At 71.9% G+C, this 56044-nt stretch carries 54 protein-coding genes (1 of these 54 cut by a window edge); 24 read left to right on the forward strand and 30 right to left on the reverse strand.

Features of this window, described 5'->3' with window-relative positions; all coding sequences use genetic code 11:
* Positions 1-441: 441 nt before the first annotated feature.
* The 11 genes from Plo01_RS18750 to Plo01_RS18800 all read right to left on the reverse strand — a co-directional run bounded on the left by Plo01_RS18750 (position 442) and on the right by Plo01_RS18800 (position 11593).
* Complete coding sequence (locus Plo01_RS18750) at positions 442-921, reverse strand: serine hydrolase domain-containing protein (protein ID WP_203891926.1); 480 nt, start codon at positions 919-921, stop codon at positions 442-444.
* Positions 922-1051: 130 nt separating this feature from the next.
* Complete coding sequence (locus tag Plo01_RS18755) at positions 1052-1453, reverse strand: hypothetical protein (RefSeq protein ID WP_203891927.1); 402 nt, start codon at positions 1451-1453, stop codon at positions 1052-1054.
* 288 nt (positions 1454-1741) lie between these two features.
* The gene (locus Plo01_RS18760; protein ID WP_203891928.1) at positions 1742-2128 is read right to left on the reverse strand and encodes a VOC family protein; all 387 of its coding nucleotides are present in this window, start codon (positions 2126-2128) and stop codon (positions 1742-1744) included.
* A gap of 194 nt (positions 2129-2322) precedes the next feature.
* The gene (locus Plo01_RS18765) at positions 2323-3219 is read right to left on the reverse strand and encodes a LysR family transcriptional regulator (RefSeq protein WP_239316618.1); all 897 of its coding nucleotides are present in this window, start codon (positions 3217-3219) and stop codon (positions 2323-2325) included.
* Positions 3220-3358: 139 nt separating this feature from the next.
* Positions 3359-4120 carry a succinate dehydrogenase/fumarate reductase iron-sulfur subunit gene (locus tag Plo01_RS18770; RefSeq protein WP_203891929.1) on the reverse strand — a complete coding sequence of 254 codons (762 nt, stop codon included), beginning with the start codon at positions 4118-4120 and terminating at the stop codon, positions 3359-3361.
* 4 nt (positions 4121-4124) lie between these two features.
* Entirely contained in the window at positions 4125-6050 is a 1926-nt protein-coding gene (locus Plo01_RS18775; RefSeq protein WP_203891930.1) for a fumarate reductase/succinate dehydrogenase flavoprotein subunit, read from the reverse strand.
* An 18-nt stretch (positions 6051-6068) separates the two neighbouring features.
* On the reverse strand, positions 6069-6863 hold the full coding sequence (gene sdhC / locus Plo01_RS18780) for a succinate dehydrogenase subunit SdhC (protein ID WP_203891931.1): 795 nt from the start codon (positions 6861-6863) through the stop codon (positions 6069-6071).
* A gap of 358 nt (positions 6864-7221) precedes the next feature.
* On the reverse strand, positions 7222-7662 hold the full coding sequence (locus Plo01_RS18785; RefSeq protein WP_203891932.1) for a response regulator: 441 nt from the start codon (positions 7660-7662) through the stop codon (positions 7222-7224).
* On the reverse strand, positions 7655-9286 hold the full coding sequence (locus tag Plo01_RS18790) for a sensor histidine kinase (protein WP_203891933.1): 1632 nt from the start codon (positions 9284-9286) through the stop codon (positions 7655-7657). Before Plo01_RS18790 ends, Plo01_RS18785 begins: the two co-directional genes overlap by 8 nt.
* 107 nt (positions 9287-9393) lie before the next feature.
* Positions 9394-10548 carry a PP2C family protein-serine/threonine phosphatase gene (locus tag Plo01_RS18795; RefSeq protein ID WP_203891934.1) on the reverse strand — a complete coding sequence of 385 codons (1155 nt, stop codon included), beginning with the start codon at positions 10546-10548 and terminating at the stop codon, positions 9394-9396.
* A gap of 103 nt (positions 10549-10651) precedes the next feature.
* Positions 10652-11593: a LysR family transcriptional regulator gene (locus tag Plo01_RS18800; protein ID WP_203891935.1), complete on the reverse strand. Its 942-nt coding sequence runs from the start codon at positions 11591-11593 to the stop codon at positions 10652-10654.
* Between the two features lie 324 nt (positions 11594-11917).
* On the opposite strand from Plo01_RS18800, the gene Plo01_RS18805 reads away from it, so the two are divergent.
* The 3 genes from Plo01_RS18805 to Plo01_RS18815 all read left to right on the forward strand — a co-directional run bounded on the left by Plo01_RS18805 (position 11918) and on the right by Plo01_RS18815 (position 15449).
* On the forward strand, positions 11918-12697 hold the full coding sequence (locus Plo01_RS18805) for a succinate dehydrogenase cytochrome b subunit (protein WP_203891995.1): 780 nt from the start codon (positions 11918-11920) through the stop codon (positions 12695-12697).
* Between the two features lie 65 nt (positions 12698-12762).
* Positions 12763-14694 carry a fumarate reductase/succinate dehydrogenase flavoprotein subunit gene (locus Plo01_RS18810; RefSeq protein WP_203891996.1) on the forward strand — a complete coding sequence of 644 codons (1932 nt, stop codon included), beginning with the start codon at positions 12763-12765 and terminating at the stop codon, positions 14692-14694.
* A gap of 17 nt (positions 14695-14711) precedes the next feature.
* Positions 14712-15449, forward strand: a complete 738-nt coding sequence (locus tag Plo01_RS18815; protein ID WP_203891997.1) for a succinate dehydrogenase/fumarate reductase iron-sulfur subunit — start codon at positions 14712-14714, stop codon at positions 15447-15449.
* Positions 15450-15556: 107 nt separating this feature from the next.
* Here Plo01_RS18815 and Plo01_RS18820 read toward each other — a convergent pair whose 3' ends face one another.
* The 3 genes from Plo01_RS18820 to Plo01_RS18830 all read right to left on the reverse strand — a co-directional run bounded on the left by Plo01_RS18820 (position 15557) and on the right by Plo01_RS18830 (position 17388).
* Positions 15557-16504: a helix-turn-helix domain-containing protein gene (locus tag Plo01_RS18820; protein ID WP_203891936.1), complete on the reverse strand. Its 948-nt coding sequence runs from the start codon at positions 16502-16504 to the stop codon at positions 15557-15559.
* A gap of 87 nt (positions 16505-16591) precedes the next feature.
* Positions 16592-17152 (reverse strand): Clp protease N-terminal domain-containing protein, encoded by a 561-nt coding sequence (locus tag Plo01_RS18825; protein WP_203891937.1) that lies wholly within the window; start codon positions 17150-17152, stop codon positions 16592-16594.
* A 2-nt stretch (positions 17153-17154) separates the two neighbouring features.
* Positions 17155-17388, reverse strand: coding sequence for an RNA polymerase subunit sigma-70 (locus Plo01_RS18830; RefSeq protein WP_203891938.1), 234 nt, complete (start codon positions 17386-17388; stop codon positions 17155-17157).
* A 102-nt stretch (positions 17389-17490) separates the two neighbouring features.
* Here Plo01_RS18830 and Plo01_RS18835 point away from each other — a divergent pair, with 102 nt between their 5' ends.
* Both Plo01_RS18835 and Plo01_RS18840 read left to right on the forward strand, forming a co-directional pair.
* A complete protein-coding gene (locus tag Plo01_RS18835) occupies positions 17491-19191 on the forward strand; it encodes an ABC transporter ATP-binding protein (RefSeq protein WP_203891939.1) in 1701 nt (566 codons plus the stop codon).
* A gap of 5 nt (positions 19192-19196) precedes the next feature.
* Positions 19197-20942: an ABC transporter ATP-binding protein gene (locus Plo01_RS18840; RefSeq protein WP_203891940.1), complete on the forward strand. Its 1746-nt coding sequence runs from the start codon at positions 19197-19199 to the stop codon at positions 20940-20942.
* 21 nt (positions 20943-20963) lie between these two features.
* Here the strand turns inward: Plo01_RS18840 and Plo01_RS18845 are convergent, their stop codons facing one another.
* A complete protein-coding gene (locus Plo01_RS18845; RefSeq protein ID WP_203891941.1) occupies positions 20964-23057 on the reverse strand; it encodes a S9 family peptidase in 2094 nt (697 codons plus the stop codon).
* Positions 23058-23116: 59 nt separating this feature from the next.
* Here Plo01_RS18845 and mshB point away from each other — a divergent pair, with 59 nt between their 5' ends.
* From mshB to Plo01_RS18865, 4 genes are read left to right on the forward strand one after another with little or no spacing between them, the layout of a single operon-like run.
* Entirely contained in the window at positions 23117-24022 is a 906-nt protein-coding gene (gene mshB / locus Plo01_RS18850) for an N-acetyl-1-D-myo-inositol-2-amino-2-deoxy-alpha-D-glucopyranoside deacetylase (RefSeq protein WP_203891942.1), read from the forward strand.
* An 11-nt stretch (positions 24023-24033) separates the two neighbouring features.
* On the forward strand, positions 24034-24510 hold the full coding sequence (locus Plo01_RS18855; RefSeq protein ID WP_203891943.1) for a DUF6113 family protein: 477 nt from the start codon (positions 24034-24036) through the stop codon (positions 24508-24510).
* 18 nt (positions 24511-24528) lie between these two features.
* The gene (locus Plo01_RS18860; protein ID WP_239316623.1) at positions 24529-25026 is read left to right on the forward strand and encodes a flavin reductase family protein; all 498 of its coding nucleotides are present in this window, start codon (positions 24529-24531) and stop codon (positions 25024-25026) included.
* A gap of 15 nt (positions 25027-25041) precedes the next feature.
* A complete protein-coding gene (locus Plo01_RS18865; protein WP_203891945.1) occupies positions 25042-25482 on the forward strand; it encodes a hypothetical protein in 441 nt (146 codons plus the stop codon).
* A gap of 88 nt (positions 25483-25570) precedes the next feature.
* On the opposite strand, the gene Plo01_RS18870 is transcribed toward Plo01_RS18865, so the two are convergent.
* Positions 25571-28123: a penicillin acylase family protein gene (locus Plo01_RS18870; protein ID WP_203891946.1), complete on the reverse strand. Its 2553-nt coding sequence runs from the start codon at positions 28121-28123 to the stop codon at positions 25571-25573.
* 110 nt (positions 28124-28233) lie between these two features.
* On the opposite strand from Plo01_RS18870, the gene rraA reads away from it, so the two are divergent.
* A complete protein-coding gene (rraA, locus tag Plo01_RS18875) occupies positions 28234-28710 on the forward strand; it encodes a ribonuclease E activity regulator RraA (RefSeq protein ID WP_203891947.1) in 477 nt (158 codons plus the stop codon).
* 45 nt (positions 28711-28755) lie between these two features.
* On the opposite strand, the gene Plo01_RS18880 is transcribed toward rraA, so the two are convergent.
* The 3 genes from Plo01_RS18880 to Plo01_RS18890 all read right to left on the reverse strand — a co-directional run bounded on the left by Plo01_RS18880 (position 28756) and on the right by Plo01_RS18890 (position 31579).
* Entirely contained in the window at positions 28756-30156 is a 1401-nt protein-coding gene (locus tag Plo01_RS18880) for an ATP-binding protein (protein WP_203891948.1), read from the reverse strand.
* A gap of 85 nt (positions 30157-30241) precedes the next feature.
* Positions 30242-30721: a GNAT family N-acetyltransferase gene (locus Plo01_RS18885; RefSeq protein WP_203891949.1), complete on the reverse strand. Its 480-nt coding sequence runs from the start codon at positions 30719-30721 to the stop codon at positions 30242-30244.
* Positions 30722-30751: 30 nt separating this feature from the next.
* Entirely contained in the window at positions 30752-31579 is an 828-nt protein-coding gene (locus tag Plo01_RS18890; RefSeq protein WP_203891950.1) for a hypothetical protein, read from the reverse strand.
* A gap of 155 nt (positions 31580-31734) precedes the next feature.
* Here Plo01_RS18890 and Plo01_RS18895 point away from each other — a divergent pair, with 155 nt between their 5' ends.
* Together Plo01_RS18895 and Plo01_RS18900 are read left to right on the forward strand one after the other, a co-directional pair.
* Positions 31735-32367: a maleylpyruvate isomerase family mycothiol-dependent enzyme gene (locus Plo01_RS18895; protein WP_203891951.1), complete on the forward strand. Its 633-nt coding sequence runs from the start codon at positions 31735-31737 to the stop codon at positions 32365-32367.
* 255 nt (positions 32368-32622) lie between these two features.
* On the forward strand, positions 32623-33465 hold the full coding sequence (locus Plo01_RS18900) for a cytochrome P450 family protein (RefSeq protein ID WP_203891952.1): 843 nt from the start codon (positions 32623-32625) through the stop codon (positions 33463-33465).
* An 82-nt stretch (positions 33466-33547) separates the two neighbouring features.
* On the opposite strand, the gene Plo01_RS18905 is transcribed toward Plo01_RS18900, so the two are convergent.
* From Plo01_RS18905 to Plo01_RS18930, 6 genes are all read right to left on the reverse strand, one after another.
* The gene (locus Plo01_RS18905) at positions 33548-35395 is read right to left on the reverse strand and encodes a sigma factor-like helix-turn-helix DNA-binding protein (RefSeq protein ID WP_203891953.1); all 1848 of its coding nucleotides are present in this window, start codon (positions 35393-35395) and stop codon (positions 33548-33550) included.
* A gap of 49 nt (positions 35396-35444) precedes the next feature.
* Positions 35445-37634: a UvrD-helicase domain-containing protein gene (locus tag Plo01_RS18910; protein ID WP_203891954.1), complete on the reverse strand. Its 2190-nt coding sequence runs from the start codon at positions 37632-37634 to the stop codon at positions 35445-35447.
* 2 nt (positions 37635-37636) lie between these two features.
* Complete coding sequence (locus tag Plo01_RS18915) at positions 37637-39937, reverse strand: hypothetical protein (RefSeq protein ID WP_203891955.1); 2301 nt, start codon at positions 39935-39937, stop codon at positions 37637-37639.
* Between the two features lie 109 nt (positions 39938-40046).
* Complete coding sequence (locus Plo01_RS18920; RefSeq protein WP_203891956.1) at positions 40047-40799, reverse strand: class I SAM-dependent methyltransferase; 753 nt, start codon at positions 40797-40799, stop codon at positions 40047-40049.
* A gap of 123 nt (positions 40800-40922) precedes the next feature.
* A complete protein-coding gene (locus tag Plo01_RS18925) occupies positions 40923-42008 on the reverse strand; it encodes an ABC transporter substrate-binding protein (RefSeq protein WP_203891957.1) in 1086 nt (361 codons plus the stop codon).
* Between the two features lie 64 nt (positions 42009-42072).
* Positions 42073-42246, reverse strand: coding sequence for a putative acetyltransferase (locus Plo01_RS18930; RefSeq protein ID WP_239316625.1), 174 nt, complete (start codon positions 42244-42246; stop codon positions 42073-42075).
* A gap of 160 nt (positions 42247-42406) precedes the next feature.
* On the opposite strand from Plo01_RS18930, the gene fdxA reads away from it, so the two are divergent.
* The 3 genes from fdxA (at position 42407) to Plo01_RS18945 (ending at position 44672) form a co-directional block, all read left to right on the forward strand.
* The gene (fdxA, locus tag Plo01_RS18935; RefSeq protein WP_101788270.1) at positions 42407-42733 is read left to right on the forward strand and encodes a ferredoxin; all 327 of its coding nucleotides are present in this window, start codon (positions 42407-42409) and stop codon (positions 42731-42733) included.
* A 167-nt stretch (positions 42734-42900) separates the two neighbouring features.
* On the forward strand, positions 42901-43980 hold the full coding sequence (gene dapC, locus Plo01_RS18940) for a succinyldiaminopimelate transaminase (protein ID WP_203891959.1): 1080 nt from the start codon (positions 42901-42903) through the stop codon (positions 43978-43980).
* A gap of 11 nt (positions 43981-43991) precedes the next feature.
* Positions 43992-44672, forward strand: coding sequence for a DUF4178 domain-containing protein (locus Plo01_RS18945; protein WP_203891960.1), 681 nt, complete (start codon positions 43992-43994; stop codon positions 44670-44672).
* Between the two features lie 30 nt (positions 44673-44702).
* Here Plo01_RS18945 and Plo01_RS18950 read toward each other — a convergent pair whose 3' ends face one another.
* Positions 44703-45500 (reverse strand): hypothetical protein, encoded by a 798-nt coding sequence (locus tag Plo01_RS18950; protein ID WP_239316627.1) that lies wholly within the window; start codon positions 45498-45500, stop codon positions 44703-44705.
* 208 nt (positions 45501-45708) lie between these two features.
* Here Plo01_RS18950 and dapE point away from each other — a divergent pair, with 208 nt between their 5' ends.
* From dapE to Plo01_RS18965, 3 genes are all read left to right on the forward strand, one after another.
* Positions 45709-46770 carry a succinyl-diaminopimelate desuccinylase gene (gene dapE / locus Plo01_RS18955; RefSeq protein ID WP_203891962.1) on the forward strand — a complete coding sequence of 354 codons (1062 nt, stop codon included), beginning with the start codon at positions 45709-45711 and terminating at the stop codon, positions 46768-46770.
* 208 nt (positions 46771-46978) lie between these two features.
* Positions 46979-47773, forward strand: a complete 795-nt coding sequence (locus Plo01_RS18960; protein WP_203891963.1) for an LOG family protein — start codon at positions 46979-46981, stop codon at positions 47771-47773.
* Positions 47774-47782: 9 nt separating this feature from the next.
* Positions 47783-48370 (forward strand): LOG family protein, encoded by a 588-nt coding sequence (locus tag Plo01_RS18965; protein WP_203891964.1) that lies wholly within the window; start codon positions 47783-47785, stop codon positions 48368-48370.
* Positions 48371-48596: 226 nt separating this feature from the next.
* Here Plo01_RS18965 and Plo01_RS18970 read toward each other — a convergent pair whose 3' ends face one another.
* Entirely contained in the window at positions 48597-49004 is a 408-nt protein-coding gene (locus Plo01_RS18970; protein ID WP_203891965.1) for a hypothetical protein, read from the reverse strand.
* Between the two features lie 102 nt (positions 49005-49106).
* On the opposite strand from Plo01_RS18970, the gene Plo01_RS18975 reads away from it, so the two are divergent.
* Both Plo01_RS18975 and Plo01_RS18980 read left to right on the forward strand, forming a co-directional pair.
* The gene (locus Plo01_RS18975; RefSeq protein ID WP_203891966.1) at positions 49107-49712 is read left to right on the forward strand and encodes a hypothetical protein; all 606 of its coding nucleotides are present in this window, start codon (positions 49107-49109) and stop codon (positions 49710-49712) included.
* Positions 49709-50257, forward strand: coding sequence for a DNA-3-methyladenine glycosylase I (locus tag Plo01_RS18980; RefSeq protein WP_203891967.1), 549 nt, complete (start codon positions 49709-49711; stop codon positions 50255-50257). The genes Plo01_RS18975 and Plo01_RS18980 overlap by 4 nt, the downstream gene beginning before the upstream one ends.
* 183 nt (positions 50258-50440) lie before the next feature.
* On the opposite strand, the gene Plo01_RS18985 is transcribed toward Plo01_RS18980, so the two are convergent.
* Together Plo01_RS18985 and Plo01_RS18990 are read right to left on the reverse strand one after the other, a co-directional pair.
* Positions 50441-51223 carry an enoyl-CoA hydratase-related protein gene (locus Plo01_RS18985; protein ID WP_203891968.1) on the reverse strand — a complete coding sequence of 261 codons (783 nt, stop codon included), beginning with the start codon at positions 51221-51223 and terminating at the stop codon, positions 50441-50443.
* 187 nt (positions 51224-51410) lie between these two features.
* Positions 51411-52193, reverse strand: a complete 783-nt coding sequence (locus Plo01_RS18990) for a PaaX family transcriptional regulator (protein WP_203891969.1) — start codon at positions 52191-52193, stop codon at positions 51411-51413.
* Between the two features lie 191 nt (positions 52194-52384).
* Between Plo01_RS18990 and Plo01_RS18995 the strand changes: the two genes are divergently transcribed.
* Together Plo01_RS18995 and Plo01_RS19000 are read left to right on the forward strand one after the other, a co-directional pair.
* Entirely contained in the window at positions 52385-52552 is a 168-nt protein-coding gene (locus Plo01_RS18995; RefSeq protein WP_068901342.1) for a DUF3117 domain-containing protein, read from the forward strand.
* 121 nt (positions 52553-52673) lie between these two features.
* The gene (locus Plo01_RS19000) at positions 52674-54131 is read left to right on the forward strand and encodes a leucyl aminopeptidase family protein (protein WP_239316629.1); all 1458 of its coding nucleotides are present in this window, start codon (positions 52674-52676) and stop codon (positions 54129-54131) included.
* Positions 54132-54158: 27 nt separating this feature from the next.
* On the opposite strand, the gene Plo01_RS19005 is transcribed toward Plo01_RS19000, so the two are convergent.
* Positions 54159-54809: an O-methyltransferase gene (locus Plo01_RS19005; RefSeq protein WP_203891971.1), complete on the reverse strand. Its 651-nt coding sequence runs from the start codon at positions 54807-54809 to the stop codon at positions 54159-54161.
* Positions 54810-54980: 171 nt separating this feature from the next.
* Here Plo01_RS19005 and sigE point away from each other — a divergent pair, with 171 nt between their 5' ends.
* Together sigE and Plo01_RS19015 are read left to right on the forward strand one after the other, a co-directional pair.
* Complete coding sequence (sigE, locus tag Plo01_RS19010; RefSeq protein WP_239316631.1) at positions 54981-55613, forward strand: RNA polymerase sigma factor SigE; 633 nt, start codon at positions 54981-54983, stop codon at positions 55611-55613.
* 76 nt (positions 55614-55689) lie between these two features.
* Positions 55690-56044: the 5' portion of an anti-sigma factor family protein gene (locus Plo01_RS19015; protein WP_203891973.1), read on the forward strand. Its footprint extends 197 nt past the window's final position; the window shows 355 of its 552 coding nt (coding positions 1-355); it begins with the start codon at positions 55690-55692; its stop codon lies beyond the right edge, outside the window.

The following is a 56044-nucleotide window of genomic DNA, read 5'->3' on the forward strand; positions in this document are numbered from 1 at the left end:
TTCCCCGCGGGTCCGCCTCAGGGTCCCGGTGACTTCCCCGCGGGTCCGCCTCAGGGTCCCGGTGACTTCCCCGCGGGTCCGCCTCAGGGTCCCGGCGGCCCCCCGCCCGGCGGTCCCGGTGACACGATGACGTTCCCCGAGCCGCCCGGGTCGCCCCGCGGCCAGGAGCAGCCCCCGCCTCCGTTCGCCCCGCCCGCCGGGCCGCCGCCTCCGGCGGGGCCCCAGGGTCCCACGGGTACGGCGGTTCATCCGATCCCCGGAGCGGGACCGGGTGAGAAGAAGCGCGGTCTGTTCCGCCGGAAGGGCGAGTAGCCCGCCCGGCGGTTCCCGGCCCCGAGCTCCGCGAGCTCCGCGAGCTCCGCGGGTTCTGCGGGTTCTGCGGGCTCCGCACGGCACAGCCGCCCCGGGGTGAGCGCCGCCGGTCGCCGGATGAGGGACGGCTCAACCGGTCTGCTCGTCCGCCGATCCGGCTGTCCCGCCGAACACCTCCTGGACGAGCCGCTGCGTCGCCCGCTGAAACGCCGCTCCCAGGGACAGCGCGGCGTCGTCGACGTGGTTCAGCGCGGCGGTCAGCGTCTTGCCGCCGTCGGGTGTGCTGTACATCAGCGCCGCGTGGCCGGCGGCGCCGCCGTTGTGGGTGATGACGGTGGCGCCGCCCGGAGCCTCCTGCACGAACAGGCCCAGGCCGTAGCCGGCCTTGGGATGCGGCGTGCACATCTCGGCCAGCAACTCGGCCGGCAGCAGCTCGCCGCCCAGCAGCGCGGAGATGAACATGCTCAGGTCGTGCTCGATCAGCAGCCGGGCCAGCACGTGGTTGGTGTTGGAGCAGCTCCAGTCCGTGCCCGGCTCGAACCGCGCCGGCTTGGACGGCGCCAGTCGTACCGGCTCCTCCGGCCGGTAGGTCGTGAACCGGTTGTCCACCCCTCCTTGCCGGAGGGGGTGGCGGGGATCCCCGGCACGAACGTCCCGTCGGGGTCGAAGTCGCCGGTGACGTTGAACACCCCGCTGGTGTGCTGCAGCAGCATCCGCACCATGAGCAGGCGGGCATCCGTCAGGCGGCGTCGAGGGCCTCGGTGATCTTGCGGGCCATCTCGGTCATGGCAGGGCCGGGCTCGCCCCTCTGCGCCCGGGCGGATGCGTCGACGGCGACGGCGACGGTGCGGCGGAAGTTGTCGGCCTCGGCCGGAGCCTGCCGCTTGAGCAGGCTCACGGCCGCCGTCAGGGCCGGCAGCACCTGGTCGGCGAGGGCGGCCACGGACTTGCCGTCCAGGCCCCTGGGGGCCTTGGTGAGCACGTGCCCGACCAGGCCGGTGGCGGAGGTCAGCGCGATGGAGCCTTCGGTGGCGACCCGGTGCGGCGAGCCGGCGGCGCCGGCGGCGGACATCAGCGAGACGGCGCCCCAGGCGGCGGTGCGCAGGGTCAGGGCGTCCTGGTCGGTGAGGGTGACGGACATGGTGGTGCACTCCTTCGAATCCGATGGGCAAGTCGAAGAGCGGACGGACGGCGGAGACGCGGCCCTGCCGGTGCCGGGGGTGTCGAGATCGCCCGGGCCGGATCGCCCGAGGAGATCGCTCCCCGGTCTCGGGGTCGTGATCGCCGAACCGCTCATGGCCTCTACGATCGCCGGTCGCTCTGATACCGGGCCGTCGCCGCCCTGACGCGGCCGCTGACACGCCATCGCCTGGTCGGTGCGGGGATGGTGCGGCCGGGATCAGCCGCCGTCGGGTCAGCTGCCGTCGGGTCAGCTGCCGTCGGGATGGCCGCCGGGTGCGATCCATTCGGTCAGCTCGACGACGATGCCGTTGGGGTCGGTGAGACGAAGCAGCCACTCGCCCCAGGGGGTGCGCCGCAACCGCCCGACGATGGGCGCGCCCTCGGCGCGCAGGCGCTCGTGCTCGCGGGCCAGGTCGGTGACCGCGAACGCGACCACCGGCTGGGCGATCCGCTCGCGCGGCCGTTCGAGGTCGCGCTGGTGCAGCAGGACGTCGGCCACCGCGTCGTCGCGGCTCAGCCAGGTGAAGTCCGGGCTGTCGAGCACCTCGCGGAAGCCCAGGTGGGTGGTGAAGAAGCGGCGCGAGCTCGCCAGATCATCGACGGTGAAGACGATCGTCGAGCCGATGATGTTCATGAATATGCTCGCATGTGGTTTTTTGCCACGATTCCCCGCATATGTAGCGTTTGATCCTTGATCAAGGTTGCCGATACGGCCTGGCCGGGGGCAACGCGGGATCTCGCAACGCTGCGTTAACCCGGAACTTCACGCGGGGGAGGGATTCGGCAGCCCTGTGGCGGCGCCGCAGACGACGCCGGTCGTGACCGGTCTCAGCCGGGCAGCGGTCCCAGGTCGCGGACGACGTGGGCGAAGGCGCGGATCATGTCGTTCTCCGCGGCGCTGAGCCACAGCAGCCCGTACGGCAGCGGATCCATGTCCTTGACGGGCAGGTAGGCGATGTCGGGGCGGGGGAAATACCAGTTCACGTGGGCCGGGAAGAGACTGACGGCCTCGCCCAGGACCGTGGCCATGAAGATGTCCTCGAGGTTGCTCACGGTGGCGGTGCGGTCGATCGACCGCCCTCCGGGGGTGAGCTCCGGGACGTAGTTGTCGAACCAGTAGCCGGGCACGGACTCCACGGCGATGTGCTGGAAGTCGCTGACCGTCTCCAGGGAGACCGAGGACCACCGGGTGAGCGCGTGGTCGCCGGCCACGGCCAGCACCCTCGGTTCGGCGAAGAGCAGCGGGCCCACGGTGAGGTCGGGCTCCTCGACGGGCAGCCAGGTGACCAGGATGTCGGTCTCCCCGTTGCGCAGCTGGGCGAACGGATCCTGGTAGACCGACACCCGCAGGCGCAGCTCCCACTGCGGGTGCCGGGCGCGGAAGGTCTCCCAGTAGCGGCGCAGCTCCTGGACGTTGGACGGGAACAGGCTCACCCGGAGCGTGCCGGTCTTGCCGCGCGCGGCCAGCCGCGCCCGCTCCAGGGTCTGCGACAGGCCCTGGTGCAGCCGGCTCAGATCGTCCCGCAGCTGCTCGCCCAGTCGCGTGAGCCGGACGCTGTGGCTGTTCCTCGCGAAGAGCTCGGCGCCGATGGCGCGTTCCTGCTTCTTGATCGCCTGGCTGACCCGGGCCACGGAGACATGCAGCCGTTCGGCGGCGCGGCCGAAGTGCAGCTCCTCGGCCAGCGTCAGGAAGATCTCGATGTCCCGTAGCTCCACAAGCCCCATTTCGCCCATCTGTGCCACATATGGGGGAAGTGTGGCATATCACGGCAAGAGGGAGGTAGGTGAGTGGAGCGAAGGGTGCGGCCGGGCAGCCTCGCCGTGGCGGAAGGGGGTCCGGTACGGCGAGGCCGGGGCCGGAGGCTCAGCTCTTCGAGCCGGTGCGCTTGAAGATCTTGTTGCCGAGCCAGACCAGCGGGTCGTACTTGCGGTCGACGACGCGCTCCTTCATCGGGATCAGCGCGTTGTCGGTGATCTTGATGTGCTCGGGGCAGACCTCGGTGCAGCACTTGGTGATGTTGCAGAAGCCCAGCCCGTGGTCCTCCTGCGCGGAGTCCTTGCGGTCGACCACGTCGTAGGGGTGCATGTCCAGCTCGGCGATCCGCATCAGGAAGCGCGGCCCGGCGAAGGCGGGCTTGTTCTCCTCGTGGTCGCGGATCACGTGGCAGACGTTGTTGCACATGAAGCACTCGATGCACTTGCGGAACTCCTGGCTCCGCTCGACGTCGATCTGCTGCATGCGGTACTCGCCCGGCTCGACGCCCGCCGGAGGCGTGAAGGAGGGGATCTCCCGGGCCTTGGCGTAGTTGAACGACACGTCCGTGACCAGGTCCTTGATCACCGGGAACGTCCGCATGGGCGTCACGGTGATCGTCTCGTCCTCCCCGAAGGTGGACATCCGGGTCATGCAGCCCAGCCGGGGCTTGCCGTTGATCTCCATCGAGCACGACCCGCACTTGCCGGCCTTGCAGTTCCACCGTACGGCCAGGTCGGGAGCCTGGGTGGCCTGGAGCCTGTGGATGATGTCGAGGACGACCTCGCCCTCGTTCACCTCGACGGTGAAGTCCTCAAGCCTGCCCTCGCCGCCCTCGCCCCGCCACACGCGGAACTTCGCCTTGTAACCCATGGCTCTACTCCTTGACCAGCGCGTCGAAGTCGACCAGCTCTTCCTCGGTGATGTACTTCTTCAGCTCGGCCCGGTCGAACAGCCTGATCAGGTCGTCGCGCATGGCGGGCTGGGTCTTCTCCTCGACGGTGACCTCCGACCCGTCGGGGGAGGCGCCGCAGACCAGGAGCTTGCGCCGCCACGTGGGGGACATGTCGGGGAAGTCGTCGCGGGTGTGGCCGCCGCGGCTCTCCTCGCGCAGCAGCGCCGCCCGGGCCACGCACTCGGAGACCAGCAGCATGTTGCGCAGGTCCAGGGCGAGGTGCCAGCCGGGGTTGTAGATCCGGCCGCCGGGCGCGCCGACGGCCTTGGCCCGCTCCTTGAGCTTGCCCACGGACTCCAGCGCCTCGGTGATCTCCTCGGCCTTGCGGATGATGCCGACCAGGTCGTTCATCGTCCGCTGCAGCTCGTGGTGGACCTCGTAGGGGTTCTCGCCACCGCGCTCCAGCGGGGCCGTCGCCTCGGCCCTCGCCGCCGTCACCGACTCCTCCGAGACCGCGGGCCGGGCCTTGAGGGCGTCCACGTACGCCGCGGCGCCGGCGCCGGCCCTGCGGCCGAACACCAGCAGGTCGGACAGGGAGTTGCCGCCGAGCCTGTTGGAGCCGTGCATGCCGCCGGAGACCTCGCCCGCCGCGAACAGGCCGGGCACGGACGCCGCCCCGGTGTCCGCGTCGACCTCGACGCCGCCCATGATGTAGTGGCAGGTCGGGCCGACCTGCATCGGCTCGGCGGTGATGTCGACGTCGGCCAGCTCCTTGAACTGGTGGTGCATCGAGGGCAGCCGCCGGATGATCTCCGCGGCCGGGAGGCGGGTGGAGACGTCCAGGTAGACGCCGCCCTGGGGCGAGCCGCGCCCGGCCTTGACCTCGGAGTTGATGGCCCGGGCCACCTCGTCGCGGGGGAGCAGCTCCGGAGGACGGCGGTTGTTGGCCTGGTCGGTGTACCAGCGGTCGCCCTCCTCCTCGGTCGTGGCGTACTTGTCCTTGAAGACGTCCGGGATGTAGTCGAACATGAAGCGCCTGCCCTCGGAGTTGCGCAGCACGCCTCCGTCACCGCGGACGGACTCGGTGACGAGGATGCCGCGGACCGACGGCGGCCAGACCATCCCGGTGGGGTGGAACTGGATGAACTCCATGTTGATCAGCTTCGCCCCGGCCAGCAGCGCCAGCGCGTGGCCGTCCCCGGTGTACTCCCAGGAGTTGGAGGTGACCACGTAGGACTTGCCGATGCCGCCGGTGGCCAGCACCACCGCGGGGGCGTCGAACAGGATGAACTTGCCGTTCTCCCGCCAGTAGCCGAAGGCGCCGGAGATGACGCCCCCCGCCTTGCCCGCCCCGCCCGCGGCCTTGTCGCCGGTCTTGAGCAGGCGGGTGACCGTGCACTCCTGGAAGACCTTGATGTACGCCTCGGGGTCGCCGTGCAGCTTCTCGTCCTCCTGCTGGAGCGCGACCACGCGCTGCTGCAGGGTGCGGATCATCTCCAGGCCGGTGCGGTCGCCGACGTGGGCCAGCCGGGGGTACTCGTGCCCGCCGAAGTTGCGCTGGCTGATCCTGCCGTCCTTGGTGCGGTCGAACAGCGCGCCCCAGGCCTCCAGCTCCCAGACCCGGTCCGGGGCCTCCTTGGCGTGCAGCTCGGCCATCCTCCAGTTGTTGAGGAACTTGCCGCCGCGCATGGTGTCGCGGAAGTGCACCATCCAGTTGTCGTCGCTGTTGACGTTGCCCATGGCCGCGGCGGCGCCGCCCTCGGCCATGACGGTGTGGGCCTTGCCGAACAGCGACTTGCAGACGATCGCGGTGCGCTTGCCCTGCTGCCGGGCTTCGATGGCGGCCCGCAGTCCCGCCCCGCCGGCGCCGATGACGACGACGTCGTATTCGTGACGCTCGATTTCCATGTGAGGTTCCACGGTTCCTTACGCGAACGGGAAGGTGAGGACGCCCTTGGCGACCAGCCGTACATACAGGTCGGCGCCCATGACCGAGAACATCGAGACCAGCGCCAGCTCCTGGTGCTTGGCGTTGAGCTTGGAGACGAAGCCCCAGGCGCGGTACCGGATCGGGTGCTTGGAGAAGTGGTTCAGGCGCCCGGCGGTGATGTGACGGCACGAGTGGCACGACAGGGTGTACAGGTTGATCAGGATCGCGTTGACGATCAGGACCCAGGTGCCGACGCCGCCCGGCTTCTCGATGAGCGCCTTGACCGCGTCGTAGGCGAGGATCAGACCGATCACGATCGCCGCGTAGAAGAAGTAGCGGTGGACGTTCTGCAGGATCAGCGGGAAGCGGGACTCACCGGTGTACTTGGAGTGCGGCTCGTTGACGGCGCAGGCCGGGGGGGAGAGCCAGAAGCCGCGGTAGTAGGCCTTGCGGTAGTAGTAGCAGGTGAAGCGGAAACCCGCCGGGAGGCCGAGGATCAGCAGGCCCGGCGGCCAGGTGTACCAGTCGCCGAGCGGCGCCCAGCCGAACAGCCGCGCGTCCGGTTCGCAGACCGCCTCCGCCAGACAGGGGGAGGCGAAGGGCGCGTGGTACGGCGCGACGAAGAAATCGTTATCGAAGATCGCCCACGTGGCGTAGACGAGGAACGCCGTGAAGATGATGAAGGTGACCAGCGGATAACGCCACCACTGGTCGGTTCGCAGAGTGCGCTCTTTGATCTGCGCGCGCTGCCTTCTGGCCGGGGCCGGGTTGTCGGCCGTTGTCTGGGTCATCAGGGACCTCTCCACCTCCCGCGGACCCCGTTCACCAGAGGGTCCGGGTCGCTTCAGCTGTGCCGCCCGCAGGGCCGCGGTCGCGCCGGCTCACGCGTGCGCGCACACACATTGGTGGGGGATACGTTACGACGCTGCTCATCAGTTGTGTGAGAAGCGTCACTCACATTTTCTCGGAGCCGGTGTGATTCCCGTCACGTCGGGCAAGCGAGAGGTCGCGGAGAGGTCAGATGAGCCGCTGCGGAAAGCCTCGGGAATCACCGGAGGTAGTAAAAGCCTCAAAATCCGGCAAATATCAATAAATGTGGAAAAAGCGGGTGAATGGGGAGCCGGCTCGGGAGGGCGCCGGCCGCCGGGGTCAGGCGGAGTTCGGCAGCTTCACCACCGTCACGAAGAAGTCGTCGATCCGCCGCACCACGCTGATGAACTGGTCGAAGTCCACCGGCTTGGAGACGTAGGCGTTGGCGTGCAGGTTGTAGCTGCGCAGGATGTCCTCCTCCGCCTCGGAGGTGGTCAGCACGACCACCGGGATGCGGCGCAGGCTCTCGTCCGACTTGATGTCCTGGAGGACCTCGCGGCCGTCCTTCCGGGGCAGGTTGAGGTCGAGGAGGACCAGGTCGGGCGTGGGGGCGTCCTCGTACCCCTCCTCCTTGCGGAGGAAGGCCATGGCCTGCTCGCCGTCGTTGACGACGTGCAGCTTGTTCTTGACCTTGTTGAGCTCGAAGGCCTCCCGGGTGAGCAGGACGTCTCCCGGATCGTCCTCGACGAGGAGCACGTCGATCCAGCGGAGGTCATTCATCGGTGTCTCCTCGGGGAAGGGTCCAGCGGAACGTTGTCCCGCTTTTCGCTTGCTTGTCGATATTTATATCTGCATGATGGTCAATGTCTGAATTGTAGCTATTGTCGGAATTAGTGGTATCCACCCAGATCTGTCCGTCGTGGTAGTCGACGATCTTCTTGCACAGCGCCAGCCCGATGCCGGTGCCCGGATAGACGTCCCGGCCGTGGAGCCGCTGGAAGATCAGGAAGATCCGGTCGGTGTACTTGCTCTCGATGCCGATTCCATTGTCCGTGCAGGAGAACTCCCACATGTCCCCCGCCGGGCGCACCCCGATGTGGACGACGGGCGCCTGCCGGGAACGGAACTTCACCGCGTTGCCGACGAGGTTCTGGAAGAGCTGGGTGAGCTGCTGGCGGTTGCCGTACACCGTGGGCATCTCGTCGAAGGTCACCGTCGCCCCGGCCTCCTCGATCGGGGCGGCCAGATTGTCCAGCGCCTCCTTCAGCGGCTCGGCGCTGTCGATCGAGGAGCGCTCGCCGCCGAGCCTGCCCACCCGGGAGAAGTCGAGCAGGTCGCTGATGAGCGACTGCATGCGCTTGGCGCCGTCCACCGCGAACGCGATGTACTGCCGGGCCCGGTCGTCGAGCTGGTCGGCGTAGCGCTGCTCCAGCATCTGGGTGAAGCTGGCGACCTTGCGCAGCGGCTCCTGCAGGTCGTGGCTGGCCACATAGGCGAACTGCTCCAGCTCCCCGTTCGACCGGCGCAGCTCCGCCGCCTGGTCCTCCAGCTTGGCCTGCGCGTCGCTGGCCCGGCGCCACTCGCTGAGGATGCGGCGCCGCATGGCGTCCACGTGACCGGCGAGCTCGGCGAGCTCGGCCGGGCGCTCGACGTTGAGCCGGTGGTCGAAGTCGCCCTGGGCGACCGCGCGCACCTGCCCGGTCAGCTCGGCCACCGGCCGCAGCACGGCGTAGCGGACGATGACGATGAAGCCGGCGAAGGCCAGGACCATCACCGCGGCCACCCCGCCGAGAGCGACGTAGACCGACTGCCAGGACTCCTGCAGCCGCTCGCCCGCGGCGGCGTGCGCCCGGGTCAGACGGTCCTCCAGCGCCGTCAGCGCGGCGCGGATCGCGGTGTAGTGCTCAGCGCCGGCCTGCGCGTCCCGCGTGAGGATCTCCTCCGCCCTGCGCGGCGGGACGGCGGTCGTGACGACGTCGCCGTACTCGCTCCGCCAGGCCGCCGCGGCGGCGCCGATCGCGTCGAGCTCGGAACGGACGGGGTCCGGGTCGGGGAGGCCGGGCAGCAGGCGGTCGATGGCGGCCAGGGCGGCCCTCTCCTTCTCGATCGCGGCCCGGTAGTCCTCGAGGTGCTGCGCCTCACGGGTCCTGCCGTACGCGCGCACCGCGCTCTCCTGCGTGGCCAGCGCCCCGGACAGCTCCAGGGTGCGCAGGGCCGCGGGGTCGATGACGTCGACGACGACCGACCTGGCATCGCGGGCCGCGCCGATCGCGCCGACCGTGAGCACGGCGGCGATCGCGAACACCAGCGCCACGGCCGAGCCCGCGAGCAGGAACCACCGTCCCACCGGCAGCCTGCCGAAGCCCTCCGCCGGCGGCGGCGCGGGGAGGGGACGCAGTCGCATACGGCTGTTCATCGTCCGGAATCCCTTATCGTCCGGGGTTCTTCACCGGTTCGAGCTCTTCACCGGCCGGAGCCCGGCAGCGCCGCGGCCCGCCGTCGTCGGTCCTCTCACCGCCCGCCGCCCCGCGAGATGTGGACCGCGGCCAGGTCGTCGTTGAGCGGGTCCTCGTTCAGCTCGATGACCCGCTCGATGAGCCGGTCGAGGTCGATGCCGCCCTGCTCGCGGACCAGCCGCTCCAGGCCCTCGGTGCCGAGCAGGTCGGGGCCTCCGCCGATGGTGGCCTCGATCAGGCCGTCGGTGTAGAGCAGGACGGACCACTCGTCGCCGAGCGGCACGTCGATGGGGGACCACTCGACGCCCTGGAAGATGCCCAGGGGCGGGCCGGACGGCGTCCCCTGCGTCACCTCGACCGCGCCGTCGCGGATCAGCAGGGGCGGCGGATGGCCGACGACGTGCATGCGGGCGTTCCGCAGTCCCGGCTCCACGGTCATCGTGCAGAGCGTGGTGAAGATCTCCGAGGACTTGCGCTCGACACGGAGCACCGAGTCGAGCGTGCGCAGCACGTCGTTGCCGGTGTGCCCGGCCAGCACGAGGGTCCGCCAGGCGATCCGCAGCGCCACTCCCAGCGCCGCCTCGTCCGGGCCGTGCCCGCAGACGTCGCCGACCACCACGTGCACGGCGCCGTCGGCGCTCTGCACGGTGTCCCAGAAGTCGCCGGCCAGGAGCGTGCGCTGGCGGCCGGGCAGGTAGCGGGCCTCGTGGTGGAGCACCCCCGCCTCCAGCAGGGGGACGGGGAGCAGCCCGCGCTCCAGGCGGGAGTTCTCCTTCGTCGTCAGCTCGACCTCGACCAGCTTGCGCTGGGCGAGGTCGGCGCGCTTGCGCTCCATGGCGTAGCGGACCGCGCGGATCAGGAGCCGGGCGTCGATGTCCTGCTTCACCAGGAAGTCCTGCGCCCCGGCGGAGACCGCCTCGACACCCACGTGCGAGTCGTTCAGACCGGTCAGCACGAGCACGGCCGCGTGCGGCGCCATCGCCAGGACCTGCTCCAGGGCCTCCAGCCCGGACGCGTCGGGGAGCGAGAGGTCCACGAGCACGCATCTGACCTCATCGGTCAGGCGGACCCGGGCTTCGGCGAGGCTGCGCACCCAAGTGATCTTCGGAGGGTTCTCCGCCTCCGAGAGAAGCTCTTCCACCAGGAAGGCGTCGCCCGAGTCGTCCTCGATGAGGAGAAGCGTGAGTGTTTCGTTGGGCGGAGCGGTCACTACGCCTCTTCGTCTGTTCGAGGGGACACATGTTCGACCCTACGAAGGATAACGGGCCGTCTCCTCGAACGAGGCCCATGTGATCGATTCCTGACCTAAGGGCCTATCGCCCAGGTCCGCCCGGGAGCAGCTCGACGCCCTCGGGAAGGCTACCGTCATGGGCGGCCTCGGCGAGGAAGAACAGCAAAGTGGCGCGGAACGCCTGCGCGGCACGGGTGGGCTCGACGTCCTTGCGATGGGCGAGGGCGATCGTGCGGCGCAGGCCCGGCGGGGCCAGCGGGGTCCCGGTCAGGCCGGGCCGGCCGTCCAGCACCATGGACGGGACCAGCGCGACGCCCAGTCCCGCCTCCACGAAGCGGAGCACCGCGTCCATCTCGCCGCCCTCCACGGCGAACCGCGGCTCGAACCCGGCCTGGCGGCACGCGCCGAGGGTGGCCTCCCGCAGGTCGTAGCCGCGCCGGAACATCACCATCGGCTGCCCGCGCAGATCCTGGATGCGCAGGTACGGCCTGCGCGGCCGTGAGGACGACGGGGAGACGACGACCAGGTTCTCCCGGAGGATCTCCTCGGTGACCAGGGCCGGGTCGTCGCTCTGCAGCGGCATGATGATCAGGGCGAGGTCGAGCTGGCCGCGGGCCAGGGCCCGGACCAGGTCGCGGGAGCCGCCCTCCTCCACCAGCAGCTCGATGCCGGGGTAGGCGCGGTGGAACCTGGCCAGCGCGTCGGCCATCAGCCCGGCGCAGAGCGAGGGCGTGGCGCCCAGCCGTACCCGCCCCCGGCGGAGCCCGGCCAGTTCGGCGACCTCCCGCCGGGCGGTGTCGGCGTCGGCGAGCATGCGGCGGGCCAGCGGGAGCAGGGCCTCCCCGGCGGGGGTGAGAGTGACGTTTCCCCGGGCACGGCTGAACAGCGGCGCGCCGAGGTCGGCCTCCAGCGCCTTGATCTGCTTGCTCAGCGACGGCTGGGCGACGCGCATCCGCTCGGCGGCCTGGGTGAAGTGCCGGGCCTCGGCGACAGCCACGAAGTAGGCCAGTTGCTGGAGCTGCACGTTTCCCTAGCGTACGGCCGCCCCGGTCCTCGGCTCCGCCCGCCCCGCCACCCCCGACCCGTGAGGAGGCGCCGGTGCACTGGACTGAGGAGGGCGAGGGAGCGTAGCGACGGAGCACGACGAGGGAAGGCGCCGGTTACCAGCCTCCGAGCCGCGATGCGCAGCATCGCCATGAACACTGTGAGGTTTCTCGCATTTAGGCCCCTGACCATAGGTTGTAAGCCCCGCGTAAACAGAGTGGATAGCCGGAGGCTATGGAAACCACATCTGTGATGACTTGGACGGGACTAAAGTCCTTTTCCTACGGTCACGGACGTGACTGCCATGATTGAGCGCGGAAGTTCCACCGCGCCGGTTAACCCCCCAGCGGGAACTCCCGCCACGCCAGTGAAGCCTCGGACTCCCCCGGCTGCGACGCCCAGGCGGCGTGGAGGGTTCCTCGGTTCCTCCAACGGGAGGAAGGCCGTGATGGCCGTCACGGGCGCCGTCCTGGTGCTGTTCCTCGTGGGCCACATGACCGGCAACCTCAAGGCGTTCTTCGGCGCGGACTCGTTCAACGAGTACGCGAACTTCCTGCGCACCATGGGCGAGCCGCTCCTGCCGTACCGGGTCGCGCTCACCATCGTGGAAGTCGTGCTGGGTGTCTCGATCGTCCTGCACATGTGGTCGGCGATCTCGCTGGCCCGCCGGGCGGGCAAGGCCCGTCCGGTCAAGTACGCGGCCAGGCGCAAGGCCCAGGCGGGCGGCTATGCCGTCCACACCATGCGCTACGGCGGCGTCGTCATCCTGCTGTTCGTGATCTACCACCTGCTCGACCTGACCTTCGGCACGGTCAACCCGGCCGGCTGGGACGGCACGCCGTACGAGCGGCTGGTGGCGAGCTTCGCCCCCGAGCGCTGGTGGGTCACCGCCTTCTACGCGGTGGCCGTCCTCATGGTCGGCCTGCACCTGCGCCACGGCCTGTGGAGCGCGTTCCAGACCCTCGGCCTGGCGAGCGGCCGCAGCTACCGTCCGCTGAAGCTGGCCGCCGCCGCGATCTCCGCGGTGCTGGTCCTCGGCTTCCTCACGGTCCCCGTCGCGGTCATGATCGGAGCGATCAAGTGAGCAAGCGCAACAAGCCGACCGACGAGCAGAGCACCTCTGCGACCGTGACCGACGAGGGAGCTCGCGTGCCCGGTACGTTCTACGCCGAGGGCGAGCCGATCCGGGACACCAAGGCTCCCGAGGGCCCGATCGAGGACCGCTGGGAGAAGCGGAAGTTCAGCGCCAAGCTGGTCAACCCGGCCAACAAGCGCAAGCTCCACGTCATCGTGGTCGGCACCGGCCTGGCCGGCGGCTCGGCCGCCGCGACCCTGGGCGAGCTGGGCTACAACGTCACGTCGTTCTGCTACCAGGACTCCCCCCGGCGCGCGCACTCCATCGCGGCGCAGGGCGGCATCAACGCGGCCAAGAACTACCGCGGCGACGGCGACTCGATCTACCGGCTGTTCTACGACACCGTCAAGGGCGGCGACTTCCGCGCCCGCGAGTCGAACGTCTACCGCCTGGCCCAGGTCAGCGTGAACATCATCGACCAGGCGGTGGCCCAGGGCGTGCCGTTCGCCCGCGAGTACGGCGGTCTGCTCGACACCCGTTCCTTCGGCGGCGCCCAGGTCTCCCGCACCTTCTACGCCCGCGGCCAGACGGGCCAGCAGCTCCTGCTCGGCGCCTACCAGGCGCTGGAGCGGCAGATCGCGGCCGGGACCGTGAAGATGAACACCCGCCACGAGATGCTCGAACTGATCGTGAGCGACGGCCGGGCGCGCGGCGTCATCGTCCGCGACATGGTCACCGGTGAGATCGAGCGGCACGTCGCCGACGCGGTCGTGCTGGCCACCGGCGGATACGGCAACGTGTTCTTCCTGTCCACCAACGCCAAGGGCTGCAACACCACGGCGATCTGGCGGGCGCACCGGCGCGGCGCGATGTTCGCCAACCCCTGCTACACGCAGATCCACCCGACCTGCATCCCGGTCAGCGGCGACTACCAGTCCAAGCTGACCCTCATGTCGGAGTCGCTGCGCAACGACGGCCGCGTCTGGGTGCCGGTCAAGGCCGGCGACGCCCGTCCCGCCTCGGAGATCCCGGAGGAGGAGCGCGACTACTACCTGGAGCGCATCTACCCGGCCTTCGGCAACCTGGTCCCGCGTGACATCGCCTCCCGCGCGGCCAAGAACGTCTGCGACGAGGGCCGCGGCGTCGGCCCCGGCGGCCTGGGCGTCTACCTCGACTTCGCCGACGCGATCAGGCGTCTCGGCCGGGACGCGGTGGAGAAGAAGTACGGCAACCTCTTCGAGATGTACGAGCGCATCACCGGCGAGGATCCGTACACCCAGCCGATGCGCATCTACCCGGCCGTCCACTACACGATGGGCGGCCTGTGGGTGGACTACGACCTGCAGTCCACGATCCCCGGCCTGTTCGTGATCGGTGAGGCGAACTTCTCCGACCACGGCGCCAACCGCCTGGGCGCGTCCGCGCTGATGCAGGGTCTGGCCGACGGCTACTTCGTGCTGCCGACCACGATCGGCGACTACCTGGCCGACGGCCCCTACGGGGAGGTCGACGACGAGGCCGTGGCCGAGGCCGAGACCGCGGTCCGCAACAAGATCGACAAGCTGCTCTCGGTGAACGGCACCCGCACCGCCGACTCCTACCACCGCGAGCTCGGCCGGATCATGTGGGACTACTGCGGCATGGAGCGCACCGAGGAGTCGCTGCGCAAGGCCCTGGACCGGATCCCCGAGCTCCGCGAGGAGTTCTGGAAGAACGTGAAGGTCTCCGGCCAGGCCGAGGAGCTCAACCAGGCGCTGGAGCGGGCCGGGCGGGTCGCGGACTTCTTCGACCTGGCCGAGCTGATGTGCATCGACGCCCTGCACCGCACCGAGTCGTGCGGCGGCCACTTCCGCGCCGAGTCGCAGGACGCCGACGGCGAGGCCCTGCGCGACGACGAGAACTTCGCCTACGTCGCGGCCTGGGAGTACGGCGAGCAGGGGCCGATCCTGCACAAGGAAGCGCTGGACTACGAGTACGTCAAGATGAGCCAGCGGAGCTACAAGTGAGCGAGCGAGCCAAGGGTATGAACCTCACTCTCAAGGTCTGGCGCCAGAACGGCCCGCAGGACAAGGGCCGTATGGTCACCTACCGGGTCGAGGACGTGTCGCCGGACATGTCCTTCCTGGAGATGCTGGACGTGCTCAACGAGCGGCTCATCCTGGAGGGCGACGACCCGATCGCCTTCGACCACGACTGCCGCGAGGGCATCTGCGGCATGTGCGGCATGGTCATCAACGGTGTCGCCCACGGCGAGCAGGTGGCCACCACCACCTGCCAGCTGCACATGCGGCACTTCGAGGACAACGCGGTCATCACCATCGAGCCGTGGCGCGCCGCGCCGTTCCCGGTGGTGAAGGACCTGGTCGTGGACCGCTCGTCGTTCGACCGGATCATCCAGGCGGGCGGCTTCATCTCCGTCCCGGCCGGTTCGGCCCCGGACGCGCACAGCGTCCCGGTGAAGAAGGTCGACGCCGACGCGGCGTTCGACGCGGCCACCTGCATCGGCTGCGGCGCCTGCGTCGCCGCCTGCCCCAACGGTTCGGCCTCCCTCTTCACCGCCGCCAAGATCACCCACCTGTCCCTGCTCCCCCAGGGCCAGCCCGAGCGCGACTCCCGCGCCAAGGCCATGGTCGAGCAGATGGACGCCGAGGGCTTCGGCGGCTGCACCAACACCGGCGAGTGCACGGCGGTCTGCCCCAAGGGCATCCCGCTGGACACCATCGCCAGGATGAACCGCGACTACCTCAAGGCGTCGAAGTGACCCGGAGGCCGTAGGGTCTTCCTGCCGGGGATCCTCCCCGGCGCCAGGCGCGGGCCGTACCTTCGTGGGGAGGTACGGCCCGCGCGTTTTCCCGGGGGTTCGGCGGTTCAGGAGTGGGCGCGCAGGGCGGCGGCGAACCACTCGAAGGCGGCGGCGGCCGACGGGAACGGCGCGCAGCCGTTGAGGATGCCCATCAGCTGCCAGTAGCGCTCCACCCGCCGGTCGGTGAACGTCTCGATCTCCTCCGCCAGCCGGACGCGCTCCTCGGCCGGCGTGTCCGGGGCGATGATCCGCTCCAGGACCGCCCGGCCCTCGGCGCCGTCCGGGGCGACGCCCGCCTCCACGGCGCCCCCGGCGTGCTCCAGGATCGGCCCGGAGTCGTACGGCTGCCGCGGTTCCCCTCCCGCCTCCGCGCCCGCCACCGCCATCTGGCGCACCCGCTGCCGGAAGCCCTCGTCGGCCACCAGACCGGTGAGTTCCATCCAGGCGTCCACCTGCTCGGGGGCGGGTTCGTCGGGCAACTCGGCCGGGAGTCTCCGCATCGCCTGCGCGATGTGCGCTCCCGTCGCGCCGGGGTCGATCCCCTCGAAGGCGCGGTCGACGAAGTCGTCGATGAGGCGCTGCCGCTCCTGTGCGGACAGCCGGGCCATCTCGTGCATGAGTCTGATCTCCTCGGTCGTGCTTCCACGCTGGGCGATCGACCGCAACACCGCGCGGCGCAGCCGCAGGACGCGGATCTCCGCGTCCAGGGCGTCCGCGTGCGTCCTGGCGACATCGGTCACCGTGGCCTGCCCGGCCAGGACCCGCTGGACCGTGTCCAGGCCCAGCCCCAGCTCGCGCAGGGTCCGGACCAGATCCAGGCGGGCCGCCGCCTCGGCCCCGTAGAGCCGGTGCCCACCGGCGGAACGGCGCGTCGGCGGCAGGAGGCCGCTGTCGGACCAGAAGCGGATCGTGCGCACCGACAGGCCGGTGCGGTCGGACAGCTGCCCGATGGTGAACAGCTCGGTGCGGTCGGACGGCCGTTCAGTGGTGAACGGCTCGGTGCGGTCGGTCACGAGACGATCCTCAATCCTCCAGTTACTGGAGGTTCAAACTGTTTTCCGCCCGGTGGGGCTCTCCGCCGCACGGCCCGCTCGCCGGGGTCAGGCCATCTCGGCGACGACCTCCTCGCGCAGGGTCTCCAGGTCCACGTCGGCCTGGGCCAGGATGCGGTGGGCCGGGCCCGGGCCGGCGCGCAGGACGCCCAGCAGGATGTGGCCGTCGGAGATGTGGTTGTGCTTGAGGCTGATGGCCTCGCGCAGGGACAGCTCCAGGGCCTTCTTCGCCGGGCCGGTGAAGGCGACGTGCCGCCCGCTGACCAGGCGGCCCTGGCGGGTGCGCTGCGGGGGCCGGTCCAGGGAGCCGGGGCCGAAGGCGGCCTCGACCCGCTCCCGGATGGCCGACAGGTCGATCCCGATCGCCTCCAGGGCGTCGGCGTCGAGCCGGTCGCCCGCGTGCGGCGGGATCATGTCGAACACGGCCCGGTAGGCCCGCTCGTGGTCCAGGCCGTGCCGGATCAGCACCCGGGCCGAGACGCTCTCGGGCTGGTCGAGCAGGCCGAGCACGATGTGCTCGTTCCCGACGAAGTGGTGGTTGAGCCTCCGGGCGTTCTCCTGGGCGAGCTTGACGGCCTGGCGGGCGTCCCGCGTGAACCGCTCGAACATGACTACTTCTCCCTCCTCAGGAGCCCCCGGCCCCCCGCGTACTTCTTGTGCACCGCCTGCCGGGAGACCTCCAGGCAGTAGGCGATCTCCTGCCAGGACCAGCCCTGCTCGCGCGCGTTCTCCACTTGAAGGGCCTCCAGGCGCTCGACCAGCATCCGCAGGGCCCGCACGGCACGGAGGCCGACGGCGGGGTCGCGGCTGCCGGCGTCGGAGGCCAGCTGCGCCGTATCGCTCATGATGTCAATTTATGTTGACGGCGGCCGCCTGTCAACAATGGTTGACGAAGGCCGGAAAATGACTTGCTTGACCAGGGCGGACCTTGCCAGCCTGGAACGGTTATGCGCTCTCTACCTGTCGCCGATCCCGGCACCCCCGACGCCCGATCACCGATCCGCTACCTGGTCTGGATAGCCCGCCGTCAGGCGGGCGCCCTGGCGGTCGGCATCGGCTACGCCACCGTGTGGTGGATCGCGATGGCCCTGGTGCCCATCGCGGTCGGCGCGGGGATCGACGCCATCCGGGCCAAGGACACCTCGGCGCTGCTGACCAGCGGCGCGGTGGTGCTGGCCCTGGGCACCGTCCAGGCGGTGACGGGCACGATGCGGCACCGGATGGCCGTCTTCAACTGGCTGAGCGCCGCCTACCGGACCGTCCAGGTCACCGCCAGGCAGGCGACCCGGCTGGGGGCGACGCTGCCCAAGCGCGTGTCCACCGGCGAGGTGGTCAGCGTCGGCAACTCCGACATCGCGCACATCGGCAACGCTCTGGACATCCTGCTCCGCGCCGTCGGCTCGCTCTTCGCCATCGTCACGGTGACCGTCATCCTGATCAGGACCTCCGTTCCGCTGGGCCTGACGGTCCTGGTCGGCGTGCCGGTCATGACCGTCGCCGTCGCGCCGCTGCTGCGCCCGCTCCACCGGCGCCAGCACGACCACCGCGACCTGCAGGGCGAGCTGTCCACCCGGGCCGCCGACATCGTCGCGGGCCTGCGCGTGCTGCGCGGGGTCGGCGGCGAGCAGGTCTTCGCCGACCGCTACGCCGAGGAGTCGCAGAAGGTACGGCACGCGGGCGTGCGCGTGGCCTCGGTCCAGTCGATGCTGGAGGGCGCGCAGATCCTGCTCCCCGGCCTGCTGGTCGCCGCGGTGACCTGGCTGGGCGCGACCTTCACCCTCCGGCAGACGATCACCCCCGGCGACCTCGTCGCCTTCTACGGCGCCGCGGTCTTCCTGATCGCCCCGATGCGGACGCTCACCGAGGCGGCCGACAAGCTGGCCAAGGGCCACGTCGCCGCCGGCCGGGTGGTGCGCATCCTGAACCTGGAGCCCGAGATGACCGGCGGGACCGGCCGCTCCGACGCCGATCACCCGGGAGGCCTGCTGCGCGACGTGGCCTCCGGGGTCGCGGTCCGTCCCGGCATCTTCACCGCCATCGCGGCCGCCGCCCCCGAGGAGTCCATCGCCATCGCCGACCGGCTCGGCCGCTACAGCGGCGGTGACGTGGACTTCGGCGACGTGCCGCTGGACACGCTGCCGCTGGCCGAGGTGCGCCGCAGGATCCTGGTGGCCGACAACGGCGCGGCGCTGTTCGCCGGGAGGCTCCGCGACGAGCTGGACGTCAGCGGGCGGGCCTCGGACGAGGACCTCGCCGCCGCGCTGCACGCCGCGTGCGCCGAGGACATCGTCGAGGCCCTGCCGGACGGCCTGGACAGCCGGGTGGCCGAGGCGGGCCGGGAGTTCTCCGGCGGCCAGCAGCAGCGGCTCCGGCTCGCCCGCGCCCTGACGGCCGACCCGGAGGTGCTCATCCTGGTCGAGCCCACCAGCGCCGTCGACGCCCACAGCGAGGCGCGCATCGCCGACCGGCTGGCCAAGGCCCGGTCCGGCCGGACCACGCTGGTCTGCACCACCAGCCCGCTGGTGCTCGACCGGGCCGACCAAGTGATCTACGTCGAGGAGGGCGTCGTGCGGGCCCAGGGCGCCCACCGGGAGCTGCTGGCCACCGCGCCCGCCTACGCCGCCACCGTCACCCGAGAGGAGGGCTGAGCCGGATGAGCAGGGAGATCCTGCCGGTCGCCGACCAGGCACAGGTCCGGGCCTACGCCCGTCGGCTCACGCTGAAGTATCCGCGGGAGCTGACGGTGACGCTGACCCTGCACGGCCTGGCCGCCGTCGCCGGTCTGACGGTGCCGTGGCTGCTGGGCGGGCTCGTCGACGACATCGAGAAGGGCGCGGAGGTCCATGTCACCGCGGTCGCGCTGGCCGTCGTGGGGTTCCTGGCCCTCCAGGCCCTGCTGGTCAGATTCGCCGTCCTGACCTCCTCCCGGCTCGGTGAGAAGGTCCTCGCCGAGCTGCGCGAGGAGTTCGTCGGCCGGGTGCTCGGCCTGCCGCTGTCCACGGTCGAGCGCGCCGGGTCGGGCGACCTGATCAGCCGGACCTCGCGGGACGTGGACGCCCTGTCGCGGACCGTGCGGTACGCCGTGCCCGAGACGCTGATCGCGATGGTCACCATCACGATCAGCGTCGGCGCGCTCCTGCTGGCGGGCCCGCTGCTGATGGTGCTCGGCCTCTCGTCGGCCCCGCTGCTGTGGTTCACCACCCGCTGGTACCTCAGGCGGGCCACGGCCGGCTACCTCCGCGAGAGCGCCGCCTACGCCGACATGACCGACGGCCTGGCCGAGACGGTCAACGGCGCCCGCACCGTCGAGGCGCTGGGCCTGCAGGAGCGCCGCCACCGGCGCACCGACACCGACATCGCCCGGTCCTGGGCGGCCGAGCGCTACACGCTCGGCCTGCGCACGGTCTGGTTCCCGGCGGTGGACTTCAGCTACGTGATCCCCATCGCCGTCACGCTGGTCGCCGGCGGCCTGTTCTACATCGAGGGGTGGGTCTCGCTGGCCCAGATCACGATGGTCGTGCTCTACGTGCAGCAGCTCGCCGACCCGCTCGACCGGCTGCTCATGTGGATCGACGAGCTCCAGGTCGGCGGGGCCTCGATGGCCCGCCTGCTGGGCGTGGCCGAGGTGCCCGACGACCGCGCGACCGGTTCCGGCGTCCCCGACGGGGAGGAACTGCGGGCGGAGGGCGTGCGCTACGCCTACCGCCGCGGCCATGACGTGCTGCACGGCATCGACCTGACGGTCCGGCCGGGGGAGCGGCTGGCCATGGTGGGCCCGTCCGGCGCGGGCAAGTCCACGCTGGGCCGCCTGCTGGCGGGCATCCACGGCCCGCGCGAGGGCTCGGTCACGGTCGGCGGCACCTCGCTCGTCGAGCTCCCTCTGGACGACCTGCGCGGCCACGTCGCCCTGGTGACCCAGGAACACCACGTGTTCCGGGGCACGCTCCGCGACAACGTGCTGATCGCCCGCCCGGACGCCGACGACGCGCGGGTCCGGGAGTGCCTGGCGGCCGTCGACGCCCGGGAGTGGGTCGAGGCCCTGCCCGACGGGCTGGACACCATGGTCGGCTCGGGCGGGGAGCGGCTCTCACCGGCCCAGGCGCAGCAGCTCGCGCTCGCCCGCCTGGTCCTGGCCGACCCGCACACGCTGGTCCTGGACGAGGCCACCTCGCTGATCGACCCCAGGGCCGCCCGCGACCTGGAGCGCTCGCTGGCGGCGGTCCTCGACGGCCGCACCGTGATCGCGATCGCGCACCGCCTCTACACGGCGCACGACGCCGACCGGGTCGCGGTGGTCGAGGACGGCCGGATCAGCGAGCTGGGCTCCCACGACGAGCTCGTCGCCGCGGGAGGCTCCTACGCGGCCCTGTGGGGCAGCTGGCACGGAACGCCCCGGTAGGGCCTCGCCCCGGCCCCGGTCTCAGCCGAGATCCTCCGTGATCCCGAGGGACTTCTTGAGGAAGTCGACCTGGAGCAGGAGCAGGTTCTCGGCCACGACCTCCTGCGGGGTCATGTGGGTGACCCCGGACAGCGGGAGCACGCTGTGCTGGCGTCCCTCGGCCAGCAGCGCCGACGACAGCCGCAACGTGTGCGCGGCGACCACGTTGTCGTCGGCCAGGCCGTGGATGAGCAGGAGCGGGCGGTCGAGCTTGCCCGCGTCGCCGAACAGCGACGAGGCGTCGTAGTGGCCCTCGTCGGGGTGGCCGAGGTAGCGCTCGGTGTAGCAGGTGTCGTACAGGCGCCAGTCGGTCACCGGGGCCCCGGCCACCGCCGCGTGGAACACGTCGGGACGGCGGAGCACGGCCAGGGCCGCCAGGTAGCCGCCGAAGGACCAGCCGCGGATGCCGACCCGGGACAGGTCGAGATCGTCGGGATACTGGGCGGCGGCGGCGTGCAGGGCGTCCACCTGGTCCTCCAGGACCGGGGTGGCCAGGTCGTGCCGGATGGCCCGCTCGAACGCGGGGCCGCGGCCCGGGGTGCCGCGGCCGTCGGCGACGACCACCGCGAAGCCCTGGTCGGCGAACCACTGGCTGGTCAGGAAGGCGCCGGAGGCGGACAGGACGCGCTGGGCGTGCGGCCCGCCGTAGGGGTCCATCAGGACCGGCAGCCGCGCCGAGCCGGGAACGTGCCCCGCGGGGAGGATCACCGCGGTGGACAGGTCGCGCTCGCCCGCGCGGATGAGGGAGACCCGCAGGTCCAGGCCGTGGCGCTCGGCGTGGGAGGAGATGTGGCCGCGGGGCGCGCCGTGGTGGGAGACCTGCACCGCGGTGCCCTCGCTGCCGAGGGTCTGGGCGGTGATCAGGAGGGTGCCGCCCGCGGTGCGGCCGCTGTAGACGCCGCTCCCGGCCGGGCTGACCAGGGTGATGCCGCCGTCGCGGTAGGCCCACAGGGCGATCTCGGCGGGGTCGCCGCCGCTGGCCCGGAAGAGCACCGCGTCGCCCTCGACGTCGAGGACCTCGCGGACCTGGAGGGTGGGCGGGGTGACCGGCGCGTCACCGATGATCAGGCGGCGGCCGCCGTCGGCGTCCGCGACCCAGACGAGGGTGCCGTCGGACAGGTGGCCGGGAACGCCGGTGACGATCTCCACCCAGGCGTCGTCGGTGTCCCGGCGGACGAGGGTGGTCGCGCCCGTCACGGGGTCGACCTCCCGCAGGCTCATCGTCCGCTGGTCGCGCGACATGGTGACGATCATCGGGCCGTGGGCGTCCCAGCGGGCCGTGACGAGGTATTCGTCGGTGAAGGGGACGGGCACGCGCGAGCCGTCGAGTCCCAGGACGAAGAGCTCGACCTCGGCGTTGGGCGTGCCCGCGGCGGGATAGCGCTGCTCGACGGCGGGCCGGTCCGGGTTGGCCGGGTCGGCGATGAACCACTTGCGCACCGGGGACTCGTCGGCCCGCTCGACCAGCACCGCGTCGCCCGAGGGGGACCACCAGTAGCCCCGCATGCGGTCCATCTCCTCGGCCGCGACGAACTCCGCCAGGCCGTAGGTCACCTCGGGGGCCTCCGGGACGGCCAGCGCGCGGTCCGCCCCGTCGCCGGGCCCGCCGCCGAGCTCCTGGACGTGGAACGCGCCGCCCGTGACGTAGCCGACGCGGTCGCCGGCGGGGGAGAGGCGCGGATCGATCACCGGTCCGGGAGTGGTGAGTCGGCGCGCGTCCCCGCTGCGCAGGTCGGCGACGTAGAGCGCGCCGGACAGGGCGAAGGCGGCCGTGGTCACCGCGGTGTCGGTGCTGTAGCCGACGATGCCGCCGGCCTGCTCGCGGCTGCGCTCGCGGCGGGCGCGCTCTTCCGGCGGGAGGTTCTCCTCGTCGGCGTCCAGCGTGCGCGGATCGACGACCAGGCGCTCCGCGCCGTTCGCGACGTCGAACTCCCACAGGCAGGTGACGGGGTCCGAGCCGTCCTTCGTCCGCAGGAAGAGGATCCGGGAACCGTCGGGCGCGATCGTGAAGCCGCGCGGCACTCCGAGCGTGAAACGGCGGGTCCTGGCGTGCAGACGAGGGAAGCTCTCACTCATGACACCATCCTGCCAGGTCTGTGAGGGGTTCCGGATAAGTCGCCGATACGCTCGGGCACATGAATGATCGGCGTCTGTTGCTCGTGCACGCCCACCCCGACGACGAGACGATCGGCACCGGGGCGACCATGGCCAAGTACGCGGGGGAGGGCGCCCACGTCACCCTCGTCACCTGCACGCTCGGCGAGGAGGGAGAGGTCATCCCGGCGGAGCTGGCCCATCTGACCGCCGACCGCGACGACACCCTCGGCCGGCACCGCATCGGCGAGCTGGAGGCGGCCTGCGCGGCGCTCGGCGTCGCCGACCACCGCTTCCTGGGCGGACCGGGCCGCTGGCGCGACTCCGGCATGATGGGCGCCGCCTCCAACCACCGGCCGGACGCCTTCTGGCAGGCCGACCCCGACGAGGCGGCGGGGGAACTGGTCAAGGTGATCCGCGAGGTCCGGCCCCAGGTCCTGGTCACCTACGACGAGAACGGCTTCTACGGCCACCCCGACCACATCCAGGCCCACCGCGTCTCCTGGCGGGCCTTCGAGCTGGCCGCCGACCCGGCGTTCGGCGAGGGCGAGCCGTGGCGGGTCGCCAAGTTCTACTTCACCGCGATGACGAGGTCGTCGATGCGCCGGGCCAACGAGGCGATGCTGGAGGCGAGGATCGAGTTCCTGGTCGAGGACGTCGACGACCTGCCGTTCGGCTGCGCGGACGAGGACGTCACCACCGAGATCGACGCCCGCGAGCACGTCGGCGCCAAACTGGCGGCGATGCGCGCGCACGCCACCCAGATCAGCGTGGCCGAGCCCTGGTTCGCCCTGTCCAACAACGTCGGCCAGCAGGCGCTCGGGGTCGAGCACTTCATCCTGCGCGCGGGCGTGCCCGGCTCCGCCGGGAAGGGGGCCCCGGAGGAGGCGGGCGGCATCGGCGAGCCGTACGACCGCGAAGACGACCTGTTCGCGGGGATCGGCTAGCCTCGGTGGATGTGACAGAGCAGGTCCCGGGGCCGATTCCCGGGCACATCCACGAGCAGGGGCACGGGACGGGCCGGGGACCGATGGTCCTGACCGTGCTGATGTACGTCGTGCTCACGCTGCTCGGCGTCATGGCGGGCCTCCTCGGCGGCTTCCACCACTCGTGGTACATCCGGCCCGTCCCGGCCTCGGCCCTGGCCTGGATCGCCCTGCTCTTCGCGGTCTGCCACGGCGCCGGACGGGTGATGGAGGGCAAGGGCGCGGCCCTGGCGCCCGCGACGGGCTGGCTCCTGGCGACCATGCTCTGGCTGGCCGAGCGCCCCGAGGGCGATGTGATCATCGCCAACGACGTCTCCGGCTACGTCTACCTCTACGGGAGCGTGATCGCGATCATGGCGGGCGTCCTGCTCGTCCCCTCCCGGGGCGGGTCGTGGCTTCTCACCGAGCGGTCGTACGGCCGTGGCCGGGTGAAGCCGGATCCGACCTGATTGCATAAGGTGGCCTCCGTGCAGACAGGGGACCGGGCCGATCGCGACGCCTACCGCAGGGCCGTGGGGCGTTTCGCGACCGGCATCACGATCGTCACCACCCGGCTCGACGAGATCGACTACGCGATGACCGTCAACTCCTTCGCCTCGGTCTCCCTCGACCCCCTGCTCGCGCTGATCTGCGTGGAGAAGGTCGCCCGCTTCCACGGCGCCGTGCTCTCGGCCGGGGTGTGGGGCGTGTCGGTCCTCGAGGAGAGCGCCGAGGACGCCTCCCGCTTCTTCGCCCACCGGGGCCGCCCGCTCGAGGGTCAGCTCGAGGGCCACCCGCACCACCACGGCCGGCTCGGCGTCGCGCTGTTCGACGACGCCCTGGCCACCGTCGAGTGCCGGACCGTCGCCGTCCACGACGGCGGCGACCACTCGATCGTGGTCGGCGAGGTGGTCGCGGTGGCGACCCCGGCCGACGGCTCGCCCCTGCTCTACCACGAAGGTCGCTACCGCCGCCTGTCGGGATGACACACAATCGTCGGTATGCGGCGATGGCACCGGGTACGGCGGACGATCAACTACGTGAACCTGTCCACGCCCCTCGGGCTGCTGGTGGCCCGCCTCGGCCGCGCGCGGGTGACGGCGGGACCCGACGGGCTGGTGCTGGCCTACGGCTACCGCATCCCGTTCCCGATCGCGGGGGCCTTCACCATCGGCAACGTGGTCCTGACCCGGCACGGTGAGGCGGAGGGCTACCTGTCCGGCGCCCTGCTCCGCCACGAGGACCGGCACGCCTCGCAGTACGCCGCCTGCGCGGGCCTGCCGATGCTCCCGCTCTACGTCGTCGCGGTGATCGTCTCGATGCTGGTCTGCGGGAACCAGGCGTCGTGGAACCTGTTCGAGCGGCTGGCGAACCTGGAGGACGGGAACTACCCGCGCGTCTCGCCGTGGTGGGCCAGGGCGAGGCGGCCCGGCCGGGAGTGAACCCCGGCCGGAGCATTCATGACCGGGGTTCACTCCCCGGCCGGGACGCTCACGGCCGGGGAGTCACCGCCTCAACCGGTCCCGGTCCTCACGGGACGAGCGTCAGCGTGTTCGCCGCCGCCTCGCGCACCGACTCCTCGCGGGCGTGCATCGGGGTGGTCTTCCCGCTCGCCCACAGCGGCGCCTGGTCGGCGTAGTTGCCGTGGAAGGCGTGCCCGGAGGCGCCGGTCAGGTTGATCCACCGGGACCTGTCGGGATCGGCCAGGTCGACGACCATCCGCATGGACGGCAGCCAGCCCACCGCGTAGTCCTCCTGCACGTCCCACCCGGCGGCGTTGACCGCGTCGTCGTTGCCGCTCACCGGGAACGGATCCCGGTTGAACAGCCACTCGATCGGGGCGATGCCCGACGAGCCCAGCGACTGGTGGGTCAGCTTCAGGGCGTGCAGGTCGCCCCAGCGCCACGCCCGGACGTCCGGGCCGAGGCGCCCGCTCAGTTCGTCGTAGGCCAGGCCCAGGGCCCGGCGCAGCATGTCGTCCCTGCTCTCCCGGGCACCCGTGGCGACGTCGTCCCAGAAGGGGTCCCCGGGCCGCTCCAGCATCGTGCGGACCACCTCGAACCACCGGTCGCCGCCGCCCGGCCGGGCGCCCTCGGGCAGGTCGTCGTTGAAGGTCTCGATCAGCAGGTGGCGCCAGACGGCGTTGAAGTACATCGCCGGGGCGGAGTCCGCCTCCTGGGAGCCGTCCCACTCGCGCAGCAGCTCGCGGGCGCCCTCGGCGGGCCCGGCCAGGTCCAGGTCCATCAGCCTGGGCACCAGGAACCGGGCGAAGCCGTTGTGGCTGTCCTGCTGCAGGGCGCTCATCGCGGCGGCGTCCACCTCGCCCTTCTTCAGCGCGGCGTCCAGGCGGTCCAGGATGCGCTGGGAGCGGTAGCCGTACGCCCAGTCCCCGGTGAGCAGGTGCGGGTAGGAGGCGGGGTCGGCGACCGCGTTGTTGGCGGTCACGACGTAGCCCTCCGGCGGGTTGTAGAGGCTGGGCAGCTCGTCGAAGGGGACCGTGCCCCGCCAGTCGTGCTCGCCGGTCCATCCGGGCACCGGCCAGGCGCCGTCGCCCCGGGTCCGGACGGGGATCCGGCCGGGCGCCTGGTAGCCGATGTTGCCCTCGACGTCGGCGTAGACGATGTTCTGCGCGGGCACGTCGAACTTGGCGGCCGCGGCCCGGAACTCCTCCCAGTTCCGCGCCGTGTTGAGCATGAAGATCGCATCCGCGGTCCGGCCGGGCTCCAGCGCGGTCCACCTGAGCGCGACCGCGTTGGCCGCGCCGGCCTCCCCGCCCGCGGCCACGGCCGCGCCGGGCAGCGTCTCGCGCACGTTCGTCATGGCGTCGGAGATGATCGGCCCGTGCGCGGTCTCCCGGACCCGCAGGCGGACCGGCTCGCTCCCGGCCACCTGGATGGTCTCGGTCCGCACGGTGAGCGGCTTCCACTCGCCCGTCAGCAGGTAGGAGTCGTCCTTGACCTGCTCCAGGTACAGGTCGGCGACGTCGGGGCCGAGGTTGGTGAAGCCCCAGGCGATCGTCCCGTTGTGCCCGATGATCACGCCGGGCACCCCGGAGAAGGTGAACCCCGTGACGTCGAAGGGGCAGGCGGCGCTCTTCGTGCGGCAGTGCAGCCCCGCCTGATACCAGACCGAGGGCAGGGCGGCCGACAGGTGCGGGTCGTTGGCCAGCAGCGGCTTGCCGGAGGCCGTGTGCCGGCCGCTCACCACCCAGGAGTTGGAGCCGATGCCGTTGCCGCCCGCGGGGTCGCCCATCAGGCTCGGCACCGCCCGCAGGGCCCGCGAGGCACGGGTCAGCACGTCGGCGTTGAGGCGCGTGACGCTCTCCCGGGCCGGGCCGTCCTCCTCGCGCGGGTCCGCGTCCTGGTCGAACTTCCCGCCGGAGACCGCGCCCCGGGTCACGATCGGCTGATTGGCGTCGAACGGGTAGGCGGGCCAGAGCTGCTCCACCCGCTCGCGGGGCAGCTTCGCCGCCGCGAGCGCCCGGCTGATCTCATCGGACATGTTGGAGCGCAGGTCCCAGGCCATGGCCTTGAGCCAGGCCAGGGAGTCGGCCGGGGTCCAGGGTTCGGGCCGGTAGTCGGAGTTGGTCAGCTTCAGGACCGCGTACTCCAGGCTCCTGTCCGACGCCCCCTGGTTGTCCTCCATCCAGGCGTTCACGCCCGCGGCGTAGGCGTCGAGGGCGTGCCGGGTCTCCTCGGCCAGCAGCGGCAGCTCCTGCTCGGCCACCTTCCGCCAGCCCATGGTCCGGATGACCTTGTCCTCGGTGAGCGTCGAGGAGCCGAACATCTCCGAGAGCCGCCCGGCGGTCACGTGCCGCCGGAAATCCATCTCGAAGAACCGGTCCTGGGCGTGGACGTATCCCTGGGCGAGGAAGAGATCCTCCGAAGAGTCTGCATAAATGTGGGGAATGCCGTTTTTATCGCGATATACGGTTACTTTTCCGGCTAGGCCATCGACCTTGAGCTCGCCCGAGAGCTGGGGGAAGGATGCCCGTACGTTCCACACGACCACCCCGCCGAGAGCCAGCCCGAGCACCACGACGACGGTGAGCGCTCGCGCGAGCCACTTCAGCGATCGGGGCATCCAGGCATACGGCCGGAACCTCACAAAGACCTCCTAGGTGACATGTCCCAGCAAGTCTGTCAGCCCCCCGGAGTGGGGGCGCCATTCTCGCATCCGCCACAATGCGGCGCATGGAGTTCACCACCGCCGACCTCATCGACGCCCACGGCGACACCCTGGCGAGCTGCGTGACGCAGTTCCGCTCGTACGGCCTGCGCCCCCGCTTCGCCGGGCCCGTCGCCACCATCCGCTGCCTGGAGGACAACGCCCTGGTCAAGAAGGTGCTGGCGACCCCGGGAGAGGGCCGGGTCCTGGTCGTGGACGGCGCGGGCTCGCTGCGCACCGCCCTGATGGGCGACATGATCGCGGCCTCCGCCGTCGCCTCGGGCTGGTCCGGCGTCGTGATCAACGGCGCGGTCCGCGACACGGTCGCCTTCGCCGCCCTCGACCTGGGGATCAAGGCCCTCGGCTCCAACCCCCGCAAGAGCGCCAAGGACGGCGCCGGCGAGGTCGACGTCCCCGTCACCTTCGGCGAGGTCACCTTCGCCCCGGGCGCCTGGCTCTACAGCGACGAGGACGGCATCGTCGTCAGCCCGCACGCCCTCTGAGCACGCCCGGGCCCGCCGGGCCGCGCCGTCCGGTGCGCCCTCCGGTCAGATGAGATCCGGGGCGAAGACGTCGGCGGCGGTGAGGGTGAGGATCCCCGGGGTCGCGTTGACGATCGAGTCGCGGGCGCAGACGGCGTAGGCGAGGTCGTCCGGGACGGCGGGCAGTTCGGCCGCCGCGGAGGCGAGCATGCGGCAGAACCGCGCCGCGTCCACCTTGCGGGCCCACGTGCACTCGCCCACCATGACCGGCGTCTCCGCGCCGTCGCGCCGTCCGACGACCACCGCGTCGATCTGGCCCTGGCCGTCGGCGCGCCACCACGGGCCCACCGCGACGACGGAGGGGGCCAGACGCCCGGCCGCCGCCAGGCGCCTGAGGTGCTCCCGGAAGGCGTCCTCGTACACCGCGCCCATGCGGTCGTCCAGCGCGGAGACGATCTCGCCGACGACGGAGTAGCCGAGACCGCGTTCGATCTCGGCGCGGTGGCGTTCGAGGACGTCCAAGTAGAAGGAGAGGAAATTGTCGGCGATGCGGTAGATCCTCTTACGGCTGCGCCTGGGGTCCTCGGTGACCGGCACCTGGCGTTCCACCAGCCGCGTCTGGACGAGCCGGTCCAGGGTGCGGCTCGGCTCCGCGTTGACCGCGTCGGTGATCTCCTGGTGCTTGGTCCTGCCGGAGGCGATCGCGAAGAGCACCCCGGCGGGCAGGCTCCCGGGGTCGGCCTCGCAGGCGACGATCCGGTCGCCCTCGGCGAGCAGCGGGGAGCCCGGGCGGCAGGCGAGCCGCCGGAGGTTCTCGATCACCGACGTGTCCTGGTCCCACCAGTCGAGATACTGCGGCGTCCCGCCGACCACCCCGTAGGCCAGCGCGCGTTCGGCGGGCCGGAGATCGGGCAGCATCGCCGCGACCTCGTGCGGGCGGAAAGGCCGCAGCGGCAGGGCGAGGCCGATCCGTCCGTGGAGCGGCTGCCGGTCGCCCTGGACGGCCTCCATCGTCCGCACCGACGACCCGCAGATCAGGATGCGCAGCAGGGTCTTCCCGCGGGACCGGTCGAGGAACGCCCGCAGGGTCCCCGGCAGCGCGGGCGAAAGGGCGATCAACTCGGGGAACTCGTCGAGGACCAGCAGGAGCGGCTCGTCGCGGGCCGCTCCGGCGAGCCCGTCCAGGAGATCCTCCCAGCGTTCGTACGGCCGCGCGCGCAGGTCGCGGCCGGGGATCGTGACCGTGGCCGCCACCCGGTTGGAGAGCTCCGCCAGCTCGTCGGCGACCGGGCGGCGCGTCGCCGTGTGGAAGACGGTGCGCCGTCCCACGGCGAAGTGCTCGACGAGGGTGGTCTTGCCGACGCGGCGGCGGCCCCAGATGAGCGCGGGGTCGGGGAAAGGGCTCTCCCACCAGTGTTCCAGCGCCTCCAGCTCCGCCGCGCGACCGACGAAACGCCGTGAGGTCATGGAACGAGCTGACATGAGAGGTAACTTACGTCAGGCGTGAGTTGCACCAGGTGCAGGTGATGGCGAACGTAAGTTACGTGTCGCGTCAGGTGAGGACCGTCTCCCGCACCACCGCGTGCATGACGAAGCCGTTGCGCTCGAAGAAGCGGGACGCCCCCTCGTTGCCCGCGTAGGCGGTCACCCCGGCGTACTGCGCGCCGTGGCCGCGGGCCCACGCCCTGAACTCCTCCACCAGCCGGGCGCCGATTTTCTGGCCGCGGTAGGGGGGCCGCACGTAGATGCTGCCGAGGGTGGCGACCACGACCGGGCGCATCGGGGTGGGGCCGGACACCGAGCCGGTCAGGTGGCCGATGATCCGCTCGCCGTCGTCGGCCACCAGCACCAGGCGACCGGGGTCGTCCACGGCCTCGGCGAACTTCGCCGCGCCGTACTCCCGGGGCCAGTTCACGTTCAGCGCCGGGTCGCGGGCGCCCGCGTCCTCGGCGAACAGCGCCGCACTGCAGGCGACCACGCCGTCGAGATCACGCGCCTGCGCCCGCCGTACGACAACACCGTTCTCACTCATGATCGCGACGCTATCGGCCGGCACCGACATTTAACCGGCCGGGGGACGGGAACGGCCGATCTCCGAGGGGAGGTCCAGGGCGAGGACCTGGTCGAGGTGGAGGAACGCCTCGAAGCGGGATCCGGGGGCGAGCGACTCGTCCCGCTCCAGCTCGTCCATCAGGCGCAGGGCGGCCGGGCTGCCGAGGTCGTCGTCGAGGGCGTCCTCGATCGCGGCGACCCGGTCGGCGGGCATCGGGGCGCTCGGCGCCTCCGACCACGTCGCGACCCGGAAACGCCAGAGCCGCAGGGTCCCGTCCGCACCGCGCAGGGCGTCCCAGGTGAGCTCCGCGTCCTCGCGGTAGTGGTGTCCCAGCAGCGCCAGCCGTACGGCCAGCGGATCGAGACCCGCCTCCGTCACGTCCCGGAGCCGCACGGCGCCCTCCCCGCCCTGCCCCGCGAGGAGCTCCCGGCCCTCGAAGAGCAGCCTCCCGCTCCCGGTCCACCGGGCGATCCCCGGGAGGCCCGCGTCGAAGACGATCAGCCCGGGAGGCGTCCCCAGCTCGATCACCCCGGGGGCGAACCCGGAGACCAGCGTCGCCGCCTCATCCACCGGCAGCGAGCGGTCCGGAGGCCGGACGTTCAGCGCCGGCAGGTCGTCCGCGAACGCCTCCCCGTCGGTCGCGTGGCAGGCCAGCACCCGCACCCGGCGGCGTCCGGCGAGCCGCCCGATCAGGTCGGCCAGCAGGAACGACCGGAGGTCCCCCAGATGAGGCCGGTGCCCGGCGGACGGGCCGAAGGCGTACAGCCGCAGGGAACGGGCGCCCGCGGGCACGACCGGCTCGACCCGCCGCCGCGCCGCGTCATAGAGCCGCAACATGCCCCGAGCCTAATCGGGCTTGATCGGGCGCAGGAGCCACGGCGCCGACAAGGCGGTCACGGAAAATTCCCGGGCGGTGTCCATCCGGCCGGATCCCGTCCGTGGTGATGCCGTACGGCGTCACGCCCGTGCGGCACACGACATGGAGGACCGGCATGGACAAGAACACGATCATGGACTGGCTGACCGCCGAGCGCCTGAGCCTCGCCGACTTCCTCGACGAGCTCGAACCGCACGAGTGGGAGGCGGACTCGCTGTGCCCCGGCTGGACGGTCCACGACGTGGCCGCCCACCTGACGCTGTCCACCCGGACCACCCTGCTGGGTACGATCACGGGCATGATCAGGGCTCGGGGCGACTGGGACCGGATGACCGCCGCCGAAGCACGGCGGCGAGCCGCCCGGTACCGGCCCGCGGAGCTCATCGAGCAGGTGCGGGCGACGGCGGGCTCGGCCCACCGCGCGCCCGGCGCCGGTCCGCTGGACCCGCTGGTCGACGCGCTGGTGCACGGGCAGGACATCGCGCGCCCGCTGGGCCGGGTCCGCGAGATGCCCGCACGGCAGGCCGCCGCCGCCCTCGACCACGTCCGCGACAGCCTCTTCTACGGCGCCCGGCGCCGCTTCAAGGGCATGCGGCTGATCGCGACCGACCTGGACTGGTCCGCCGGCGGAGGACCGGACGAGATCCGCGGCCCGGTGGGCGACCTGCTCCTGCTGGCGACCGGCCGCGCCGCCGGGCTCGCCGGGCTGTCCGGACGAGGCGCGGAAAGGATCGCGGCCACCCTGTGAACGATCGGCCCAAGCGCGTCGCCGCCGGCCGGGACGGAGCGGTGGAGGGCTACGGCTGTGGGACATGGTCGTGCTGTGCGGGCGGGTCGTCCAGCCGGCTGTCGGGGCTGGGCTCCGGGGGTTCGACTCCCGCGACGCCCTGTTGACGTCTCATACCGGCGTATCGATCCTTGACTTGTTGATCCTCTGCCATGACCCGGCGATCCGGCTGAAGCACCGGATCGTCCTTTCGGGTCAGAAAGGACCAGCACAGTCATGAAGGAGCCGATTGCCGACGCGTGCCCGTTCCGCCACCCGCTCGACCAGGGACCCGACGGGATCAACCGGCCCGGCCTGTATCTCAACGAGCGTTATCACGAGATCCGGGACAGCGGCACGGGCGTGGTCGAGGTGATGCGGATCGCCGGCGGCACCGCCAAGCTCGTCACCCGCTATGACGACGTCGTCATGGTGCTGCGCGACCCGGCCTTCTCGCGCGAGCGGGCCTTGCCCTTCGACGATGTGGCCGGTCTGGACGGCACCCTGCTCGGTCTGGACGGTCCCGGGCACAGTCGCGTGCGCAGACTGGTCAGTGATCATTTCACCCCCCGGGCGATCGGAGCCCTCCGCGATCGGATCGAGCGGTGCACCGCCGCGCGGCTGCAGGCGATGCTGTCGAGCGGCTCGTCTGCCGACCTGGTGGCCGACTTCGCCCTGCCCGTCGCCCTGGAAACGATCACGGACCTGCTGGGCCTGCCCGAGGCCGATCGCACCGACTTCTATCACTGGAGCCGGGCCTTCCTCAGCCACAGCACGCTCTCACCGCAGGAAGCCGAGGCCTCGCTGTTCGCCATGTACGACCACCTGAGCCGGCTGCTGCGGCACCGGCGCGAGACGCCCGTCGGCGATCTGCTGTCGCAGATCGCCGCCGATGGCGCCGGCCTCCCCGAACACCAGCAGGTCATGCTGCCGATCGCTCTGCTGCTGGGTGGCTGGGAGACGGTGGCCTCCAACATCGCCACCTTCACCCAGGTGCTGCTGAGCCACCCCTACGGCACCTATGACAGCGCCTGGCCGTACCGGCCGAGACCATCCCCCGCAAGATCGGTCGCGCCGTAGGCGGCCCCACCCGGCTGCCGGTCACCTGGGGCTGACCCCCTCCGATCGCCCGGGTGCGCGCCGTACCGGCGCAGCCGTACGGTCAGGCGGTGCCTTCCAGGTAGGCGAGGATGTCGCGGTCGCCGCGCTCGCGCAGGCGGGCCAGGACCTCCTCGCGGGTGGCGCCCTCGGGCAGGCCGATGCGGGTGCCGATCAGGCGCATGGCCTCCGCCTCGGAGGCCACCGGGGCGGTGTAGCCGATCAGGTGCAGGGCCCGGTTCATGCCGGGGATCCCGGACATCGCGGCGGGCAGGTACCGGGTGAGCAGCTCGCCGCCGTCGGAGACCGTCAGGAAGACGTGGTCGCCCTCAGTGGCGTTGGAGGAGGCCAGGACCGGCCGGATGGAGCCCATGGTCGGCTGGTTGTGCCAGCTGATCACCACGTCGCCCGCGGGGGTGGAGGCGGTGAGCTGGCCGCCCGGGGCCATGCCGAGGTAGGCGGCGAAGCCGGTGGGCAGCGGGGAGCCGGAGCCGCGCAGGTGCTCGGCGTTGATGTCCACCCGGTGCCACCAGCGGCCGTCGCGGCTGCGGAAGCAGCGGCGGGTCGCCGAGACGTCCCGGCGCGGCTGGTAGTCGGCCGGCTCGGTCCCGGCCACCCGGATCCACCCGCGCTGGGTGCGCTCGAAGCCGGGCCCGCCCGCGTAGGCGCGCACCGAGCTCTCGCTCACGTCGTAGCGGCCGGTCAGGTTGGACACGATCGTGTTGACCGACGCCTCGCCGCCGGCCCGCTCGATCTCGCGGACGATCATCTCGCGGATGCCGAGGTACTGCTCGCCGCCCCAGCGGGTCAGGCCGTACTTGTTGCGGTCCAGGCGCAGGAACCGGTCGTCGGCGGTGAGCTGGTTGCGGATCCCCACCAGGCTGTAGTCCTCGCCGATGCGCTCCTGGATCTCCTCGGGGGTCAGCGCGTTCCCGGCCACCGCGAGCACGGCCTCCGCCTTGTCGTTGACGCTGCGCGGCCACGGCACCACGTGGTCCTCCAGCACCCGCAGCTGCGGTACGGAGATCAGCCAGCGTTCGGCCACGTCCTCGCGGATGCCCAGCTGGCTGACCAGCGTGACGGCCTCGGCCAGGGGGCGCGGCCCGTCGGCGAACAGCTGCCGCGTCTTCTCCCGGAGCTCGTCGGCGCCGCCCGCGACCAGCCACCCGTCCACCTGCTCGTACCCGGTCAGCAGGGTGCGCACGAACCGCCAGGACGGGATGCCCAGCGTGGCCAGGTCGGTGCGGTGCCAGGGCACCGCGGCGGCCAGGTCGTCGGCGGGCACGGCGGAGCCGAGCCGGCCCCGCAGCCACGAGACGTGCGCCACCAGCGGGGCCGCCTCCGGGGTCGACAGCCAGGTCTCGACGTGGTCGCGCAGGTCGCGCTCGATCTGCCGGATGCGCTCGCGCGTCACCGAGAACCGCTGGGCCAGGTCGTCCAGCGTCACCCGCTGGGAGGCGTAGAGCCGGTCTCTGGCGATGGCGCGCTGCCGGTCGTCCAGCGCGGAGAAGACCCCGTCGATCAGATCGGGCAGCGGCCGGTCCGGGCGGGCGGTGCGGCCCGGCGCGGCGCCGTCCTCGGGGACGGGGTCGAGCAGTCGCTGCAGCACGTCGGTGAAGAGCCGGTGCACCGCCTCGCGGCCGAGCGCCTCGGGCGTCTGCGCGCTCGCGGCCGGGTCGGCGAACCTGAGCAGGGGCAGGACGTCCCCGAGCGCCAGATGACCCCAGCAGGTCATGGCGAGGTCGGCGAGCCGCCCGGCGACCTCGGAGGTCCCGATGGTGGAGCAGGCCCGCTCCAGCGGGATTGCCTGCCACCACGCCTCAGGGAGACGGGCGTCGGTTGCGATCGGCGCTACCTGGCCGGGAGAGGTCCAGCGCAGGGGTGGCGCGATGTCGCTCAGGCTGAGGTTCATTGAGGTCCAACCGGCAAAGGGGAATGTATCCGCAGTTCAGACTATGTGGTCAGGTGGGGAGAAAAGGGCTGGCGCGACCGGAATAGGACACGTAGAGCAGTTCGTGGGCTCGCGTGCACGCAACGTAGAGCAGACCGCGCTCGCGCTGGAGGTCGTGCGCCCGGGCCGCGGGGTCTTCCCCGGCCGGGGTGAGGGACTCCGGAGCGGGCACGATCCCGTCGGTGACGCCGATCACGGCGACCCGCCGGAACTCCAGACCTTTCATACCGTGCAGCGTGGTCGCCCGCACCCCCGAATTCCGCAGGGCGGCCCTCGCTTCCCGGACGAGGTCCGCGGTCCTGGCGGCCACGCCGATCTCCCCCGGGCGGACGCCGTCCTCCAACCACTGCGAGATGTGCGTGACCAGACCGTTCAGCTCGTCCTCCGGTGAATCGTAGGCACGGACCATCGGGCGCGGGCCGTGCCGCGTGGCGCGGAAACCGTACAACTCCTGAACCCCGGCCACCAGCCCGTCGGCCGGTCCGCCCCCGCGCAGCCGTACCCCCCAGGAGAGGATCTCCTGCGGGAGCCGGTAGGACACCTGGAGCCGCCGCTGGCTCGCGTCGATGCCCACCGAGCCGAGCGCCACCCGGGTGTCGAAGATCCGCTGGTGCGGGTCGCCCACGATGAACAGGTCGTCCGGCGCGTACGGCGCCGCCGCGCGCAGCAGCCGCCACTGCGTGGGGTGCAGGTCCTGCGCCTCGTCCACCACGATGTGCCGGTACGGCTCCCGCCGCGGTTCGGTCTCCTCCAGCAGGTCCCCGGTGAACTGGCCGAGCAGGGTCGCCGCCTCGGCGGCCAGCTGGAGCAGGGTCCGCTTGCCCCGTTCGGCCAGGCGCCCGATGACGTGCCCCACGGACCGCCAGACGTCGGCGCGCTGATCGGCGGAGAGTTCGACGGCGCGGCCGGGACGGGGGGCGGCCAGGTACTCCTCCAGGGTCTGGAGGTTCTGCGCCAGGATCACCTGCTCCCACTCGCGGAGCAGGAAGGCCGGGCCGTGGCCGCTCTCCGCCTCCTGCCAGAGCGCGGTCAGCTCGGCGGCGCCGACGAGCACGGGCGGGCGCCCCTCGGCCTCGGAGACGATGCGGTGGGCGAGCCGGTCCACGTTGCCGACCTCGATCCGCTTGCGCACGACCTCGTCCTCGATCAGCAGGTCGAGCTTGGCGGAGAGGTCGGAGATCAGCCCCTGGGAGAAGGTGACGAGCAGGACCGGGCCCGCGCCGCCCCGGGCCAGGTGGGCCGCGCGGTGCAGAGCGATGAGGGTCTTGCCGGTGCCGGCCCCGCCGGTGACCAGGACCGGCCGGTCGTAGGGCCCCCCGCGGGCCAGGCGGTGCTGCGGCGGGTGCAGGAACACGCACCAGCCGGGCGAGTCCAGGACGTGGTTGAGCTCGCGCGCGCCGCCGACGAAGACGGCGCGGTCCGGGCTGCGCAGGAGCGCGGCGGCCAGGTCGTCGGGGTCCACCACGGGCTCGGCCGGTCCCGCGGACGGCATGGACGTGATAGACGCCGCGGACGCCGCGGACGTGACAGACGCCGCAGGCGTCGCGAGCCCCGCGGACAGGGCGGACCTGACGGGCTCCGATCCCGCGGGCGGGACGGAACCGACGGGCTCGGCCGCGCGGCAGAGATCCAGCTCCCGCCAGGCGCCGGCCACCGACTCCCCCCGGGCCAGCGCGGCCAGCGGCACGTACTGCGTCGGGGGCAGCAGCGGCTCCAGCGCCTCCAGGGTCAGCTCATCGGTGATCTGCCTCAGCAGGGGGAGGAAACGGTGATCGATGCCCAGCGCGGCCAGGTCGGTGTCGCAGAAATCGGCGAACAGGCGGGTCGTGCAGGTTCCCGCCGCCCTGCGGAGCGCCGGTTCCACGCGCCCCAGCGCCGCGGCGTCCCATACCTCGACCACTCCCAGCACGCTGTTGACCCCGAACCGGTAACGCTGGGCGTAGGACCAGGCGTCGGCGTCCGGAAGGACGGTCAGCAGCCAGTAGACGTCCCGCTGCCTGACCACGACGCCGCGGTACCGGTCGGCCAGGCGCAGCGTGGCGATCCGGTCGTCCCTGGCGCCCCTGACCCGCTCCGGATGCGGGGCGCCCGACACGTTCTGCAGGAACCGGCGCACCGAGGTCACCGCGTCCCGGCGCACCTGCGGAGCCAGGGCGCTGAGCTCGGCGGGGAACTCGGGGGAGAGGGCGAGTCGGGGCATCGCTACGCCAGCAGGGAGTGCAGGTCGCGGTCCCCACGTTCGCGCAGACGGGTGAGGAGGTCGGGCAGGCTCACCGGCCCGGCCATCCCGACCCGGGTGGCGATCACCCGCGCGGCGTGCTCGGCGTTCTCGTACGGAGCGGTGTAGCCCACCAGGCGCAGCGCCCGCATGACCGGCTCCACCCCCGGCCCGGCCGCGGGCAGGTGCCTGGCGCGCAGGACCCCTCCCTCGGACAACGTCAGGAACAGGTGGCTCCCCTCCTTGGCGCCGGCGTCCCGCAGGAGCGGTCCGAGCGACTCCAGGACCGGCCGGTCCTGCCAGTTCAGGGTCAGCTCGCCCGCCGCGCTGCTGACCGTGCGGCTGTCGCCGGGGCCTATGCCCAGATATGCCGCGAACCCACCGGGCAGCGGGCACTCGGACCCCTCGATGTGCTCGGCGGTCACGTCGATCCTCAGCCACCACCGGCCGTCGGGCTGCCGGAAGCAGCGCCGGGTGAGCGCCACGTCCTTGAGCGGGCGGAGCGGCGACTTGAACGGATCCGCTCCTGCTCCCGCGTCGCCGGCCGGGTTCTCCGGCACGAACGGCCGGGCCGGCGCCGCCTCCGGCGGGACGGGAGGAGCGTCGTCGGCGTCCTGGCCGTTCTCCGGCGGAGCGGGAGGCACGCCGTTGGCGCCCCGGCCGTTCTCCGGCGGGACGGGGGGAGCGCCGTTGGGACCCCGGCCGTTCTCCGGCGGGGCGGAGGGGACGCCGTTGAACCACGGGCCGGTCTCGGGCGAGGCGGGGCGCGCACCGGCGGCGGGCTGGGCCGCCGGGCCGTTCGCGCCGAGGATGCGGAGCTGCGGGACGTTCTCCAGCCACTCCTTGGCGACATCGGGGTGGATGCCGAGGGAGGAGACCAGTTCGAGGGCCCTGCTCACGGTCGTGGGGCGCTCGGCCCCGCTGATCAGGTCGCGGGTACGGTGCCGCAGCTCGACGATGTCGCCGTCCACCAGCCAGCCGTCGACCAGGTAGTGGTCGGACAGGGTCCCCAGCACGAACTGCCAGGCGGGGATGTTGAGGGAGGAGAGCTCCCGCGTGTGCCAGTCGGCCGCCTCGATCAGCCGCTTCTTGGGGGCGGCCTTGCCGAGGTCCGTCCGGAGCCGGGCCAGGTGCTCCCGGTACGGCGCCGCCTCGGCGGAGGCGAGCCAGTCGTCCAGCCGCCCGCGCAGCCCGGTCTCGGCGTCCCCGACGACCTCGGGCTGGACCGCGAAGAGCTTGGCCAGCGCCTCCACGGCCGCCGGCTCTTCGCCGAACACCCGATTCTGCGCGACGGCCCAGCTCAGGTCGTCCAGGTCGGCGAAGACCGCGTCGATCAGGGCGTGGAGGTCCTGCGGCTCCCGCCGTGCCTCCGCGCCGGCCTCGTCGTCTGCGGCCTCGGCTCCGTCGTCTGCGGCCTCCGCGCCGGCTCCGTCGTCTGCGGCCTTAGCGTCCGCCGCCTCGGCGTCCGTGGCTTCTGCTTCGGCGGCCTGGACATCTTCGACATCTTCGGCGTCTGCGTCTTCGACATCTTCGACATCTTCGACGTCTGAGGCGTCTGCGGTTTCGGCGGCCTCGGCGTCTGCGGCCTCGGCAGTCTCCGGCCCGGCCGGGATGTCCTCGACCCGCAGTCCGGCCGTGGCGCTCTCCGCCCCGGCCGCGACCGGGGCGTCGTCCGACTCGTCCGCCGGCGAACTCTCATCCGCCGGCGAACTCTCGTCCACCGAGCTCTCATCCGCTGCGGCGACCGGCTGCGCCTCCTGCTCGGACTCCGCCTCCCGTCCGGCTTCCGCTCGCTCCGCGGATTCGGCGGCGGGGAGGGAGGTCCCGGCCCCGGCGGGCACTCCGCTCGCACCGGGGGCGACGGCGGACGCGGGGGCCATGCGGGTGAAGACGGCCGTGAAGAGGGTGTCGAGCAGCAGCCGCGCGTTGATGAAGGGCTGGTCGCGGAGGTCGTGGCCGGTGAGCGCGAGGAGCGCGGGCCAGGACCCTCCGACCCGGTCCAGGGCGATGGCGGTGCAGGGCTCGTCGAGCTCCGCGGCCTCGTCGGGGTCGAGGACGTGCAGGGCGGGCAGGACGTCGCCCACGGCCGCGGCGGGCCAGCGCGTCAGGGCGATCTCCGCGACGATCGCGGCCAGCCGCTCGGGCCCGAGCACGGCGAGCACGCGGGAGAGCGGCAGAGCGCGCCACCAGGCGTCCGGCAGGCCGGGCTGGTCGCGCAGGACCGGAATCGTCGCCGCGTCGCTCCAGCGTAGCGGTGGCACGAGGTCACTCAGACAGAAGTTCATCCGTTCCTTCACCAGCCCCTCAAGCCGCCCAATCCACTCCTCATCGCTGGAGAGCGAGATTCATAGAACAGACCATAGTCTGGCAAATCACCCCAGCGCACGGATCTGGTCAGCGACGTACCGCGGCGAAGCGTAGCCGGACGTAGTCGGCCATCCAGCCGGTCTCCCGCCGCAGAGCGGGTGCTGCCAGCTCATTCACCCGGCGCAGCAGCGGTTCGACGACGTCCGCGGGCACCCCGTGGAGCAGCGATCCGGCGAACATCCGTACCCAGTCCGCCGCCCCGTTGGGGCATTCGTCAAGTGGCGTGGGGCGGTCGAAGTATTCCAGAATGCGGACGGCGAACCCGCCCTTCTCCAGCCGGGAGGCGTACTCGGCCGGGCTCGGGAAGTACCACGGCAGATCGGGGTCGGGCAGCCGGTACTCCCGCCACGCGGTGGACACCGCGGCCGTCAGCGCGGCGCAGTTGCCCGCGCCGCCCATCTCGGCCACGAACCGGCCGCCCGGGGCCAGGGCCTCGCGGACGCTGGCGATCACCGCGTCCGGGTGGCGGCTCATCCAGTGCAGGGCCGCGTTGGAGAAGACCGCGTCGTACGGCTGCGCGAGCACGAAATCGTGTCCGTCGCCGACGATGAAGTCCAGGCCGGGATACTGCGCCAGGGCTTTCTCGATCATCGCCTGGGAGCCGTCGATCCCGAGCACGTGGGCGCCCCTGGAGGCGATCTCGGCGGTCAGGACGCCGGTGCCGCAGCCGAGGTCCACGATGCGCTCGCCGGGCTGCGGGTCGAGGAGGTCGACCAGGGGGGCTCCGTGGGCGGAGACGTATCCGAAGCCGGTGTCATGAGTGCGAGCGGTCCACCTCATCAAGCTCGGTGTGTCGTATCGCAAGACGATCAGCTCACATTCTGAGACAGTGCGGCTCCGTGCCAGTGCTCTCCCATCACTTTAGAGCCTTTAGCATGTCCCGACATATCAGTCTCACAGGCATCACTGATGTCCGACCGCCCCGGCCCACTCGCGCCGCAGGTAAGCCTTGGCGGCGTCGGATTGCGGGACGGTCAGGACCATCGGCTCGCCGTGCGCCGCGGGGAGCCGCCCGGCCAGCTCGGAGTCCAGCGTGCCGCGCATCCGCATGGCCTCCAGCCGGACCGGCCGGGCGAAGCCCTTCAGGAAGAGGTTCTGGCCCCGGTCGGACAGGAGGAACTCCTGCCAGAGCCGGGCCGCGGCCGGGTGCGGCGCGTCCTTGCTGACGGCCTGCACGTAGTAGGTCCCGAGGGCGGCGCCGCGCGGGATGACGACCTTCCAGCCCGGCCCGTCGCCGGGGCTCTCGGCGGCCCTCGCGGCGTTGCGGAAGTCCCAGTCGAGGACGGCGGTGGGCGGCTGCCCCGGCGCGGCGAGGTTCCCGGCCTCCTTCAGCCGCGCGAAGAACTCCACGCCCCGCCCGGCCTCGGCCCGGCCGCCCTCGATCGAGGCGGCCATCACGCCGCCGAAGGCGGCCGCGTTCCGCCGCGGGTCGCCCGGCAGCCAGACGCTGTAGCCGGGCTTGAGCAGGTCGGCGTAGGAGGCCGGGGCCGCGACCCGGCGTGAGTCGTAGCCGATGGACATGTACCCGCCGTAGGCGGCGTACCAGCGCCCCCCGGTGTCCTTGAGGTCGTCGGGGATGTCCTGCCAGCCGTGCACCCGGTACGGCGCGAAGGCGTCGGCGTTGGCCACCGCCACCTCCAGGCTCAGGTCGAAGACGTCGGGCTTGAGCTGCGCGGCGGCCTCGATCTGGCGCGCGCTGCTCGCTCCCGGTTCGAGTTCGGTGACCTTGATCCCGTACTCGTCGGAGAAGGCGTCGATGATCTCGCCGTAGTTCACCCAGTCGCGCGCCAGCGCGATCACCGTGAGCGAGCCCTCCCGCCGGGCCGCCTCGACGAGGCCGTCCATGCTCGTGAAGCCCTCCCGCACGGAGGCGGCCTGGAGCTTCACCGGGGCGGCCGGCGCGCTCCGGGGCGCCGGGGTCTCGGCGGCCCCGCACCCGGCGAGCACGGCGGACAGGATCACGGCGGCGGCGATGCTGCGTACAGTCACGTGCGGGATACTCACGGGGACGGGCGGAGCGGTCGAGGAGGCGCGAGCTTTCTTGGTGAACGGCTTACGCCCGCTCTGCGACCACCTTGGCCGCGGCGAGCGACTCCTCGGGGATCTCGACGAGGGCGCCGTCGCGCTTGCGCACCCCCAGCACGCCGTCCCGCCAGAACTCCAGCTCGCCGACGGCGTCGCGGAAACCCTCGGGGACCCGTCTCCGGGTTGTGACCCTTTTCCCCACGTCAGCAGGGGTTATGGTGATACTCAGCCGAGCTCCGAAGGCGGGAGGCACCGCAGAGGACCCCCTCCCGTTTCAGAGAAGTGGCGGGCACGGCAATACTAGGGCGTAGCAACCCGCGGTCGAAGTCGTGCCTAGGTGCGTAAAGAAGAAGGAGCCCGAGGTGACCTACGTCATCGCGCAGCCTTGCGTGGACGTCCTGGACAAGGCGTGCATCGAGGAGTGCCCCGTCGATTGCATCTACGAGGGCGAGCGTATGCTCTACATCCACCCCGACGAGTGCGTGGACTGCGGCGCGTGCGAACCCGTCTGCCCCGTTGAGGCGATCTTCTATGAGGACGACCTTCCCGAGCAGTGGAAGGACTTCTACAAGGCCAACGTCGACTTCTTCGAGGACCTGGGCTCGCCCGGCGGCGCCTCCAAGGTCGGCAAGATCGAGAAGGACCACCCGGTCGTCGCGGCCCTGCCTCCGCAGGGCGAGGGCCACTAGAGCCCGCCCGGCGGATCCCCGCCCCGTGGAAGACGCGGCGGGGATCCGCCGGACAGGTTCAACGCCGACGTGAGCCGGGCGGCGCGTGCCGTGCCGTCCTGCCGCGAGGGTTTCACCGACGACCTTCCCCGCTCTCCCCGGGCGGGGCGTGCCTGGCTGGGAGAACTGTGATCGGGCTGCCGGATTTCCCGTGGGATCGGCTCACGCCGTACAAGGAGATGGCTCAGGCGCACGGCGGCGGCATCGTCGACCTGTCGGTGGGCACCCCCGTCGACCCGGTGCCCGATGTCGTACGGCGGGCGCTGACCGACGCCTCCGACAGCCCCGGCTACCCGCTGACCTACGGCACCGAGCGGCTGCGCGCCGCCGCGGCCGGATGGCTCCGGCGCCGGCACGGGGTCGTCCTCGACCAGGCGGACGTGCTGCCGCTGATCGGCTCCAAGGAGTTCGTGGCCTGGCTCCCCACGCTGCTGGGCGTCGGCTCCGGCCAGCGGGTGATCTTCCCCGAGCTGGCCTACCCCACCTATGACGTGGGCGCGCGGCTGGCCGGCGCGGAGCCGTACGCCACCGACGGGCTGCTCGCGCTCGGTCCCGAGCGGGTGCCGCTGGTCTGGGTGAACTCCCCGTCCAACCCCACCGGCCGGGTCCTGCCCGCCGAGCACCTGCGCAAGGTCGTCTCCTGGGCGCGCGAGCGCGGCGCGATCGTGGCCTCCGACGAGTGCTACATCGAGCTGGGCTGGGAGGAGCAGCCGATCTCGATCCTGCACCCGGACGTGTGCGGCGGCTCGCACGAGGGGCTGCTCGCGGTGCACTCGCTCTCCAAGCGCTCCAACCTGGCGGGCTACCGCGCGGGCTTCGTCGCCGGGGACTCCGCGCTGATCCGCCGGCTGCTGGAGGTCCGCAAGCACGCGGGCATGATCGTCCCGGCCCCGGTCCAGGCGGCGATGGCCGCGGCGCTGGACGACGACGCGCACGCCGACGAGCAGCGGGCCCGCTACGCCGCGCGCCGGGAGGCGCTCCGCCCGGCGCTGGAGGCGGCCGGCTGGCGGATCGAGCACTCCGCCGCGGGCCTGTACCTGTGGGCGTCCAACGGCGAGGGCTGCTGGGACCAGGTGCGCACCCTGGCAGAGAAGGGCATCCTCGTCGCGCCGGGCGACTTCTACGGCGAGGCCGGGAGCCGGCACGTCCGCATCGCCGTCACGGCCAGTGACGAACGCGTCGATGCGGCGGTGCGCCGCCTCCAGTAGGATCCCGCTGCATGACCCCTGCGGTCGCCGTGATACTCGGACTGAGCGCGATCACCGCGATCCTGCTGCTTGGCGCGTTCTACGCGACCACGCGCCAGGACCGCAAGACGCCCGTGGCCGAGTCTCCCGGCGAGATCCCCCCACCCGCCGAGGCCGTGCGGCGCTCGCCGCCACCTCCCCCGCCCGACACGGGCCATGTCGGGATCGACTATCCCGACCCGCGCACGATCAAGGTCGGCGACACCATCGACTGCCAGGGGGCGCGTAGCCGCGTCCTCGGCGCGCTGTACCTGTCGTGCCAGGGCGTCCAGTGGACCGAGTACCTGCTCGACGACGGCAGCCGCCGCCACCGCTGGCTCTCGGTCGAGACGCGAGCCGGTCTCACCCCGGACGACGCCCCCCACCTCGAAGTCCTGCTGTGGACGCCGGTCCCCACCCAGGGCATGATCCCGGCCAAAACGATGATCATCGTGGAGGGGGTGGAGTTCTTCCCGGGAGAGCGGGGCACCGCGGCCTTCCGCTCCGAGGGCTTCACCGGGATGCCGGAGCGCGGTCTGCTCGACTTCGCCGACTACCGCGCCACCGACGGCCGCCTGCTCTCCTTCGAGCGGGTCCAGGGTGAGCCCTGGGCCTCCGCCTACGCCCAGCCGCTGCCCCCGGGATCGATCGTGATCGAGAAGAAGGCGGGCTGAGCGGGCGGGCCGAGCCGTCCGCCGGGCCGGTCAGGAGAGCTGGACCCGCTCCCGGGAGGCTTCGGCGTCGGCCTGCCAGCCGCCCTCCTCGCCCGCTGTCACGTTCCAGGCGTGGCCGTCGTAGCGGACCCGGCGCAGGCCGTACTTCTGGGCGTGGGCGAGCGACCAGGTGGCGATCAGCCAGCCGCGCTTGCGGGAGGAGACGTCCAGGGTGGTCCCGGAACCGAGATTGCGGGCCAGCTCCCGCCTGGCCTCGTCCGGCGCGGGGGCGGGCGCGGGCGTCTTCTCGTCGCCCTCGGGCGAGAACCAGCAGTGCACCGCGCGGGGCACCCGGCCGGTGAACGCCGCGGCCAGGATCTTCGCGTTGTCCTCGTGCTGGGCGTACAGCGAGCCGTCGGCCGAGCGCTGCACCTCCTGGGCCGCCTCGTGCAGCGGGATCTTCCGGTAGTTCTTCACCTTGACCAGTGCGGAGAAGAACTTGCCGGTGGCGTAGACCGGGTCGAGCAGCTGCTCCGGCGTGCCCCAGCCCTGCGAGGGACGCTGCTGGAACACCCCGAGCGAGTCGCGGTCGCCGTACGAGATGTTCTCCAGCTTCGACTCCTGGATGCCCGTGGCGTAGGCGATCACGACGGCCCGCTCGGGCAGCTTCCGGCGGTGGGCCACCCCGGCGATCACCGCGGCTATCTGGGCCTGTTCGATCTCCAGGTCCAGGCTCCCGTCCGGGGTGGTGATCCTGCAGCCCTCGGTCGCCTCGGTGAACGTGGTGAACCGGTTGATCAGCACGAAGACGCCCGCGGTGATGGCCACCGCGAGCACGGTCACGATCACGACGATTGTGATGACATCTCTGGAGAACCGCCGTTGCACGGTGAAGAACCTACATGCCCCCCGGCGATCGCGTGGCCCCCGAAGGCGGCGGAGCTCGCGGAGGCCGGGGAGGCCGGGAGGGCGGGAGGTCGGGAAGCCGGACCGGCGGGGATCGGGGAGGCCGCGGCCCGGGGATCGCACGCCCACCGGCGGCGATAGGGTCGCTGGCATGAGTACGCGGCTGGATCTCACTCAGGACGTCGGGGCGCTCACCGCGCGCATCGTGGACATCGAGTCGGTGAGCGGCGCCGAGAAGGCGCTCGCGGACGCGGTGGAGGATGCGCTGCGGGCCCTGCCGCACCTGAACGTGGACCGCGACGGCGACTCGGTCGTGGCCCGCACCGGCCTCGGCAGGAGCGAGCGGGTGGTGATCGCCGGGCACCTCGACACCGTCCCGGTCGCGGACAACCTGCCCAGCCGGGTCGAGGGCGACCTGCTGTACGGCTGCGGCACCTCGGACATGAAGAGCGGCGTCGCGGTCGCGCTGAAGCTGGCCGCCGCGCTGGAGGCGCCGAGCCGGGACGTGACCTACGTCTTCTACGACTGCGAGGAGATCGAAGCCGAGCGCAACGGGCTGCTCCGGCTCAGCCGGAACCGTCCCGAGTGGCTCGCCGGAGACTTCGCCGTGCTCATGGAGCCCACCGACGGGACGATCGAGGGCGGCTGCCAGGGCACGCTCCGGGCGGAGATCGTCACCCGGGGCCGGAGGGCGCACAGCGCCCGGTCCTGGCTCGGGGTCAACGCGATCCACGCCGCCCGGCCGGTGCTGGAGATCCTGGAGGGCTACGAGGCGCGGATGCCGGTGGTCGACGGGCTGGAGTACCACGAGGGCCTGAACGCGGTGGGCGTCGCGGGCGGGGTCGCGGGCAACGTGATCCCCGACGAGTGCGTGGTGACGGTCAACTACCGTTTCGCCCCCGACCTGTCCCTGGAGGCGGCGCGGGACCACGTGAGCGAGGTGTTCGACGGCTTCGAGGTCCGTTTCACGGACGGGGCCCCCGCCGCGCGGCCCGGCCTGACCCACCCGGTGGCGGCCGCGTTCGTGACGGCCGTGGGCGGCGTGCCGAGGGCCAAACTCGGCTGGACCGACGTCTCCCTCTTCTCCGGCCTCGGCATCCCGGCCGTCAACTACGGCCCCGGCGACCCGAACCTGGCTCACCAGCGCGGCGAGTTCGTCTCCCTGGAGAAGATCGCCGAGTGCGAGCGCCGCATGCTCACCTGGCTGGGTTGATCGCGACGCTGCGTTGATGGCGACGCTGCACGTCGCCATGGACAGGACAAAAGAAAGTGGCTTTCCTCGCCGGCCATTTGGCGGGGAAAGCCACTTTCAGTCCCGAGCAGCACCCTCGGCAGTTAGACGCAGCCTCCTCGAAATCCGGTTCCGTGTTTTCAGAGGGAATTTTCAAGATTTTTTCCAAGCGGGCGCTAGCGTGATCGGCATGAAGAGAACGCGTCCGGAACGCCGCCAGGGATCCGCCGTGGTCCGCGGCGACTTCGTCCCCGATTCGACCTATGACCAGCGACTTCTCGACCGGCGGGGGCCCGCCGACTGGCTGCACATGGACCCGTGGCGGGTGATGCGCATCCAGGCCGAGTTCGTGGAGGGCTTCGGCCAGCTGGCCGAGCTGCCCCAGGCGGTGACGGTCTTCGGCTCGGCCCGGACTCCGGAGGAGTCGCCCGAGTACCAGCTCGGTGTGGATCTGGGCCGGAAGCTCTCCGAGGCGGGATACGCCGTGATCACCGGTGGGGGACCCGGCTGCATGGAGGCGGCCAACCGGGGGGCCGCGGAGGCGGGGGGCATCTCGGTCGGGCTCGGCATCGAGCTCCCCTTCGAGCAGCACATGAACGAGTACGTGGACCTCGGCATCGAGTTCCGCTACTTCTTCGTCCGCAAGACCATGTTCGTGAAGTACTCCTGCGGGTTCGTCACGTTGCCCGGCGGCTTCGGCACGCTGGACGAGCTGTTCGAGGCGCTGACGCTGGTCCAGACGCGGAAGGTCACCTCCTTCCCGGTGGTCCTGATGGGCACGGAGTTCTGGGGCGGGATGATCGACTGGATCAGGTCCTCCCTCGCGGCCACCAAGAAGATCTCCGCGGAGGACCTGGATCTCATCCACGTCACCGACGACCCGGACGAGGCCGTGCGGATCATCGTCGAGGCGGACCGGGGAAGGTCCGGCCAGCGCGAGGAGGAAGAGGAATCGGTCCAGCGGACGGTCGCCGACGCCCAATAGGGTTGATCTGTGTTCATCTGTGTATTTCTGGCATCGAGTCAGAGGATCGACGATAAATACCTGGCGCTGGCCGAGGACGTGGGCGCCGAACTCGCCCGGCGCGGGCACACTCTGGTCAGCGGAGGGGCCAGGGTGTCGTGCATGGGCGCGGTGGCCCGTGCCGCCCGCGCGGGCGGCGCCCGTACGGTGGGGGTGATCCCGCAGGCCCTGGTGGACATCGAGGTCGCCGACGAGGACGCGGACGAGCTGATCGTCACCGCCGACATGCGCGAGCGCAAGGGCGTCATGGACGCCCGCTCCGAGGCCTTCCTGGTGCTGCCCGGCGGCATCGGCACGCTGGAGGAGCTGTTCGAGATCTGGACCACCCGGACGCTGGGCCTCCACGACAAGCCACTGGTCATCCTGGATCCCTGGGGCCTCTACGCCCCGCTGCGGGAACTGGTCGAGAACATGCATGACGCGGGATTCACCCGCCCGGACGTCTTCGACGCGATCTCCTGGACCGCCACGGTGGAGGAGGCGTTCGAGCACCTCGAGAAGAGGACCAGGCACCTGAGCCCGAGCCCGGAGGAGGTGGGCGAGGCCACGGCGGGGTGACCCGCCCGCTCCCGCGGGTGGGATGTCCCTCCTGCCGGCCGGTGGCGGGTCCCCTCTGAGGCGAGGCGGCCCGTTTGTCCTCGCCCGGTGGGGCGGGTGGGGATACCCCCTCCTCGCCCCTCACGGCTTTTCGACGGCGCCGGTACGGCGAGGCGCGGCACGGGCCTTCCGGCGCCGCCGTACGGCGAGCGCCCGGCGAACGTCGATGAACGCCGTACGGCTACGGCTAGGCGAGCCCCCGGCGGGCGAGAGCGGGGGGACGGCGGCCGGCCAGGGACTCGGTCATCTCGATCGCGAGCCGTACCTGGTCGGGACGGCCGGTGCGGAAGACACGGGCGCCCAGCCACGCGCACACCGAGGCCGCAGCCAGTTCCGCGGCCTCTTCCGCGGCCTCTTCCGCGGCCTCTTCCGCGAGCTCCGCACGCTTTGAGGGCTCAGTGAGTTCCGCAGGCTCTGAGCGTTCCGGGCGCTCTACGCCCTCCGCGCCCTCCGCGCTCGCCCAGGCCAGTTTCGCGGGGGTGACGAGGACGGTGTGACCCGCCCGGGCGAGTCGCTCGATCTCGGTGACCGAACGGGCCTCCACCCAGTCGGGATCACCGTCGTCATCCGGTCCGATCACCATGAGAGCCGCCATGGCGCGATCCTAAGGCAGGAGAGTTGTGGCACGATTCGTAGTGTGCTGGTCGTACTCGCCCTTGCCGCTATCGCCATTCTCGCCGGTGTGGTGGCGGTTGCCATGGGGAGGGGCGGAGAGCTGACCGAGTTCGCGCCCGATGTCCCCCCTCTGTCCCTGCCCGACGCCGCGCAGCTCAGCGCCGTGGATTTCATGGCCCTGCAGCTTCCCGTGAGCCTGGTCGGCTATCACACGCAGAGCGTGGACGAGACGCTGCAGCGGGTCGCGAACGCGCTGAGCGAGCGTGACACCAGGATCGCGGTCCTGGAGCAGCGGGTGGCCGAGCTGCTCGCCGGGCGGCTCCAGGCGCGTCAGGAGGCCCTCGCCGGCCCGGCGTACGGCCCGGTCACCCGGCACCAGCCGGTGATCCCGGCGGGGGAGCCCGCCGAGCTGCCCGACGGCGGCCTCATCGGGACCGGGGAGGCGTCGACCGGAACGGGCCCCTCGGCGGAGGACCGAGCCGCCGGAGAGGCCGCCGGGCAGGCCGCGGAACGGGCTGACGAGCGGGTCCTGGCCGATGAGCGGGCGCCGGCTGACGAGCGGGTGCCGGCCGACGAGCCGACCCCCGCCACCGGGTACGCCCCGGCGGCGGAGCGGGCCGGCGAGGCCGACGACGTGGACGAGAAGATTCGGGTGACCGGGCGGGAGGACGTGAAGGAGGCCCGGTGACCGGGATCACGCGGTGCGGGTGGGTGACCTCCGCGCCCGAGTACATCGCCTACCACGACGAAGAGTGGGGCCGCCGGGTCGAGGGCGACGACCGGGTGTTCGAGCGGCTCACCCTGGAGGCGTTCCAGTCGGGCCTGTCGTGGATCACGATCCTGCGCAAGCGGGAGAACTTCCGCGCCGCCTTCGCCGGGTTCTCCATCCCGGCCGTGGCGGCGTTCGGCCAGGCCGACGTCGACCGGCTGCTCGCCGACCCGGGCATCGTCCGCAACCGGGCCAAGGTCGAGGCGGCGATCGCCAACGCCCGGGTCGCCCTCGACGTCGGCCTGTCCGACCTCGTCTGGCGCCACGCCGACCCCGGCTCCCCGGCGCCGCGCACCGACGCCGACGTGCCCGCCCAGACGCCCGGCTCCCGGGCCCTGGCCAAGGAACTGAAGCGCCACGGCTTCCGCTTCGTCGGGCCCACCACCGCCTACGCGCTGATGCAGGCCATCGGCCTGGTCAACGACCATGTGTCCGGCTGCTGGGTCCGGGACGGCGTCTCCTAGCCGTCCCGTGGACGGACGTCCCACGGCTCCACCGGCGGTGAGAACGATCACGGGGCGAGCCGTCCCGTGGACGGACGTCACGGAGACCGGGTCATGCCCGGCGCCGGGCCCGCTCCCCGGCGATGACCGCCCTCGCCTCCTCGGGGGTGAGCCGCTCGGGCGCGGGCCGGCCGGCGCCGGTGCCTAACGTCCCTGGAAGACCGGACGCTCCTTGCCGAGGAACGCGCGGGTGGCGTTCAGGTGGTCGCCCGTCTTGGCGCAGGCGTCCTGGAGGTCGGCCTCCAGTTCCAGCGCGTCCTCCAGCGTACTGCCGGCCGCGTATGCCACAGCCTGCTTGGTCGCGGCGTAAGCGCTGGTCGGGCCCTGTGCCAGTCGTACGGCCAGCGCCCGGGCCTCGGCGGCGAGCTCCTCGGCCGGGACGACCTTGGACACGATTCCGAGCTCCAGCGCGCGGGCCGCGCCGATCGGCTCGTTCAGCAGGAGCAGTTCGGTGGCGCGAGCCGGGCCGACCAGGCGCTGCAGAGTCCAGGACGCGCCGGAGTCCGGGGCCAGCCCGATCCCGGTGAAGGCCATCGTGAACTTGGCCTTGTCGGAGGCGATCCGCAGGTCGCAGGCGAAGGCCAGGGAGGCGCCCGCGCCGGCCGCGACGCCGTTCACCGCGGCGACGACCGGCTTGCCCATCTCCCTGATCGTCCGGATGATCGGGTTGTAGTGGGCGCGCACGGTGTCGTTCAGGCCCCGGCCCGCCTCCAGGTTGGCGGCGTGCTCGTTGAGGTCCTGGCCCGCGCAGAACGCGCGCCCCGACCCCGTCAGCAGCACGGCGCGCACGGCATAGGCGTTCGCGGCGCCGGTCAGCGCCTCGAGCAGGTCGGTCTTGGCCCGTACGGTCAGGGAGTTCATCGCCTCGGGGCGGTCCAGCGTGATGGTGGCGACGGCTTCGTCGACGGAGTAGAGGACGTCGTTCAACGGAAGACCCCTTTCACGGTTCGGCACGGCCAGGGTTTCACGGCTCGCACGATCACGGTTCGCGCGGTCATGGTTCGCGCGGTCATGGTTCGCGCGGTCATGGTTCGCGCGGTCATGGTTCGCATGGTCATGGTTCGCACGATCACGCTTCGCGCGGTCACGGTTCGCGCGGTCACGGTTCGCGCGGTCACGGTTCGGCCAGGTGGCGGTCGACGAACGCGGCGGCCGCCGGGAGCAGGCGCGCGGCCTCCTGCTCGAAGTAGGCCCTGGCCTTCTCGCCGGGCCAGCCCGGGGGCAGCAGGTCGGAGGGGAGCCCGGGATCGCGGAACAGGAAGTTGCGCCAGCCGTGCACCAGCCTGCTGCGGGTGGCGAACACCCGGTCGTCGTCGGCGCCGTCCGGCAGCGTGCCGACCAGCTCCGTCGCGCTGGCCAGCCACTCCTCGTAGGCGGCCCCGATCGCCTCCAGATCCCAGGTCCGGGCGACCAGGGCCCGGGGATCGCCGTCGAGCACCGCGTCGAACCGCTCGGCGCGAACTCCCTCGCCCGCGATCAGCGCGTCGAGCTCGGGGGAGGGGCGGGGGCCGACCCAGGTCGTCTCCGCCAGCGGCGCGTATCCCAGGAAGGACAGGTCGGCCCTGAGCCTCTCGCGCCGGGGCCGCTCGCGGACCGGCTCGACCACGATCAGATGCCACCGGCCCGACCAGGCGGGCGTCCCGGCTCGGTAAATTCTCAGCGCGGTCTCGTCGAGACGGCGCACGCACTTCGGGGTGACCTCGTAGCCCGGCCCCCGGGACAGGCGGACCGGGGTGAGCCACCCCTGGCGGACCATCCGCGAGACGGCTGTGCGCACGGCGGGGGCCGCGATCTCCAGCGGTGCGAGCAGCCGGACGAGAGAGGCGACGGACGCGCGGCCGCCCCGGGACCGCAGATGGTCCCCATACAGATCAAAAAGTGCGGCGCGGGCGTTCACGGAGACAAGTTTGGTCTCCGGAAGGGTCCCGTACAACGGTGCCGGGTGCCAGATGGTGTCAAAGGGGAAGCTGATCGTTCCCATTCTGAGCGTGGAGGCGGGATAATAGGACATCACAGAAGACGTGAATGCGTCGGCCACCCTCGGGTCAGTGGGAGATCCGAAAGCCCGAAGCAGGAAGGGATACACGCATGGCGGCGATGAAGCCGAGGACAGGCGATGGTCCGCTGGAGGTCGTCAAGGAAGGCAGGGGAATCGTCATGCGGGTCCCGCTGGAGGGCGGCGGGCGGCTTGTCGTCGAGCTCTCGGCGGACGAAGCCGGTGCCCTCGGCGAGGAGTTGAAGAAGGTCGTCGGCTGAGGCCGACCTGATCCCGGCGGTGCGCCGACCGACGACACGGCCCTGGCAGACCGGCCCCCCTCCGTGGTGGCCCATGCCAGGGCCGCGGCGTTCGTGCCGGTTTGAGAACTGGAGCTATCACGTGCCCATACAGACCTCGATCACCGCGGCCACCCGGGTGCCGGCCGACGCCGAGCTGCTCGCGGTTCCTTTCGGAGCGGACCTCGACCCCCGGGTCGAGCTGCCGCTGCCCGCGGCCGCTCTCCTCGACCACTACCAGGCCAAGGGCGAGGCGGGTGAGATCGTCGAGGTGCCCGTCGCGCGCGGCGACGCCGTCGGCCGGGTCCTGCTGTACGGCGTCGGCGACGGCTCGGCCACCGCGCTGCGCAAGGCCGGCGCGGCGGTGGCCCGCCGGGCCAAGGGCCGTGACGCGCTCAGCGTGCTGCTGCCCGAGGGACCCGCCGGGGCGGCGCTGGTGGAGGGCGCTCTGCTGGCCGCCTACACCTTCCGGATCGGCGCGAACGGCTCCGGGCCGGTGTCCGCGATCGAGTTCGCGGGCGACGGCGCCGAGGCCGCGGTGGACAGGGGACGGGTGATCGCCGGGGCGGTCGCGCTCGCCAGGGACCTGGCCAACATGCCCTCCTCGGTGAAGACTCCCCAGTGGCTCGCCGAGCAGGCCCTGGAGCAGCTGGTGGAGGAGGGCCCGCGCGGCCGGATGAGCGCGCGGATCTGGGACGAGGACGCGCTGCGCTCCGAGGGCTTCGGCGGCATCCTGGCCGTCGGCCAGGGGTCGGTGAGCCCGCCGCGGCTGATCCAGCTCTCCTACGAGCCGGAGGACGCCATCGGGCGCCGTGCCGGCGGCGCCCCGCTCAAGCACGTCGTCCTGGTCGGCAAGGGCATCACCTACGACACCGGCGGCCTGTCGATCAAGCCCACCGAGGGCATGAAGTTCATGAAGACCGACATGGCGGGCGGCGCGGTCGTCATCGCGGTCCTGGGCGCCCTGGCCGCCCTCGGCGCCCCGGTCCGGGTCACCGGCCTGGTCGCCGCGGCCGAGAACGCCTTCTCCGGCACGGCCCAGCGCCCCGGTGACGTCATCACGCAGTACGGCGGGCGCACCGTCGAGGTGCTCAACACCGACGCCGAGGGCCGCCTGGTGATGGCCGACGCGCTGGCCTACGCCGACGCCGAGCTGGACCCCGACGTCGTCGTGGACATCGCGACGCTGACCGGGGCGATCAGCATCGCCCTCGGCAAGGGCCTGGGCGCCCTGTTCGCCTCGGACGACGGCCTGGCCGCCGAGCTGACCGAGGCGGGGGAGGGCAGCGGCGAGCGGCTCTGGCGGATGCCGATGCCCGAGGACTACGTCCCGGCGCTGGAGTCCTCGGTCGCCGACCTGGCCAACATCGAGGCGGGATCCACCTACGGCGCGGGCTCGATCACCGCCGCGCTGTTCCTGCGCGAGTTCACCGGCGGACGGCCGTGGGCCCACCTGGACATCGCGGGGGTCGGCCGCAGCACCGCCGACGAGGGCGTCCTCACCAAGGGGGCCACCGGCTTCGGGGTGCGCCTGCTGCTGGAGTGGCTGTCCGGGAGCTAGCCGTGCGGGACGCTCCCCGGCGGGGCCCTAGCCGGGGAGCTTGATGGCGGCCAGGACGCCGTCGCCGAGGGGGAGCATGAGCGGGCGGAGCCGCTCGTCGCCACGGACCAGCTTGCCCAGCTCCCGCACCGCGACGGTGTCCGGGTCGCGCTGGGTCGGGTCGGCGACCCGGTGGTGCCACAGGGCGTTGTCGAAGGCGACGATGCCGCCCGGGCGGAGCAGCCGGACGGCCTCGGCGAGATAGTCGCCGTACTCCCGCTTGGCGGCGTCGCAGAAGACCAGGTCGTAGCCGCCGTCGGACAGGCGCGGCAGCACGTCGAGGGCGCGGCCGGCGATCAACCGGACCCGGCCGCCGGAGAACCCGGCCTGGGCGAAGCTCTGCCGGGCCAGGCGCTGGTGCTCGGGCTCGACGTCGACGCTGGTGAGCGTGCCGTCCTGGCGCATGCCGCGCAGCAGCCACAGGCCGGAGACGCCGCAGCCGGTGCCGACCTCCACGACGGCGCGGGCGTTGATGGCCGTGGCCAGGAAACAGAGGGCGGCGCCGCCGCTGGCCGAGATCGGCGGCGCCCCGACCTCGGCGCCCCGCTGCCGTGCTGTACGGAGGATCTCGTCCTCGGGATGGAAATCCTCGGCATAGGCCAGAGTGGCCTCCAACGGACTGGTCGGCGTCTCTGCCATCGGCCTCTCCTCCCGCTTTCTCCGCACACAGTCACATGGACACTGGGTGGCAGCCTAAGGGAGTCGGGGCCGATCGGGAACTCATGTCACGGCCAGTGCGTTGCACGGTTTAAGCGGCCTTTGCCGGTCGTGCATATGACGAGTACGCATGAAGGGACAAAACCAGGCACTATGGCGATAGCGGTGGTCCCGGAGAGAGGAGTTCTGGTGGACGGACCCGACCACCAGGTAGACGCTCCCGTGCCTGACTGGACGCCTCCCACCTGGGAGGAGGTGGTCCGCACCCACTCGGCCCGCGTCTATCGGCTGGCCTATCGGCTGACCGGTAACGTGCACGACGCCGAGGACCTCACCCAGGAGGTCTTCGTCCGTGTCTTCAGGTCCCTGTCGAACTACACGCCCGGCACCTTCGAGGGCTGGTTGCACCGCATCACCACGAACCTGTTCCTCGACATGGCGCGGCGCAGGCAGCGCATCCGGTTCGAGGGGCTCGCCGACGACGCGGCCGAGCGGCTGCGGGGTCGCGAGCCGTCCCCCGCGCAGGTCTACGACGACAGTCACCTGGAGCCCGACATCCAGGCGGCGCTCGACGCGCTCGCGCCCGAGTTCCGCGCCGCCGTCGTCCTGTGTGACATCGAGGGACTGTCGTACGAGGAGATCGCCGCCACACTCGGCGTGAAGCTCGGCACCGTCCGCAGCCGCATCCATCGCGGCCGGGCCCAGTTGCGCGACGCGCTGGAGCACCGCGCGCCCCGCGGCGACCACTTCCCCCCAACGATCACGCGCGGGGAGGAATTCGCATGAGAGAGCAGCGAGGGCCCGAAGTGAGCACGACCGTCAGAGGCGAATGTCACGACGAGCCGCTTGGCAAGGAGCTGGCATGAGTCATCTTGGAGAGCGTGTTTCGGCGCTCGTCGACGGAGAGCTGAATCATCACGAGCGCGACCGTGCCCTGGCGCACCTGACCTTCTGCTCGGACTGCCGGGCCGAGGTCGACACCATGCGCGCGCTCAAGAGCCGCCTGCGGTCCCTGGACGGGCCGTCGATCCCGGCGGACCTGACCGTGTCCCTGCTGCGGATGGCCGAGCCCGGCGGCCCGCTGCCGCCGCGTGAGCGGCCCTTTCCGGCTCCCCGGGGCTCGCGGACCTTCGGCGGGGCGCCGATCCCGGGCATCCACAGCATCGCCCCGCCGGACAACCGGCCCCGCGGCCGAGCCTCCTCCGGTCCCCGCCGAT

Source organism: Planobispora longispora, assembly GCF_016863135.1.
Taxonomy (GTDB): domain Bacteria; phylum Actinomycetota; class Actinomycetes; order Streptosporangiales; family Streptosporangiaceae; genus Planobispora; species Planobispora longispora.

Coding starts and splice junctions, on each gene's coding strand:
- Plo01_RS18755 (WP_203891927.1), bottom strand. CDS start 1,453: ATGTCCGTCACCCTCACCGACCAGGACGCCCTGACCCTGCGCACCGCC.
- Plo01_RS18760 (WP_203891928.1), bottom strand. CDS start 2,128: ATGAACATCATCGGCTCGACGATCGTCTTCACCGTCGATGATCTGGCG.
- Plo01_RS18765 (WP_239316618.1), bottom strand. CDS start 3,219: ATGGGGCTTGTGGAGCTACGGGACATCGAGATCTTCCTGACGCTGGCC.
- Plo01_RS18770 (WP_203891929.1), bottom strand. CDS start 4,120: ATGGGTTACAAGGCGAAGTTCCGCGTGTGGCGGGGCGAGGGCGGCGAG.
- Plo01_RS18775 (WP_203891930.1), bottom strand. CDS start 6,050: ATGGAAATCGAGCGTCACGAATACGACGTCGTCGTCATCGGCGCCGGC.
- sdhC (WP_203891931.1), bottom strand. CDS start 6,863: ATGACCCAGACAACGGCCGACAACCCGGCCCCGGCCAGAAGGCAGCGC.
- Plo01_RS18785 (WP_203891932.1), bottom strand. CDS start 7,662: ATGAATGACCTCCGCTGGATCGACGTGCTCCTCGTCGAGGACGATCCG.
- Plo01_RS18790 (WP_203891933.1), bottom strand. CDS start 9,286: ATGCGACTGCGTCCCCTCCCCGCGCCGCCGCCGGCGGAGGGCTTCGGC.
- Plo01_RS18805 (WP_203891995.1), top strand. CDS start 11,918: ATGATTGAGCGCGGAAGTTCCACCGCGCCGGTTAACCCCCCAGCGGGA.
- Plo01_RS18815 (WP_203891997.1), top strand. CDS start 14,712: ATGAACCTCACTCTCAAGGTCTGGCGCCAGAACGGCCCGCAGGACAAG.
- Plo01_RS18825 (WP_203891937.1), bottom strand. CDS start 17,152: ATGTTCGAGCGGTTCACGCGGGACGCCCGCCAGGCCGTCAAGCTCGCC.
- Plo01_RS18830 (WP_203891938.1), bottom strand. CDS start 17,388: ATGAGCGATACGGCGCAGCTGGCCTCCGACGCCGGCAGCCGCGACCCC.
- Plo01_RS18835 (WP_203891939.1), top strand. CDS start 17,491: ATGCGCTCTCTACCTGTCGCCGATCCCGGCACCCCCGACGCCCGATCA.
- Plo01_RS18840 (WP_203891940.1), top strand. CDS start 19,197: ATGAGCAGGGAGATCCTGCCGGTCGCCGACCAGGCACAGGTCCGGGCC.
- Plo01_RS18845 (WP_203891941.1), bottom strand. CDS start 23,057: ATGAGTGAGAGCTTCCCTCGTCTGCACGCCAGGACCCGCCGTTTCACG.
- mshB (WP_203891942.1), top strand. CDS start 23,117: ATGAATGATCGGCGTCTGTTGCTCGTGCACGCCCACCCCGACGACGAG.
- Plo01_RS18865 (WP_203891945.1), top strand. CDS start 25,042: ATGCGGCGATGGCACCGGGTACGGCGGACGATCAACTACGTGAACCTG.
- Plo01_RS18870 (WP_203891946.1), bottom strand. CDS start 28,123: ATGCCCCGATCGCTGAAGTGGCTCGCGCGAGCGCTCACCGTCGTCGTG.
- rraA (WP_203891947.1), top strand. CDS start 28,234: ATGGAGTTCACCACCGCCGACCTCATCGACGCCCACGGCGACACCCTG.
- Plo01_RS18880 (WP_203891948.1), bottom strand. CDS start 30,156: ATGACCTCACGGCGTTTCGTCGGTCGCGCGGCGGAGCTGGAGGCGCTG.
- Plo01_RS18885 (WP_203891949.1), bottom strand. CDS start 30,721: ATGAGTGAGAACGGTGTTGTCGTACGGCGGGCGCAGGCGCGTGATCTC.
- Plo01_RS18890 (WP_203891950.1), bottom strand. CDS start 31,579: ATGTTGCGGCTCTATGACGCGGCGCGGCGGCGGGTCGAGCCGGTCGTG.
- Plo01_RS18895 (WP_203891951.1), top strand. CDS start 31,735: ATGGACAAGAACACGATCATGGACTGGCTGACCGCCGAGCGCCTGAGC.
- Plo01_RS18900 (WP_203891952.1), top strand. CDS start 32,623: ATGAAGGAGCCGATTGCCGACGCGTGCCCGTTCCGCCACCCGCTCGAC.
- Plo01_RS18905 (WP_203891953.1), bottom strand. CDS start 35,395: ATGAACCTCAGCCTGAGCGACATCGCGCCACCCCTGCGCTGGACCTCT.
- Plo01_RS18910 (WP_203891954.1), bottom strand. CDS start 37,634: ATGCCCCGACTCGCCCTCTCCCCCGAGTTCCCCGCCGAGCTCAGCGCC.
- Plo01_RS18915 (WP_203891955.1), bottom strand. CDS start 39,937: ATGAACTTCTGTCTGAGTGACCTCGTGCCACCGCTACGCTGGAGCGAC.
- Plo01_RS18920 (WP_203891956.1), bottom strand. CDS start 40,799: ATGAGGTGGACCGCTCGCACTCATGACACCGGCTTCGGATACGTCTCC.
- Plo01_RS18945 (WP_203891960.1), top strand. CDS start 43,992: ATGACCCCTGCGGTCGCCGTGATACTCGGACTGAGCGCGATCACCGCG.
- dapE (WP_203891962.1), top strand. CDS start 45,709: ATGAGTACGCGGCTGGATCTCACTCAGGACGTCGGGGCGCTCACCGCG.
- Plo01_RS18960 (WP_203891963.1), top strand. CDS start 46,979: ATGAAGAGAACGCGTCCGGAACGCCGCCAGGGATCCGCCGTGGTCCGC.
- Plo01_RS18970 (WP_203891965.1), bottom strand. CDS start 49,004: ATGGCGGCTCTCATGGTGATCGGACCGGATGACGACGGTGATCCCGAC.
- Plo01_RS18975 (WP_203891966.1), top strand. CDS start 49,107: ATGGGGAGGGGCGGAGAGCTGACCGAGTTCGCGCCCGATGTCCCCCCT.
- Plo01_RS18995 (WP_068901342.1), top strand. CDS start 52,385: ATGGCGGCGATGAAGCCGAGGACAGGCGATGGTCCGCTGGAGGTCGTC.
- Plo01_RS19005 (WP_203891971.1), bottom strand. CDS start 54,809: ATGGCAGAGACGCCGACCAGTCCGTTGGAGGCCACTCTGGCCTATGCC.
- sigE (WP_239316631.1), top strand. CDS start 54,981: ATGGCGATAGCGGTGGTCCCGGAGAGAGGAGTTCTGGTGGACGGACCC.